The sequence below is a fragment of the Hymenobacter antarcticus genome, assembly GCF_039539545.1.
Classification (GTDB): Bacteria; Bacteroidota; Bacteroidia; order Cytophagales; family Hymenobacteraceae; genus Hymenobacter; species Hymenobacter antarcticus.
In genome coordinates this window covers 1-56,591 of the sequence record NZ_BAABDI010000017.1, presented here as the reverse complement: position 1 = coordinate 56,591, position 56,591 = coordinate 1, and the positions used below count along the sequence as shown (strand labels likewise).

General features: G+C 62.4%; 49 protein-coding genes, 1 pseudogene and 2 riboswitches. Of the genes and pseudogenes, 24 read left to right on the top strand and 26 right to left on the bottom strand.

The window, feature by feature from the left end:
• Positions 1-92: 92 nt before the first annotated feature.
• The 5 genes from ABD819_RS12945 to ABD819_RS12925 all read right to left on the bottom strand — a co-directional run bounded on the left by ABD819_RS12945 (position 93) and on the right by ABD819_RS12925 (position 7,711).
• Positions 93-677, bottom strand: a complete 585-nt coding sequence (locus ABD819_RS12945; RefSeq protein WP_345124992.1) for an energy transducer TonB — start codon at positions 675-677, stop codon at positions 93-95.
• A 99-nt stretch (positions 678-776) separates the two neighbouring features.
• Entirely contained in the window at positions 777-1,256 is a 480-nt protein-coding gene (locus tag ABD819_RS12940) for a tetratricopeptide repeat protein (RefSeq protein ID WP_345124990.1), read from the bottom strand.
• Between the two features lie 68 nt (positions 1,257-1,324).
• Positions 1,325-2,281, bottom strand: coding sequence for a methylenetetrahydrofolate reductase [NAD(P)H] (metF, locus tag ABD819_RS12935; protein WP_345124988.1), 957 nt, complete (start codon positions 2,279-2,281; stop codon positions 1,325-1,327).
• Positions 2,282-2,381: 100 nt separating this feature from the next.
• On the bottom strand, positions 2,382-6,185 hold the full coding sequence (gene metH / locus ABD819_RS12930; RefSeq protein WP_425553991.1) for a methionine synthase: 3,804 nt from the start codon (positions 6,183-6,185) through the stop codon (positions 2,382-2,384).
• 73 nt (positions 6,186-6,258) lie between these two features.
• Positions 6,259-6,369, bottom strand: a riboswitch (SAM riboswitch).
• Between the two features lie 118 nt (positions 6,370-6,487).
• Positions 6,488-7,711 (bottom strand): molybdopterin molybdotransferase MoeA, encoded by a 1,224-nt coding sequence (locus tag ABD819_RS12925; protein ID WP_345124987.1) that lies wholly within the window; start codon positions 7,709-7,711, stop codon positions 6,488-6,490.
• A gap of 180 nt (positions 7,712-7,891) precedes the next feature.
• On the opposite strand from ABD819_RS12925, the gene moaC reads away from it, so the two are divergent.
• The 3 genes from moaC to ABD819_RS12910 all read left to right on the top strand — a co-directional run bounded on the left by moaC (position 7,892) and on the right by ABD819_RS12910 (position 10,476).
• Positions 7,892-8,374 (top strand): cyclic pyranopterin monophosphate synthase MoaC, encoded by a 483-nt coding sequence (moaC, locus tag ABD819_RS12920; RefSeq protein WP_345124985.1) that lies wholly within the window; start codon positions 7,892-7,894, stop codon positions 8,372-8,374.
• Positions 8,375-8,382: 8 nt separating this feature from the next.
• Positions 8,383-9,582 carry an NTP transferase domain-containing protein gene (locus ABD819_RS12915; RefSeq protein WP_345124983.1) on the top strand — a complete coding sequence of 400 codons (1,200 nt, stop codon included), beginning with the start codon at positions 8,383-8,385 and terminating at the stop codon, positions 9,580-9,582.
• Positions 9,583-9,780: 198 nt separating this feature from the next.
• Entirely contained in the window at positions 9,781-10,476 is a 696-nt protein-coding gene (locus tag ABD819_RS12910) for a porin family protein (RefSeq protein ID WP_345124982.1), read from the top strand.
• A gap of 162 nt (positions 10,477-10,638) precedes the next feature.
• Here ABD819_RS12910 and ABD819_RS12905 read toward each other — a convergent pair whose 3' ends face one another.
• Positions 10,639-11,061: a molybdenum cofactor biosynthesis protein MoaE gene (locus ABD819_RS12905; RefSeq protein WP_345124980.1), complete on the bottom strand. Its 423-nt coding sequence runs from the start codon at positions 11,059-11,061 to the stop codon at positions 10,639-10,641.
• Between the two features lie 96 nt (positions 11,062-11,157).
• Positions 11,158-11,400, bottom strand: a complete 243-nt coding sequence (locus tag ABD819_RS12900; protein ID WP_345124979.1) for a MoaD/ThiS family protein — start codon at positions 11,398-11,400, stop codon at positions 11,158-11,160.
• Between the two features lie 158 nt (positions 11,401-11,558).
• Here ABD819_RS12900 and moaA point away from each other — a divergent pair, with 158 nt between their 5' ends.
• Positions 11,559-12,587 (top strand): GTP 3',8-cyclase MoaA, encoded by a 1,029-nt coding sequence (gene moaA / locus ABD819_RS12895; protein ID WP_345124977.1) that lies wholly within the window; start codon positions 11,559-11,561, stop codon positions 12,585-12,587.
• An 11-nt stretch (positions 12,588-12,598) separates the two neighbouring features.
• On the opposite strand, the gene ABD819_RS12890 is transcribed toward moaA, so the two are convergent.
• The gene (locus ABD819_RS12890; RefSeq protein ID WP_345124975.1) at positions 12,599-12,982 is read right to left on the bottom strand and encodes a nuclear transport factor 2 family protein; all 384 of its coding nucleotides are present in this window, start codon (positions 12,980-12,982) and stop codon (positions 12,599-12,601) included.
• A 154-nt stretch (positions 12,983-13,136) separates the two neighbouring features.
• Here ABD819_RS12890 and ABD819_RS12885 point away from each other — a divergent pair, with 154 nt between their 5' ends.
• From ABD819_RS12885 to ABD819_RS12865, 5 genes are all read left to right on the top strand, one after another.
• Positions 13,137-13,610, top strand: a complete 474-nt coding sequence (locus ABD819_RS12885) for an MFS transporter (protein WP_345124974.1) — start codon at positions 13,137-13,139, stop codon at positions 13,608-13,610.
• Positions 13,544-14,284 carry an MFS transporter gene (locus ABD819_RS12880; RefSeq protein WP_345124972.1) on the top strand — a complete coding sequence of 247 codons (741 nt, stop codon included), beginning with the start codon at positions 13,544-13,546 and terminating at the stop codon, positions 14,282-14,284. Before ABD819_RS12885 ends, ABD819_RS12880 begins: the two co-directional genes overlap by 67 nt.
• Positions 14,285-14,468: 184 nt before the next feature.
• Positions 14,469-14,846 carry a cupin domain-containing protein gene (locus ABD819_RS12875; RefSeq protein ID WP_345124971.1) on the top strand — a complete coding sequence of 126 codons (378 nt, stop codon included), beginning with the start codon at positions 14,469-14,471 and terminating at the stop codon, positions 14,844-14,846.
• A 4-nt stretch (positions 14,847-14,850) separates the two neighbouring features.
• Complete coding sequence (locus ABD819_RS12870; protein ID WP_345124969.1) at positions 14,851-15,642, top strand: SDR family oxidoreductase; 792 nt, start codon at positions 14,851-14,853, stop codon at positions 15,640-15,642.
• A 192-nt stretch (positions 15,643-15,834) separates the two neighbouring features.
• Positions 15,835-16,056: riboswitch (cobalamin riboswitch) on the top strand.
• Positions 16,057-16,203: 147 nt separating this feature from the next.
• Positions 16,204-16,590 (top strand): acyl-CoA thioesterase, encoded by a 387-nt coding sequence (locus ABD819_RS12865; protein ID WP_345124967.1) that lies wholly within the window; start codon positions 16,204-16,206, stop codon positions 16,588-16,590.
• A gap of 82 nt (positions 16,591-16,672) precedes the next feature.
• On the opposite strand, the gene ABD819_RS12860 is transcribed toward ABD819_RS12865, so the two are convergent.
• From ABD819_RS12860 to ABD819_RS12835, 6 genes are all read right to left on the bottom strand, one after another.
• On the bottom strand, positions 16,673-17,863 hold the full coding sequence (locus tag ABD819_RS12860) for a putative sulfate/molybdate transporter (RefSeq protein WP_345124966.1): 1,191 nt from the start codon (positions 17,861-17,863) through the stop codon (positions 16,673-16,675).
• Between the two features lie 120 nt (positions 17,864-17,983).
• Positions 17,984-19,300 carry a cation:dicarboxylate symporter family transporter gene (locus tag ABD819_RS12855; protein ID WP_345125070.1) on the bottom strand — a complete coding sequence of 439 codons (1,317 nt, stop codon included), beginning with the start codon at positions 19,298-19,300 and terminating at the stop codon, positions 17,984-17,986.
• A gap of 27 nt (positions 19,301-19,327) precedes the next feature.
• Positions 19,328-20,236: an AEC family transporter gene (locus ABD819_RS12850; RefSeq protein WP_345124964.1), complete on the bottom strand. Its 909-nt coding sequence runs from the start codon at positions 20,234-20,236 to the stop codon at positions 19,328-19,330.
• Positions 20,237-20,460: 224 nt separating this feature from the next.
• Positions 20,461-23,592: a TonB-dependent receptor domain-containing protein gene (locus ABD819_RS12845; protein ID WP_345124963.1), complete on the bottom strand. Its 3,132-nt coding sequence runs from the start codon at positions 23,590-23,592 to the stop codon at positions 20,461-20,463.
• Between the two features lie 59 nt (positions 23,593-23,651).
• Positions 23,652-24,677 carry a FecR family protein gene (locus ABD819_RS12840; protein ID WP_345124960.1) on the bottom strand — a complete coding sequence of 342 codons (1,026 nt, stop codon included), beginning with the start codon at positions 24,675-24,677 and terminating at the stop codon, positions 23,652-23,654.
• 134 nt (positions 24,678-24,811) lie between these two features.
• Positions 24,812-25,426 (bottom strand): RNA polymerase sigma factor, encoded by a 615-nt coding sequence (locus tag ABD819_RS12835; RefSeq protein ID WP_345124958.1) that lies wholly within the window; start codon positions 25,424-25,426, stop codon positions 24,812-24,814.
• Between the two features lie 255 nt (positions 25,427-25,681).
• Between ABD819_RS12835 and fdhD the strand changes: the two genes are divergently transcribed.
• The 3 genes from fdhD (at position 25,682) to ABD819_RS12820 (ending at position 29,757) form a co-directional block, all read left to right on the top strand.
• The gene (gene fdhD, locus ABD819_RS12830; protein WP_345124957.1) at positions 25,682-26,587 is read left to right on the top strand and encodes a formate dehydrogenase accessory sulfurtransferase FdhD; all 906 of its coding nucleotides are present in this window, start codon (positions 25,682-25,684) and stop codon (positions 26,585-26,587) included.
• Between the two features lie 75 nt (positions 26,588-26,662).
• Positions 26,663-27,010, top strand: coding sequence for a DUF7009 family protein (locus ABD819_RS12825; RefSeq protein ID WP_345124955.1), 348 nt, complete (start codon positions 26,663-26,665; stop codon positions 27,008-27,010).
• A 164-nt stretch (positions 27,011-27,174) separates the two neighbouring features.
• Entirely contained in the window at positions 27,175-29,757 is a 2,583-nt protein-coding gene (locus ABD819_RS12820) for an FdhF/YdeP family oxidoreductase (protein ID WP_345124953.1), read from the top strand.
• A 179-nt stretch (positions 29,758-29,936) separates the two neighbouring features.
• On the opposite strand, the gene hemA is transcribed toward ABD819_RS12820, so the two are convergent.
• Complete coding sequence (hemA, locus tag ABD819_RS12815; RefSeq protein ID WP_345124952.1) at positions 29,937-31,208, bottom strand: glutamyl-tRNA reductase; 1,272 nt, start codon at positions 31,206-31,208, stop codon at positions 29,937-29,939.
• Positions 31,209-31,346: 138 nt separating this feature from the next.
• Here hemA and ABD819_RS12810 point away from each other — a divergent pair, with 138 nt between their 5' ends.
• On the top strand, positions 31,347-32,363 hold the full coding sequence (locus ABD819_RS12810; RefSeq protein ID WP_345124950.1) for a DMT family transporter: 1,017 nt from the start codon (positions 31,347-31,349) through the stop codon (positions 32,361-32,363).
• Positions 32,364-32,536: 173 nt separating this feature from the next.
• Here the strand turns inward: ABD819_RS12810 and ABD819_RS12805 are convergent, their stop codons facing one another.
• Both ABD819_RS12805 and ABD819_RS12800 read right to left on the bottom strand, forming a co-directional pair.
• Positions 32,537-33,499 carry a lipid A deacylase LpxR family protein gene (locus ABD819_RS12805; protein WP_345124948.1) on the bottom strand — a complete coding sequence of 321 codons (963 nt, stop codon included), beginning with the start codon at positions 33,497-33,499 and terminating at the stop codon, positions 32,537-32,539.
• 229 nt (positions 33,500-33,728) lie between these two features.
• Entirely contained in the window at positions 33,729-34,283 is a 555-nt protein-coding gene (locus ABD819_RS12800; RefSeq protein WP_345124946.1) for a hypothetical protein, read from the bottom strand.
• A 95-nt stretch (positions 34,284-34,378) separates the two neighbouring features.
• Between ABD819_RS12800 and ABD819_RS12795 the strand changes: the two are divergent.
• Positions 34,379-34,764 (top strand): annotated as a pseudogene (locus tag ABD819_RS12795) (DUF1016 N-terminal domain-containing protein); the annotation flags it as partial.
• Positions 34,756-35,427, top strand: coding sequence for a PDDEXK nuclease domain-containing protein (locus ABD819_RS12790; RefSeq protein WP_425553992.1), 672 nt, complete (start codon positions 34,756-34,758; stop codon positions 35,425-35,427). The pseudogene ABD819_RS12795 and the gene ABD819_RS12790, both read left to right, overlap by 9 nt.
• A 241-nt stretch (positions 35,428-35,668) precedes the next feature.
• Here ABD819_RS12790 and ABD819_RS12785 read toward each other — a convergent pair whose 3' ends face one another.
• Positions 35,669-37,450, bottom strand: coding sequence for an amino acid permease (locus ABD819_RS12785; RefSeq protein ID WP_345124940.1), 1,782 nt, complete (start codon positions 37,448-37,450; stop codon positions 35,669-35,671).
• Positions 37,451-37,534: 84 nt separating this feature from the next.
• Positions 37,535-38,041, bottom strand: a complete 507-nt coding sequence (locus ABD819_RS12780; RefSeq protein WP_345124938.1) for a hypothetical protein — start codon at positions 38,039-38,041, stop codon at positions 37,535-37,537.
• 114 nt (positions 38,042-38,155) lie between these two features.
• On the opposite strand from ABD819_RS12780, the gene ABD819_RS12775 reads away from it, so the two are divergent.
• The 3 genes from ABD819_RS12775 to ABD819_RS12765 are packed head-to-tail and all read left to right on the top strand — an operon-like array spanning position 38,156 to position 40,923.
• The gene (locus tag ABD819_RS12775) at positions 38,156-39,067 is read left to right on the top strand and encodes a carboxypeptidase-like regulatory domain-containing protein (protein WP_345124937.1); all 912 of its coding nucleotides are present in this window, start codon (positions 38,156-38,158) and stop codon (positions 39,065-39,067) included.
• Between the two features lie 46 nt (positions 39,068-39,113).
• Entirely contained in the window at positions 39,114-39,812 is a 699-nt protein-coding gene (locus tag ABD819_RS12770) for a carboxypeptidase-like regulatory domain-containing protein (protein ID WP_345124935.1), read from the top strand.
• Between the two features lie 43 nt (positions 39,813-39,855).
• A complete protein-coding gene (locus ABD819_RS12765) occupies positions 39,856-40,923 on the top strand; it encodes a lipocalin family protein (protein WP_345124933.1) in 1,068 nt (355 codons plus the stop codon).
• 179 nt (positions 40,924-41,102) lie between these two features.
• Here the strand turns inward: ABD819_RS12765 and ABD819_RS12760 are convergent, their stop codons facing one another.
• Complete coding sequence (locus ABD819_RS12760) at positions 41,103-42,311, bottom strand: ATP-binding protein (RefSeq protein WP_345124931.1); 1,209 nt, start codon at positions 42,309-42,311, stop codon at positions 41,103-41,105.
• A gap of 149 nt (positions 42,312-42,460) precedes the next feature.
• Entirely contained in the window at positions 42,461-43,453 is a 993-nt protein-coding gene (dusB, locus tag ABD819_RS12755) for a tRNA dihydrouridine synthase DusB (RefSeq protein ID WP_345124929.1), read from the bottom strand.
• A gap of 238 nt (positions 43,454-43,691) precedes the next feature.
• Here dusB and ABD819_RS12750 point away from each other — a divergent pair, with 238 nt between their 5' ends.
• From ABD819_RS12750 to ABD819_RS12735, 4 genes are all read left to right on the top strand, one after another.
• Positions 43,692-44,672 (top strand): CPBP family intramembrane glutamic endopeptidase, encoded by a 981-nt coding sequence (locus ABD819_RS12750; RefSeq protein WP_345124928.1) that lies wholly within the window; start codon positions 43,692-43,694, stop codon positions 44,670-44,672.
• A gap of 131 nt (positions 44,673-44,803) precedes the next feature.
• On the top strand, positions 44,804-45,796 hold the full coding sequence (locus ABD819_RS12745; RefSeq protein ID WP_345124926.1) for a phosphatidate cytidylyltransferase: 993 nt from the start codon (positions 44,804-44,806) through the stop codon (positions 45,794-45,796).
• Between the two features lie 144 nt (positions 45,797-45,940).
• The gene (locus ABD819_RS12740; RefSeq protein WP_345124924.1) at positions 45,941-47,227 is read left to right on the top strand and encodes a Glu/Leu/Phe/Val family dehydrogenase; all 1,287 of its coding nucleotides are present in this window, start codon (positions 45,941-45,943) and stop codon (positions 47,225-47,227) included.
• A gap of 277 nt (positions 47,228-47,504) precedes the next feature.
• Complete coding sequence (locus ABD819_RS12735) at positions 47,505-48,167, top strand: phosphatidylserine decarboxylase family protein (protein WP_345124923.1); 663 nt, start codon at positions 47,505-47,507, stop codon at positions 48,165-48,167.
• Between the two features lie 188 nt (positions 48,168-48,355).
• Here the strand turns inward: ABD819_RS12735 and ABD819_RS12730 are convergent, their stop codons facing one another.
• The 4 genes from ABD819_RS12730 to ribD form a co-directional block, all read right to left on the bottom strand.
• On the bottom strand, positions 48,356-49,531 hold the full coding sequence (locus tag ABD819_RS12730) for a glutathionylspermidine synthase family protein (RefSeq protein WP_345124921.1): 1,176 nt from the start codon (positions 49,529-49,531) through the stop codon (positions 48,356-48,358).
• Positions 49,532-49,675: 144 nt separating this feature from the next.
• Complete coding sequence (locus ABD819_RS12725; protein WP_345124920.1) at positions 49,676-50,362, bottom strand: Cj0371 family chemotaxis-regulating polar lipoprotein; 687 nt, start codon at positions 50,360-50,362, stop codon at positions 49,676-49,678.
• A gap of 43 nt (positions 50,363-50,405) precedes the next feature.
• On the bottom strand, positions 50,406-50,888 hold the full coding sequence (locus ABD819_RS12720; RefSeq protein ID WP_345124918.1) for a GAF domain-containing protein: 483 nt from the start codon (positions 50,886-50,888) through the stop codon (positions 50,406-50,408).
• A 105-nt stretch (positions 50,889-50,993) separates the two neighbouring features.
• Positions 50,994-52,031, bottom strand: coding sequence for a bifunctional diaminohydroxyphosphoribosylaminopyrimidine deaminase/5-amino-6-(5-phosphoribosylamino)uracil reductase RibD (gene ribD / locus ABD819_RS12715; protein ID WP_345124917.1), 1,038 nt, complete (start codon positions 52,029-52,031; stop codon positions 50,994-50,996).
• Positions 52,032-52,088: 57 nt separating this feature from the next.
• Here ribD and prmC point away from each other — a divergent pair, with 57 nt between their 5' ends.
• Entirely contained in the window at positions 52,089-52,949 is an 861-nt protein-coding gene (gene prmC, locus ABD819_RS12710; protein WP_345124915.1) for a peptide chain release factor N(5)-glutamine methyltransferase, read from the top strand.
• 102 nt (positions 52,950-53,051) lie between these two features.
• Here the strand turns inward: prmC and ABD819_RS12705 are convergent, their stop codons facing one another.
• Positions 53,052-55,280, bottom strand: a complete 2,229-nt coding sequence (locus tag ABD819_RS12705; RefSeq protein WP_345124914.1) for a S9 family peptidase — start codon at positions 55,278-55,280, stop codon at positions 53,052-53,054.
• A 105-nt stretch (positions 55,281-55,385) separates the two neighbouring features.
• Between ABD819_RS12705 and ABD819_RS12700 the strand changes: the two genes are divergently transcribed.
• Complete coding sequence (locus tag ABD819_RS12700) at positions 55,386-56,405, top strand: hypothetical protein (protein WP_345124912.1); 1,020 nt, start codon at positions 55,386-55,388, stop codon at positions 56,403-56,405.
• The last annotated feature ends 186 nt before the right edge of the window (positions 56,406-56,591 follow it).

The window sequence follows — 56,591 nt, the reverse complement described above, 5'->3', positions numbered from 1 at the left end:
GTGATGAGTTGGGAATAGCCGCCAGAGTAGCTGCGTTGCCGGCCTGGCCGGCCTTCCGTCGCTCCGAACCAGGTCCGTCGCACATCCTGCTTCTACGGCTGAGCCAGCCGAAAGGTAAGCGTGAGCTCATACTCTACGGGCACGGGCTGGGTGCCCACCAGGGCCGGAACCCACTCGTTGGGAATTGTTTTGGCTACCCGCAATGCTTCCTGGTCGCAGCCGCCCCCAATGCTGCGCAGCACGCGGTAGCCACTGGCCTGCCCCTGCGTATCGATGGCAAACCCAATGGTGACCTTGCCCTGAATATTCCGTTCCTGAGCCTCCAATGGGTAGTTTAGCTGCGCAGTGTAGGCTGCCAGGGCCGCATCGCCGCCAATAAACAGGGGTGGCCGGTCCACGAGGCGGCGCTTCCACTGGCCCGCGCTCACTTCCGTGTTGTAGGCTACTTCCTCAATGGGCCGGTAGTACAGCAAGGTGCTGGTGGTGTGGTCGTAGCGCTGCACCACTACTTTTTCTTTCGAGGGCGTGATGCCGTAGTACTCCCACACACCCACTTTAACGCGACGTTCGAGCTGGCCGCTGGCCCATTTACTGGTATACGCCTTCTGAGCCCTGACATTGGTAGTTAAGCAGGCCAGTAAAATTGTCTGAAGAACAGCGAGTATATAAATTTTCATAGTCTGGCAGAGGATGAAAAAAAGAAAAAAGGCACCGACCGGTCGCCCCCAATCGATTGGGAAGGAAAGGTAGTGAATAGTTTCTTTTCCCCTGCCAGCTTAGGCCGGTGTTTCGCCCTCCTCCAGTCGTTCCTGCAAGCTCAGCTGCTGGGCGCGCAAGCCAGGCAGGCTCGGGCAAACGGTTGATAATGTGTTTAATGTGCTCAGGGCGTGGCGATAGTCGCCCAGTTCGCGCAAAATGGCGGCCCGGCCCCACAGCGCCCCAAAATGCCGGGGTTCGCGGCGCAGGGTTTCGGCGATATCAGCCAGGGAAGCACGGTGCTCGCCGCGCACGTAATGGGCCGTGGCCCGCTTGTTCCAGGCTTCGGTAAAATCGGGATTGAGTAGGATTATTTTAGTGAATTGTCGGATTGCCAAAGCAAGGTCATCGGCCTGCATGGCCCGCATCCCAACTTCCATTTCCTTGTCGAGCGCCCCGTCTCCGCTGTGCAGCCACAGCTGCCAGATACCATTCTGCAGGGCCTCAATCTCGGCCGGCGCGGTGGCCAGCCGCAGGCGGGCAAACAGGTCGTTGAGCATAGTTGAGTAGTTATAGCATTGATAAATACGAACAAAAACGTCGGGCTCATCTGACGTAAAAGCCAGCGCTAAAACAGCTCGCGGGCCACTTTGCGGATGCTTTCCGCCTTGCCCATGGAGTAGTAGTGCAGGCAGGGCACGCCGTGGGCCATGAGCTCGCGGCTCTGGTTGATGCACCACTCGATGCCGATGGCGCGAACCGCCTCGCTGTCGCGGCACTGGCTGATGGCTTCGGCCAGCGCCTCCGGAATGTTGAGGAAAAAAGTCCTTGGCAGCATGGTGAGCTGGCTTTTGGTGGTCATCGGTTTCAGGCCGGGGATAATGGGCACGGTGATGCCCGCCTCGCGGCAGCGCCGCTCAAATTTGAAAAATTCCTCGTTGTCGAAAAACATCTGGGTCACGATGTAGTCGGCACCGCGGTCCACCTTGTGCTTCAGGAAGCGCATGTCGGAAGTGTAGTTGGGGGCTTCGAAGTGCTTTTCGGGGTAGCCGGCCGTGCCGATGCAGAAGTTGGTAGCCCAGGTGTCGTCCTGCGCCTCGTCGAGATAAGCGCCCTTGTTGAGGTCGGCTACCTGCCCAATCAGGTCGCAGGCGTAGGCGTGGCCGTCGGGCTCGGGCTTGAAGTGGCCCTCGGTTTTGATGGGGTCGCCGCGCAGGGCCAGCACGTTATCGATGCCCAGAAAGTGCAGGTCAATCAGCGCATTCTCGGTTTCCTCTTTATTGAAGCCTCCGCAGATGAGGTGGGGCACGGTGTCCACGTCGAAGCGGTTTTTGATGGCCGCGCAGATGCCCACCGTGCCGGGGCGGCGGCGCACGGTTTTCTTTTCCAGCAGGCCGTTGGGGTGGTGGCGGTACACGTATTCCTCGCGGTGGTAGGTCACGTCGATGAACGGCGGCTTGAACTCCATCAGCGGCTCAATATTCGAGAAGAGCGTGAGGATGTTCTCGCCTTTTTTGGGCGGGAGAACTTCGAAAGAGAAGAGGGTTTTATCAACGGCCTGGGCCAGGTGTTCGGTAACTTTCATATAGTAGCGCGGACTTTGTAGTCCGCGTCCGGAATAATTGTGGCACGGCTGAAGCAGCCGCAGTTGAAGTAGTTGCAATACACGGACTGCAAAGTCCGCGCTACTTCGGTTCGTAGTTCAGGTTCGGCATCAGCCAGCGTTCCAACTCGGGCAATGCCATGTGCTTGCGCCGGGCGATGTCGGCCACTTGGTCGACGCCAATTCGGCCCAGGCCAAAATACCGCGAATCCGGGTGGGCGTAGTACATGCCGCTCACCGACGAGGCCGGGTACATGGCCAGGTTTTCGGTCAACGAAATGCCGGTTTTGCCTTCCGCGTCGAGCAGGTCAAACAAGGTGATTTTCTCGGTGTGGTCGGGGCAGCCGGGGTAGCCGGGGGCGGGACGCACGCCCCGGTACTTCTCCTGAATGAGGTCGTCGCCGGTCAGGTGCTCGTCGGGGGCGTAGGCCCAGAACTCGCGGCGCACCCGCTCGTGCAGGCGCTCGGCGAAGGCCTCGGCCAGGCGGTCGGCCAGGGCCTTCACCATGATGCTGGAGTAGTCGTCGTGGTCGGCCTCAAACTGCTCAATCAGCTTTTCGATGCCGATACCGGCCGTGACGGCGAACCCGCCCAGGTAGTCGGCCCGGCCCGATTCTTTCGGGGCCAGGAAGTCGGAGAAGGCAATATTGGGGATTTTCGGGCCTTTCTCGCCCTGCTGGCGCAGCGTGAAAAACTCGGCGGCTACCGCGTCGCGCGAGTCATCGGCGTAAATTTCGATGGTGTCATACCCAACGGTATTGGCCGGCCAGAAGCCCAGCACGGCGCGGGCCGTGAGCAGCTTCTCATCAATGATTTTGGTGAGCATGGCCTGCGCATCCTCAAACAGCCGGGTGGCGGCTTCGCCCAGCGTGGCATCTTCCAGAATGCGCGGGTAGCGGCCTTTCAGCTCCCAGGTGTGGAAGAAGGGCGTCCAGTCGATGTAGCGGGCCAGCTCGGCGAGGTCGTAGTCTTCCAGCATTTTCGTGCCGAGGAAGGTGGGTTTGGTAATCGAAACCGTGTCCCAGTCCGACTTGACGCCGTTGGCGCGGGCGGCCTCGATGCTCAGGTAGCTTTTGTCGCGCTGGCGGCTGGCGTAGTCGGCGCGCAGGGTGGTGTAGTCGTCGGCCACGGTCTGGGCGTAGGCCTGTTCGCCCGAGCCGAGCAGGGCGGCCGCCACGCCCACCGAGCGCGAGGCATCGTTGACGTGCACCACCGGGCCGCTGTAGGTGGGCGCGATTTTCACGGCCGTGTGCAGGCGCGAAGTGGTGGCCCCGCCAATGAGCAGGGGGATTTTCATGCCGCGCTTCTGCATGGCCTGGGCCACGTACACCATCTCATCCAGGCTGGGCGTGATGAGGCCGGAGAGGCCGATAACGTCCACGTTTTGCCGCTGGGCTTCGTCGAGAATGCGCTCCAGCGGCACCATCACGCCGAGGTCCACGATGTCGAAGTTGTTGCAGGCCAGCACCACGCCCACGATGTTCTTGCCGATGTCGTGGACATCGCCCTTCACGGTGGCCATCAGGATTTTGCCGGCCGTCTGGCGCTCCTGGCCGCGCTTGTCGGCCAGCAGGTACGGTTCGAGGTAGGCCACGGCCTTCTTCATCACGCGGGCCGATTTCACCACCTGCGGCAGGAACATTTTGCCGGCTCCAAACAGGTCGCCCACCACGTTCATGCCGGCCATCAGCGGCCCCTCAATCACCTCCAGCGGCCGGCCCACCTGCTGGCGCACTTCCTCGGTGTCTTCGTCGATGAATTCGGTGATGCCCTTCACCAGCGCGTGCTGGAGCCGGTCCCATACGGGCAGGCTGCGCCAGGCATCGGCCACCACTTCAACCTTGCCTTTTTGCTGCACGGTGTCGGCAAATTCCACGAGGCGCTCGGTGGCATCGGCGCGGCGGTTCAGGAGCACGTCCTCTGCCAATTCGAGCAGGTCCGGCGCGATTTCGTCGTACACACCGAGCTGGCCGGGGTTCACGATGCCCATGTCGAGCCCGGCGCGGATGGCGTGGTAGAGGAAGGCCGTGTGCATGGCCTCGCGCACCACGTCGTTGCCCCGGAAGGAGAAGCTGATGTTCGAAATACCGCCGCTGGTGAGCGCACCGGGCAGGTGGCCCTTAATCCAGCGCACGGCCTCAATGAAGTCGATAGCGTAGTTGCGGTGCTCGTCCATGCCCGTGCCCACGGTCAGGATGTTGGGGTCAAAAATGATGTCGGAAGGGTCGAAGCCCACCTCGTGCACCAGAATATCGTAGCTGCGCTGGCAGATTTCCTGGCGGCGTTCCAGCGAGTCGGCCTGGCCGTTTTCGTCGAAGGCCATCACCACCACGGCCGCGCCGTACTGGCGCACCGTGCGGGCGTGGGCCCGGAACACGTCCTCGCCCTCTTTCAGCGAAATCGAGTTGACAATGCTCTTGCCCTGCACGCACTTCAGACCGGCTTCGAGCACGCTCCACTTCGAGGAGTCAATCATCACGGGCACCCGCGCGATATCGGGCTCCGAGGCAATGAGGTGCAGGAAGGTCGTCATCACCTGCTCCGAGTCGAGCATGCCCTCGTCCATGTTGATGTCGATGACCTGCGCGCCTTCTTCCACCTGCAGGCGGGCCACGGCCAGGGCTTCCTCATACGCCCCCGTGCGGATGAGGCGGGCAAAAGCGCGCGAGCCGGTCACGTTGCAGCGCTCGCCCACGTTCACGAAGAGGCTGTCGGCGGCGATGTTGAAGGGTTCGAGACCGGACAGCCGCGTGGCGATTGAGTTAGAAGTTAAAAGTGAAGAGTTAAAACCTACAACTGGTTTTTCTCCGGATTTTAACTCTTCACTTTTAACTTTTAACTGTTTCAACTCCCTTGGCTTATACTTCTTCGCCAAACGGCTCAATTCCGCGATGTGCTGTGGGGTCGTCCCACAACACCCGCCCACTACCGTCACGATGCCTTCCTTCAGATAATCCTCCACCAGCGCGGCAAATTCTTCCGCCGATTCATCGTAGCCGCCGAAGGCGTTGGGCAGGCCGGCGTTGGGGTAGGCCGAAATATGCACGTCGGAAATGCGGCTCAGCTCCTGCACGTACTGGCGGAGCTGGTCGGCCCCGAGGGCGCAGTTCAGGCCCACGCTCAGCAGCGGCAGGTGGCGGATGGAGTTCCAGAACGCCTCCACCGTCTGGCCCGAGAGGGTACGGCCCGAGGCATCGGTGATGGTGCCCGAAATCATGAGCGGCACCACCCGGCCGCCTTCGTCGAAGAATTTCTGCACGGCATATAGCGCAGCCTTGGCGTTCAGCGTGTCGAAGATGGTTTCGATGAGCAGTGTGTCTACGCCGCCATCCACGAGGCCGCGCACCTGCTCCAGGTAGGCGGTGGCCAGCTCATCAAAGGTCACGGCGCGGAAACCGGGACGATTCACATCGGGCGAGAGCGAGGCGGTGCGGTTGGTGGGGCCCACCGCGCCGGCCACGAAGCGCGGCTGCTCGGGCGTGGCGTATTCGTCGGCCGCCTCGCGGGCCAGGCGGGCCGACTCGTAGTTCAATTCGTACACGACGTGTTCCAGGCCGTAGTCGGCCTGGGCGATGGTGGTGCCGCTAAAGGTGTTGGTTTCCACCATGTCGGCCCCGGCGGCGAAGTATTCGGCGTGGATGCCCTTGATGATATCCGGCCGGGTCAGCGAGAGCAGGTCGTTGTTGCCGCGCAGGGGCTTGGGGTGGTCGGCGAAGCGGGTGCCGCGAAAATCCTCCTCCGTCAGCGGGTACCGCTGAATCATGGTGCCCATCGCGCCGTCGAGAATCAGCAGGCGCTGGCGCAGGATTTCGGGGAGGCTGTGGCGCGAGGCTAACGCTTCGCGCTGGGGAACGGCTTTCGGAAGGGTAGGGGCGGAGACGGACATTTCTTTCTGGGTCGAATAACAGCGTACGGACGCGTATCCAGAAAGAAACCCATGCGCAGGCGCACGGTTCCGGCTGTCATCTTCTTCCACCAAAAAAAACGCGGTGAAACGGGAGTTGGCACCTACTCGTGGTAGGTTGCCAAGACGTCATCGGGCCCGGTCCCTCGGTCTTTCTGGATAGCAGCGTAGCACGAAGATACGACGCGAAAAAATTGTAGCGCGAAGCGGTGCTTCGCGTCCCCGCGCCGTTAAAACCGCCGAACCGTTGCGACCTGCGCGGCGACGCGAAGCACCGCTTCGCGCTACAGCCCCCAGGCCGGCCACACGCTGCCCGCCGGAAACACCGCCACCTCCGGCGGCAGCTCCAGAAACGCGGTGGCCCCCACCAGCCCGGCCAAATCACCGGAGCCGCCCACCCGCAGCGGCGTGGCCAGCCGGCGACCTTCATCGTCTACCGTCAGGCCCACGGGCACGAAATGGGTCAGCGGGGGCTTAAAATTAATTTCGACGGTGAGCACGGCGGGCATCGGCGCTTCAACAGCCGCGGCAGCCGCTTCCGCATCAGCGGGCTGCTGCACCGCCCGGAGCCAGGGGCGCACGTAACGGCAGGCCGTGAGGAAGGTGGACACCGGGTTGCCGGGCAGGCCGAACACCACCGGCCCGCCGGCCCGCGCCCCAAACCACATCGGCTTGCCGGGGCGCTGGTTCACTTCGTGGAAAATCTCGACCACCCCCAGCTCGCGCAGCAGGCCGGGTAGGTGGTCGGCGCGGCCCTTGCTCACGGCCCCACTCAGCACCACGGCATCGAAGCCGGCGGCGAGGATATTGGTGAGGCCGGTGCGCAATTCCTCCCGGTCGTCGGGCAGGTGAAACAGCGAAACATCGGCCCCGGCCTGGGCAAATAGCGCCTGCAAGGCATAGGCGTTGGACCGCCGAATCTGGTGCGCCAGGGGCATCTGGTTGATGCCCACCAGCTCATCGCCGGTGCTCACCACGGCCACGCGCGGGGCACGGGATACCATCATTTCGGCGGCCCCCACGGTGGCGGCAATGGCCAGCTCGGCGGGGCCCAGGCGGGTGCCGGGCCGGAGCAGGGCGTCGCCCCGGCGGCGGTCGGCGGCCTGGCGGTGGATGTTGACGCCGGGCGCTTCGGGCGAAGGAATCTGGATGGTGGCGCGGTTGTCGGCCAGCAGAATATCCTCGTAGCGAATAACCGCATCGGTGCCGGGTGGCAGCACCGCCCCGGTCATTACCTCAATGGCGTTGTGCGGGTTTTGCAGCGCCTGGGCGGGCGCGCCGGCGTACTGGGTATGCTCGATGGCAAACTCCGTCTGGCCCCCGGCCCAGGCGGCGTGCACCACCGCAATACCATCCATGGCCACCCGGTTGAAGGGCGGAAAGTCGCGGTCGGCCACGAGGGTTTCGGCCAGCACGCGGCCATTGGCGTGGGGCAGGGCCACGGTTTCGGGAGCGAGCGGGCGGGCGGTGGCCAGCACGCGGGCAACGGCTTCGGCGACAGTGAGCATACTTTCAGTGAGCAATTAGCAGTGAACAGTGAACAGTTTGTGGAGCGCGCGTCGGTAGTTTGCGCAGCGGAAGGTAGCAGACAGATGCTGAGTTATGCCCGTATTTTTGACAAACACAGCCCCACCACAGCTGTTCACTACTAACTGTTCACTACTAACTGTTCACTGTTCACTCAAAAAATGAATTTCACCCACGTCAACGCCGCCAACCAGCCCACGATGGTTGATGTGGGGGCCAAGCCGCCCACCCGCCGCGTGGCCGTGGCCCACTGCCGCGTGGTGCTGGGCGCGGAGCTGCTGGGCCGCGTGCAGGCCGGCGAAATGCCCTCGCACAAAGGCCCGGTTATCCACACGGCTATCCTGGCGGGCATTATGGGGGCCAAGCGCACCTCGGAGCTCATCCCGCTCTGTCACCCGCTGGGGCTGGATGACTGCAAAATCATCATCGAGCCTGACGGCCCCGATGCCCTGCGCGTGGAATGCACCGCCGTGGTCACGGGCCGCACCGGCGTGGAGATGGAGGCCCTGACCGGGGCCACCGTCGCCGCCCTCACCATCTACGACATGTGCAAGGCCTTTTCGCACGACATTACCATTGAAGGCGTGCAGCTCATCGCCAAAACCGGCGGCAAGCGTGACTTCCTTCGTTCCGAAAATTCGTAAATTCCAGCATGGATAGTCTTTCAAACTCGACTGTAAAACGAACGAAGCACGCCGCCCTGGCCCGGCCCGATATGGGCGAATTCGGCCGGCACGAGCTGGCGATACTGGGCGCGCCCTGCGGCGATATTCAGGCCCTGGTGGCGCATCTGCTGCCGCTTCTGGCCCCCGACCTGCGCGTGGCCTACGTCGACGCCGACCACGCCGCTGGCGATGCGTCCGCCGACGCTCAGGACTCGCTGGCTACGGAGCCCCGCCCCGCGCCTTACGTGGCCGAAAATGGCCTTTCGGCAGAGCTGGTCGATAAAATAACCTACCGCCAGCTCAACCTGACGCGGGCGCTGGATAAGTTTTCGCAGCCCGAGCTGCTGGCCCACGAAAGTGTGGTGCTGGTGAACGGCAACCACTTCCGCGCCCGCCAGCAGGTCGTCATCGTCGACCCGCGCAAGCCGCTGGACAAGAAGCTCGACCGCCTCACCGACGTGCGCCTGATTCTCCTCACCGAAGGCCAGACCGAGCTGCCCGCCGTGCTGGCTGAGCACCTGGCCGCTGCCCCGCTGCCTCCCGTACTGCGCCTGGCCGATACGGCCGGCATTGCCGCTTTCATCCGGCAGTGGTATTTGCTGGCGGTGCCGGTGCTGCGCGGCCTCGTGCTGGCCGGCGGCCGCAGCGAGCGCATGCAAACCGACAAGGGTGCCCTGCACTACCATGCCCTCGACCAGCGCCAGCACACGGCCGCGCTGCTCAGCGAGTTTTGCCCCGATGTGCGCGTATCCGTGCGCCCCGACCAGGCCGCCGGCCTGCCCGCCGGCCTCACTCCGCTACCCGATACCTTCCTGAACCTCGGGCCCCTGGGCGGCCTGCTGTCCGCCTTCCAGGCCGACCCCAACGCGGCGTGGCTGGTGCTGGCCTGCGACCTGCCCTTCCTCACCCGCGCCACGCTGGAGTTTTTGGTGACGCACCGGCAAGCCGCGCGGGCGGCCACGGCGCTGCGCAGCCCCTGGAATGACTTCCCCGAGCCGCTGGTCACCATCTGGGAGCCGCGCAGCTACGGACAGCTGCTGCGGTTTCTGGGCCTGGGCTATTCCTGCCCCCGCAAGGCCCTGATTAACTCCGATATTGAGCTGCTGGATGCCCCCGTGCCCGAGGAGCTGCGCAACGTGAACACGCCCGAGGAACGGGCCGCCGCCGAGCAGGAGCTGGTGCGCTGAGCGCGTCGTCGGCGGGCCGCACGGCCAAAAAATATTCGCGCAGTAATTGCCTGAAAGCCTGACTGCCGCCGCGGCCGTCAGGCTTTTTTGTGAGCTTCGGGTATATCTGCGGAAGTGAAAAACGCGTTTGGGGTGCGGGTTGGCACAATTTTCGAACGCCGTTGCCCCGAGGATATCTTTTTACTCACTATAAATTAGATGAAAAAAATCACCATTCTAGCCGCCGCGCTTCTGGCCACGGCCGCCGTTTCATCGGCTCAGGCCCAGAGTGTCCGCTTCGGTTTACGGGCCGGTGCCAACTACTCAAACCTGGCCGGCAATATCAAAAACGAAGACGCCTACAACAACAAAGCCGGCTTCCTGGGCGGCGTGATGGTAAACATCCCGGTGCTCGCCGACAACTTCCTGTCGGTCCAGCCCGAAATCCTGTATTCGCAAAAAGGCTTTGAAAACAAGCCCACGGAATTTACCGGCTTGCTGGGGGCCAAGCAGAAGCGCGAGGGCAACGTGAATTTCAATTACCTCGACGTGCCGATACTACTGAAAATCAACGCTGGCGGCTTCATTGCCGAGGCGGGCCCGCAGTATTCGTACCTGCTGAGCGCCAACGACGAAACCCGCACCACCACCACCACGCCCGCCCTGGGCGGCACGCCCAGCACCACTGAGTCGCAGAGCAAGCGCGACGTGAACGGCCTGAACCGCAACGAGCTGGGCTACGTGGCCGGCGTGGGCTACCAGGCCGACAACGGCCTCAGCCTGAACCTGCGCTACACCGGCGCCTTCAGCGACTTTGTGAAAAGCGACAACAACGCCTACTTCAACGGCGACCTGAAAAACGCCCGTCACTCCGCGTTTCAGCTCTCGCTGGGGTATTTGATTGCGGGCAAGTAGCGCCCGTTCTTAGGAACCTGTCATGCTGAGGCACGAAGCATCTTGTCCCCGCTAAACAAGTGATTGCCGCCAGATAGGATGCTTCGCAAGCTCAGCATGACAACTAGCCACAAAGCCCGATTTCTGCGCAGAAATCGGGCTTTTTCATTAAAATTCAAACGGCTAAGGATGCGCGGCCACCCACTCGGTGCCATCCTCGTATTCCTCACGCTTCCAGATGGTTACCATCTGCTTCAGCGTGTCGATGATGTATTGGCAGGCGGCGAAGCTTTCGGCGCGGTGTGGGGTGGCTACGGCTACTACCACGGCCACATCGCCGAGGGCCAGGGTGCCTTTGCGATGTACCACGGCCACTTCCTGCAGCATGGGCCACTTCTCGTAGGCCTGGGCCACCACGTGGCCGAGCTGGGTCAGGGCCATGCTGTCGTAGGACTCGTAGTGCAGCCGGCGTACCGGGCGGCCACCCGACTGGTTGCGCACCGTGCCGATGAAGGAATTTACAGCTCCGGCCGTTTCGGTTTGCACGGCGGCCAGGGCGGCGGCCACGTCAATCGGCTGGTCGGTAATGGCGAGGTGAGGGGTCATATGAGTAGTAGCGCGGACTTTGCAGTCCGCGAGTGCGCGCCGTCAAAGGCTGATTCAGTGTTGTTCAGGCCCGCGGACTACAAAGTCCGCGCTACATCAGCCGCCGGCTACGGGCGGGATGAGGGCAATTTCGTCGGTCGTGTGCAGGGCCAGGTCGTGGGCGGCGTACTCATTGTTCACGGCTACGGCGCAGCTGCGCAGCTCGCCCAGGGCGGGGTATTGTTTGCGCAGCTCATCGAGCAGAGCCCCCACGGTGGCGGGCGCAGGGGCGGGCAGCTCAATGACGGACGTACCCACAATCTCGCGGGTGATGCCGAATAAGGCGATTTTTAAAGACATATCTTCGGCGTAGATTTTAGACAAAAACCAGCGGGCGGGAGGCATTCAGGCCCAGGCACTGCCTGAGAGATGAACACCTTTTCTTAATCGAGGGTTTACCGCAAGCCGGCTGTCTTACGTACAGCCCGACAAAATTGGTGATAAACGTGCTTCCATCCTTGCTCTCCCCGGCTGTACCGCCGGCCGTCACGCCTCTCTTCGACCAGCACGGCCGGCCGCTGGAGTACCTGCGCCTGGCCGTGACGGACCGCTGCAACCTGCGCTGCTTCTACTGCATGCCCGAAGAAGGCATCAAGTACATGCCCAAGCAGGAGCTGCTGACCTACGAGGAAATGCTACGCCTGACCAGCCTGCTGGCTACTATGGGCGTGCGCAAAGTGCGCCTGACCGGTGGCGAGCCCTTCGTGCGGCGCGACCTGGTGCCCTTCATGGAGCGCCTGGCCCAGCTGCCGGGAATCGACGACATCAGCCTGACAACCAACGGGGTGCTCACCGCGCCGCACGTGCCCACCCTGGCCCGCCTGGGCGTGAAGGCCGTGAACCTGAGCCTCGACACGCTGGACCGGGCCCGCTTCGCCAGCATCACGCGGCGCGACGAGCTGCCGCGCGTTATGGAAACGTTTCATGCGCTGCTGGAGGCCGGAATTCAGGTGAAAATCAACGCTGTGGTGATGGACGGGCAGAACATCGACGACCTTGTTTCGCTGGCCGACCTCAGCCGCAATTTGCCGGTTGATGTGCGCTTCATCGAGGAAATGCCCTTCAATGGTGGCAGCCACGAAGCCGGCCCGGCCTCGCTGCCGTGGAACCACATCCGCATTCGCCAGCATCTGGAGCAGCATTTTGGTGCCCTGACGCCGGTTACGATGGCGGCCGGGGCCACCGCTTCGGAATACCGCATTGCCGGGCACCAGGGCACGGTGGGCATCATTGCGGCGTATTCGCGCACCTTTTGCGGCACCTGCAACCGTCTGCGCCTTACGGCCGAAGGCGGCATCAAAACCTGCCTCTACGACCAGGGCGTGCTCGATACCCGCGCCCTGCTGCGCGGCGGCGCTTCGGATGCGGAGATTGTGGCGGCGCTGAGTGATGCTTTCCGCTACCGAGCGGCCAATGGGTTTGAGGCCGAGCGGCAGCGGCCCCTGCACCAGCTCAGCTTCGAGAGCATGGCCACGATTGGGGGGTAGCAGACCCGTTTTTAGAACATGGTATTCTCGTTCTGCGCCATTTCCGGCACTACTTGCAGCACGTCCCAGTGCTCCACGATTTTGCCGATGGCATCGAAACGGAAGATGTCGATACCGGCGTAGTCGTGGCCGCCGGGCCAGGTTTGGTGGCAGTGCAGCACCACCAGGTCGGCCTCGGCCACGGCGCGCACTATGTGCACGTGCTTGCCGGGGTATTCGGCCTGCATTCGCAGGAAATACGTGAGGAAGCCCAGCTGGCCGTCGCGCACGTGCGGGTTGTGCTGAATGTACTCGTCGCCCACGTAGCGGGCCAGTGCCTCGGCCGGTTGGCAGTCGTTGAACATCGGCTCATGTAAGGCAATATTAGTCTGCTTGTTATGGTTGGTCGGGCTCATGGTGTCGGGCGAAAACGTTTGCTGAAAGATGGACGGAGATTTGAGGCATGAGGCAACTTCTGGCGGCGGCCGGGCGTTGCGGGTGCTTATTTTTGGCTTACTCAAAAACCCGATGGGTTGGGCAGTAGCGGGCCACCGGCAACCTATGATTTCATTGACTACTTCAACCGGGCATATTTCCCGCAAAACCCACCGGCTGGCCGTAGGCGCCTTATTCTTTCTGCTGGGCCTGTGCTTTGCCAGCTGGGCCTCGCGCATTCCGAGCGTGCAGCAAACGATGGGCATATCGGAGGCCGGGCTGGGCGGCGTGCTGCTGGCCATTCCGCTGGGGCAGCTGGTGTCGCTGCCGCTGGCCGGGTGGCTGGTGGCCAGGGAAGGCAGCCGCAAAGTGGTGCTGTGGGGCGTGCTGCTCTACGCCGCCGCGCTGGTGGGCCTGGGCTGGGCCGCCAACCTCTACCAGCTGCTGCCGTGCCTGGTTCTTTTCGGCATCGGGGGCAACCTGACCAATATTTCGGTACCCAGGCCGTGGGCGTGGAGCGGCTGTACAAGCACAAGCCCATTATGGCCTCTTTTCATGGGCTGTGGAGCCTGGCCGGGTTCGTGGCGGCGGCCGTGGGCTCGTTTATGATTGGGCACGCGGTGCCGCCGGGCGTGCATTTCGTCTTTATCGCGGTGTTTATTCTGGCCGGGCTGGCGGTGAGCGCCGGCTCCATGGTGCGCGAAGATTCGGGCGTGGACCCCGACCAGCCCATCTTCGTGAAGCCCGACAAGGAGCTGCTGGGGCTGGGGGCCATTGCCTTCTGCGCGCTCATCTGCGAGGGCGCGATGTTCGACTGGAGCGGGGTGTATTTCAAGAAGGTTATTCAAGCTGATAAAGACTGGGTGGGCGCGGGCTACACGGCGTTTATGAGTACCATGGCGCTGGGCCGCTTCGGGGCCGACTGGCTGGCGGGCCGGCTGGGAGCCCGGCGCGTTATCCAGCTCAGCGGGCTGCTCACGGCCACGGGCTTGCTGATTGCGGTGCTGCTGCCCACGCTGGGCACGGCGCTGCTGGGGTTTCTGCTGGTGGGCTTTGGAACGTCGGCGGTAGTGCCGCTGGTGTACTCGGCGGCGGGCAAGTCGACGCGGATGTCGGCCGGTATGGCACTGGCTTCGGTTTCGACTATCGGCTTCTTTGGGTTTTTGCTGGGGCCGCCGGTCATTGGTTTCGTGGCCGGGGCTACCAGCCTGCGGGTGTCGTTCGCGCTCATTGCCCTGATGGGCCTGTGCGTGTCGGCGGTGGCCAGCCGGGTGCGGGTGTAGCTGCTGAGGAAAGGGAAATTGAAGGAGGTTAACGGAAAAAAGAACGGTCATGCTGAACGCAGTGAAGCATCTCTACCGCGCCCTAATCCTAACATTTAAGTTAGTATTGGGGTAGAGATGCTTCGGCTGCGCTCAGCATGACCGTTCTGGTTCAATAAAACCCCATCCAACCCCAAAACTCCCAATGGAAACCGCCCGCCAAGTAACCAAATACGCCTGGGACGATATGCCCAAAGAGCAGCTGTCGGACCAGCTTTCGCGTCGCCTCATCACCGGCGATAAAATGATGCTGGCCCACGTCTACCTCAAAAAAGGCTGCGTCGTGCCGCTGCATCACCACGAAAACGAACAGATTACCTACATCCTCGAGGGAGCCCTGCGCTTTCACATCGGTGCGGAAGATGGCGAGGAAATCATCGTGCGGGCGGGCGAGGTGCTGCACATTCCGTCCAACGTGCCGCACATGGCCGAGGCGCTGGAAGACACGCTCGACGTGGACATTTTCAGCCCGCCCCGCCAGGACTGGCTCGACAAATCGGACGATTACCTGCGCCAGAAATAGCCCCATGAACCTCGGACTGAACGGAAAAATAGCCCTGGTAGCCGCTGCCAGCAAGGGCCTGGGCCGCGCCGTGGCCGAAGAGCTGGCCGCCGAGGGCGCGTCGCTGGTGCTGTGCGCCCGTGGCAACGACGAGCTGCAGGCCACCTGCGCTGCCATCGAAAAAGCCCACGGGGTGCCCGTGCTGGGCATTGCCGCCAATGTGGCCGAGCCCGCCGACGTGGCCCGCGTAGTGCAGGCCGCCTTTGCCCGGTTCGGCCGCGTCGATATTCTGGTAACCAACGCCGGCGGCCCGCCCGCCGGCACCTTCGACGCCTTGAGCCCCGAAGTCTGGCAGGCCGCCACCCAGCTGCTCCTCACCAGCGTGGTGGAGCTGACCCGCGCCGTGCTGCCCGGCATGAAAGAACGAGGCTGGGGCCGCATCCTCAACATCACGTCCATCTCGGTGAAGCAGCCGGTGGCCAACCTGATGCTGTCCAACAGCCTGCGGGCGGCCGTGACGGGCATGGCCCGCACGCTGGCTACCGAGGTGGCCCCGTTCGGCATCACCGTCAACAACATCCTGCCCGGCTACACCCGCACCGAGCGGGTGGTGAGCCTGGCCGAAGCCGCCGCCGCGCGGGAAGGTATTTCCGCTGCCGATGCCACGGCCCGCTGGGAAGCCGAAATCCCGATGCGCCGCTTGGGCGAGCCGCGAGAGTTTGCGGCGCTGGCGGCGTTTCTGTGCTCGGAGCGGGCCAGCTACATCACCGGCACGTCGGTGCCGGTCGATGGGGGCTGGATTCGCTCGCTGCTGTAATCTGGATAGAGCTTGGAACGATGAAAGTAGCCCGTCATGCTGAGCGAAGCCGAAGCATCTCTACCCCAGTAGTAATTATTTACGCTCGCGGTAGAGATGCTTCGGCAAGCTCAGCATGACGTTCCTGTTTTGTTCCCTAAGCCGCAACCCGCCCCGCACCCGTACCTTCGCCCCGTTGGTTCTCGGTTTGATTTCCTTCAATCAGCGGACGGTTTCCGGCCAGAGCTTCGGCTCCGACGGGAATTAAAAGGGAATCGGGTGCAACTCCCGAACAGACGCGCTACTGTGAGTTTCCCGGCCTGAACAGGTCGGAACAGGCCGCCCCATTTATGCCCATTGGCCCGCCCCAGCGGACTGAGAAGGGCGGGGCCGCCCGAAATAAGTCAGGAGACCTGCCGGCCGCCGAGTGATGCTGCCCTCGCGCTTTGGGGCTGGCATCGGCGGTGCCGTGCCGCCGCGCCCTGGGCGCGGCCGGGGTGTGGCGCGGCCGGTGGTTGGCTGCTGAAAACGGGGCTTGAAATCAGGCGAAGGCCCGTTATCGCCTTTTTTAACCCCCAGTTCATGCTTCTTGCCGACCGCATTGCCCGCGCCGAAACGCGCATCTTCAAAGCCGTATTTCCCAACACCACCAACCACTACGATACCCTGTTCGGCGGCACCACGCTCATGCTCATGGACGAGGTGGCTTTCATCGCCGCCACCCGGTTTTCGCGCCTGAAAATGGTAACCGTGTCTTCCGAGCGGGTCGATTTCACGCACCCCATTCCCGGCGGTTCTCTGGTCGAGCTGGTCGCCAGCATCGAGCACGTCGGGAAAACCAGCCTGAAGGTGCGCGTCGAGCTATTCGTGGAGCAGATGTACTCCGACGACCGCCACAAGGCCGTCACGGGCCTGTTCACGTTCGTCGCGGTCGACGAGCACAAGCGGCCTGTGCGGATATTGGAGTAATTGTCAGGTGCTCGTTGTTAGTTGTCAGGCTCAATTGGATATTCTGGAACATCACTGACAACTGACAACGAGCAACCGACAGCTAAAACTTCCCCAGCCCTACCCAGCCGCGCTGCATGGCGTAGTACACGGCCGTGCCCACCAGCAGGCCCACGAGGTAGCCATACGGCAGGCCGGCGCAGAGCAGGCCTACCAGCAGCGTCACCAGCAAATTGGGCCGCTGCCCGCTGATGTCGCGCAGCAGCGTGGCCAGCGACAGCGCCTCGAACAGCAGCAGCACGCCCAGCACCGGCAGCGGAAAAATCTGGACCACCTCGGCAAAGCCCTGGCTGAAAAACAGGCCCATCACCAGGAAAATGCCGCCGTAGATGACCGCCGAGCCACCCGTGCGCGCCCCAAACGCGTAGTGCCCCACCAAACCGCCCGAGCCGTGGCACACCGGAAAGCCACCCAGAAACGGGTTCACCAGGTTCATCAGCGCGTAGGTGAAGCTGATTTGGCGGACGCTGAGCGGACGGTCGGGGAAATGGTCGTGCACCACCTGCCGGGTGGCCAGAATGGAATTGCCGAGCGACAGCGGAATCTGGGGCAGCGCCAGCAGCACGGCCCCGGTGAGGATGTCGGCCGTTTGGGGCAGGTGCCACGTGGGCAGGTGCAGGCCCGCCGCCCGCTGGGCCGTGGCCAAATCGAGCTTGAATATCAGCGCGTAGGCCACGCCCAGGGCAATGACGATGAGCGCCGCCGGCCAGCGCCGGTTGCCAAACAGCAGCACCGTGACGGTGAAGGCCGCCGCCGCCAGCGCGTAGCCCGCCGCCCCGTCCGAGCCCACGTACTTGGTGAGGGCCAGCGTGGCCAGCTGCAGGGCCAGCCCGAACTGAATGCCGCGCACCACTGGCTTGGGCACCAGCCGCGCCAGCCCATCAATCAGCCCGGTTATCGACAGGAAAAACATGCTGATGCCAATGGCCAGCCCGCCCCCGAAAATCACGCGGCCGGGAATCTTCTGGGCAATAACCAGCGCCGCGAAGGCCTTGAGCGGCTGCACGGGCATGGGCATCCGGTACCACAGCCCCGAGAACACCTGCATCAGCCCGAACATAATGAGCACCCCGGCGCTGTCCACGCCCGAGGCGGCGATGACGCCGATGAGCAGCGGCAAGTCGGTACCCAGGTCGCCAAACGCACCGGCCACTTCGTTGCGGTCGAAGCGGATGGCGGGGCGGGCCGGCGGGCCGGGGCGGGGTTCGGTTTGGAGCAGCGTCTTTGGTTCCACGGGGCGAAGGTCGGGGAAGTTGCTGCTCTTCGTCGCGCAATCTGTTTTTGGCCTCGGCAATTATGGAAGACTAATTTTGATGACAACCTTTTCCTGCTCGGACATAATCGGCGGTTGTTCTTAAGGTGTTTGTCGTTTGTTCTCCAGCAGGCGGGCCGTTTCGCTGGCCTGTTCGGCTACCTGGCCCAGGTACTCGCCGCTGGTGTAGTCTTTGCGGAAACGCAGCGGCTTCATGCGCTTGCCCAGCGCCTCCACGGCCTGCTCGTGGTCGAGGGCACCCTCGTTGTGGGCCAGGAAGATGGTGGCCACGCCATTGCCGATGAAGTTGGTGATGGAGCGGGCTTCCGACATAAACCGGTCGACACCCAGCAGCAGGGCCAAACCTTCTACCGGAATCACCTTCATGGCCGTGAGGGTGCTGGCCAGCACCACAAAGCCGCTGCCCGCCACCCCGGCCGCCCCCTTGCTGGTCACCATAAGAATGCCCATCATCGTTAAAATCTGGGCTCCGGATAATTCGATGTGAAACACCTGGGCCAAAAACAGCGTCGAGAGCGAAAGGTAAATAGTCGTGCCGTCGAGGTTAAACGAATAGCCCGTGGGTACCACCAGCCCTACCACCGGCTGGGCGCAGCCCATGCGCTCCAGCTTTTCCATGAGGCCGGGCAGGCCGGCTTCGGAAGAGGAAGTGCCCAGCACAATCAGCAGCTCGGCCTTGATGTACTTGAGAAACGACCACATCCCGATGTTGCAGTAGCGCAGGATGCTGCCCAGAATCAAAAAGACGAATACGGCCATCGTCAGATACACCGTCACCATGAGCTTGCCCAGCGGCAGCAGCGTGGCGATGCCGTACTTGCCAATGGTGAAAGCCATGCCGCCAAACGCCCCGATGGGCGCCAGCAGCATCACCCAGTGCAAGCCCCGGAACACGTACTTCGAGGCTTCCTTCAGAAAGTGAATGATAGGCTTGCGGCCCGCGTACTTGCTGAGCACAATGCCCAGCACAATGGCCACGATGAGCACCTGCAGCGTGAGGTTGTCGGCCAGGAAATGGCCCCACGAAAACTCGCCTGCCCGCTTGGTGAACTCGCCCACTTTATCAGTGCTGAGCTTGCCCACGGCCACGCCATCGCCGGGCCGCACCACCGCCGCCACCGCCACCCCAATCAGCAGCGCCAGCGTGGTCACCACTTCAAAATACAGCAGCGCCTTGCCGCCAATGCGCCCCACCTTCTTCAAATCCCCCATCGTGCTGATGCCGAGCGTGATGGTGAGGAAAATAATGGGGTTGATAAACAGCTTCACCACATTGATAAACTGCTTGCCCAGCGGTTCCATCTGCACGGCGGTGGCGGGCCGGAAGTGGCCCAGCAGCGCCCCGGCCACAATGGCCAGCAGCACCCACAGGGTAAGGTTATGGGTGATTTTTTTCAAGTTCATGACGGCGGGGTGGAGGGATTATTAACTCGTGAGCCACCAGCCCAGCAGGGCCAGCAGCGGCAGCGAAAGCGGAATGCCCAGGCCGACCATCTGGGCGGCCAGGGGTGGGTCGAGGCCGTAGCGGTCGGCCACGACGGCAGCCGTGTTCATCGGACCAATGGCGGCCCCAAGTACGCACAGATTCACGGCCGGGCCGTGTTGCTGGGCCAGGCCGCGGTACACCGCCCACACCAGCAGCGGGGCCAATACCAGCTTGTAGGCCAGCCCCAGGCCGAGCAGCCGGGTTTGGGCCCGGGGCACGGTCAGCTGCATTTGCAGGCCTACCGAGAGCAGGGCGATGACCGGAAACGGGGCGCTGAGCTTTTCGAGTACGCCGCGCACCAGGGCCGGGTGGTGGTAGCCGGCCGCGTGGGCCAGCCCCGCCAGCACGAAGGCCAGAAAAGGCGGAAACCGGACCATGTTGGTGGCCATGGTTCGCCAGGAGGGCTCGCCCGCGCCGTACCACGAGCCCACCACCACGCCCAGCGTAACGCTTATCAGTATCGAGCCGGCCAGGCTCATCACAATGCCCATTTCCAGCCCGGCTTTGCCATACAGCAGCTCAAAAATGGGAAAGCCGACGAACGAAATGCTGCTGATGCCGCCCGTCAGAATCAGGGCTCCCACCGTGCCGCGGGGCAGCGCCAGCCGCCGCCCCACCACGGTGAAAAATACCCATCCGGCCCCAAAAATCAGCCACGGCATGAGCATAGGCAGCAAAAAGCGCTGGTCGAGCCGCGCCTCGGCCAGATGCAGAAACGTAAGGGCCGGCAGAAATACCGTCACCAGCAGCTGATTGAGCACGTTGTGCGCCCCCGCGGGCACCAGCCGCCACCGACGCAACGCTGCCCCCAGGCCCAGGCACGCAAGCAGCAGCAGCAGGTTGGTCATCAGGCGGTTTTCAGAGGGTAGTAGGGTGGGTGGGTAGGAGGGTAGGAGGGTATGGGGGTAGGAGGGTATGGGGGTATGGGGGTAGGAGGGTATGGGGGGGTAGGAGGGTAGGAGGGTATGGGGGGGTAGGAGGGTAGGAGGAAAAAGCAGAAAGACAAAGTCTGGCCCTTTTACCCTCCTACCCTCCCACCCTCTTACCCTCCCACCCTCTTACCCTCCTACCCTTAAAACGTCAGCGTCACGTTGGTGTAGTAATACGCGCCGTTGAAGCCAAACTGGGCCGCGTTGCGGGTGTAGGGAATCTCGCCGTTTGAGTAGCTGAGGAAGCGGGTGGCGTCCACCTTGTCGGGATACACGTTGGTGAAGTTGTTGGCTCCCAGCGTTATCGAAACAACCCGGGCCGGGGCGTACACCAAGGCCAGGTCAAAGATGGTTTTGCCGCCAAACTCCTGGCTGATGTGCTTCACGTAGCGGCCGGGGACGGCGGGTGTCGTGGGCGTGGCAGCCACTGCGGCGATGTTGGCCGGCTTCTCGTAGGCCGTTACCGAGCCGAAGTACGTGGCGCGGGGCGTGAGGCTGAACTTGCCGTAGGTGTAGGTGGCCGAGAGCAGGATTTTCTGGCGCGGCTGGGCCCGCTCAATCAGCCCGATGCTCACCGTGTCAATCAGCAGGATGCGGTTGGTGGTGCCGGCCTGCAGGGCGGCCGGCGTGTCGCCGAAGCGCGAGATTTTGGTTTCGTTGAAGGTCAGGGCCAGGCTCATGCTCAGGCGGCTGCGCTCGTTGAAGTCGGTCTTGTAGGTCGTCACCAAATCGATGCCGCGGGTGCGGGTGTCGATGGCGTTGGTGAAGAAGCGGATTTCGTTGACATTGGCGAAGGCCGGGGTTTGCAGCGCCCGAATGCCGCCGGGGGCGGTGCCTTTGATAATGCGCTCGCTGTTGATGATGCGGTCGGTGATGTCAATCTGGTAGGCATCAAGGGTGAGCAGCAGGTTGTCGCTGAGCTTGGCGGCCACGCCCAGGCTGTAGTTCCAGGAGGTTTCGGCTTTGGGGGCGGCCACGCCCAGGGGGGCCAGCCGAGCGTCGTTGTTGCGCAGCTGCTTGGTCTGGACAATTTCACTGGCCTGTACCGTCGAGGTCGTCACGCTGTTAAAGATTTGCTGCAGCGACGGCGCCCGGAAACCCCGGTTGACGGAGCCGCGCAGCGCCACCCCCTCCGTCACCTTGAAGCGGCCGGCAAATTTGCCCGACAGGTTAGAGCCGAAGTCCGAATAGTTTTCGTAGCGCAGGGCGGTGGTCAGCAGCAGGCGCTCAGTGATGTCGCTTTCCACGTCCACGTACACGCCCACGTTAGAGCGGGTTGCGTTCGTTTCGTCGTCGGGCGCGATGCCCGGCCGGCCGCTCGAACCAGTGGCCTTGGCCGTGCGGGCGGGCACGGCGGGCGAGGTGGGCGTGGCCGGGATGGCGGGTGCCGACCCAGCCAGTGGGCCCACAAAATACGATTCGGGGCTGCCTTTCTCCAGGATAAACTGGTCGGTGCGCACCTGCGTACCAAAAGCCAGGTTGAAGGATTTGGTGCCGAAAAGTCCCGTGAAATTACGCGACAAGTTCAATTCGTTGGTCGTTTGACCGAAAGTGCTGCGGCCCACGTAAAAATCGGTGGGCGAAGCGGCTCCCATCGACGGATTAGCCGTTTTATTGGCGAATAGGTCGAGGTAATTATAGCCGTAGCCGTAGCTGAAATCGAGGTTCCAGCCGCCGGCCAGCTTGCGGTTCACGCCCACCACTACCGAGTAGTCATCGCTGCGGCCGGGCAACTCGGGCAGGTAGCCGTCGGGCTGCCGGGGGCTGTAGTTCACGTTGGCGGGCTGGGCGTTGCGGAAGAAGCCGTAGGCCAGGATATCTTTGCGCGAGTAGCCTCCGAAGCTATACACCGACCAGCCGCTCGCGTCGAGGGGCACGCTCAGGTTATAGAAGCCCTGGTAGATGTCGGCCTTGTTGCTGCCGTATACGCCCACTTTGAAGGGCTGCCCCACCTGCGGGTAGAGGTTGCCCCGCTCGGTGCGCCTGGTGTTTTCGTTCGCAATCTGAGTGGCTGTGGGCACGCCCGGCAATGCCGGAAACGGCGTGTAAATCCCGCCCACGTAATTGTCGCTACGGTTGGACTGCTCCTGACGCTGGTATTGCAGCGTGACATTGAGGTAGCCGGGGGTGGTTTTGCCCAGCTTCACGCCGTAGTTGGCCCCGGCCAGGTACTGCGCGCCGTCGCCTTCCTGCGTGATGCCGTACTGGGTGCGCACGGTGGCTACGCCGGTGCTCTTGTTCAGCCCCAGGTTAATCACGCCCGCAATGGCATCGGAGCCGTACTGGGCCGCCGCGCCGTCGCGCAGCACCTCAATCCGCTCGATGGCCAGCGCCGGAATGGCGTTCAAATCCGTCACCACGGTGCCGGAGCCCACGGTCACGTTCAGGTTCAGGGCCGAAAACTGGTGGCGGCGCTTGCCGTCTACCAGCACCAGCACCTGGTCGGGCGAGAGGCCGCGCAGGCTGGCCGGGTCGGCGTAGTTGGCCACGCCGTTCACGCCGGTTTTGGCCGAGTTGAAGGACGGGGAATTGAACTGCACCTGCTGGCCCAAATCGGTCTGGCCGGTCAGCTGCAGCTCTTTGGCATTGAGCACGTCAACCGGCGAAGGCCGCTCCACGTCGGTGCGGGGCAGGCCGCGCGAGCCCACCACTGTCACGTCGCCCAGGTCGGTGGCGCTGGGCGCCATGCGCACGTCGAAACTCGTGCGCTCGCCCACAACGAGCAGCTGGGTCTTGTAGCCCACGGCCGATACCACCAGGGTGGCGCCCGGCTGCACCTTCAGGCTGAAGCGGCCGTCGTTGTCGGTGCCCGTGCCGTTGGTGGTGTTTTGCTCCAGCACCGTTACGCCGGCCATGCCCGCGCCCTGCTCGTCCACCACCCGCCCCGACACCGGAATGGGCACCGCCGCCGCTGAAGGCGCCAGCACAATGCCGCTGCTCACCACCTCGTAGCCAATGCGCAGCGGGCTCAGCAGGGTTTGCAGCACGTCGCTCAGGGGCTCATCCACGGCCGCCACGCTCACCCGGCGCTCGGCCCCAATGAGCTGCTGGCTGTAGAGAAAGCGGATGTGCACCTGGCTTTCAATGGAAGCCAGCACGGCTTTGACGGTCTGGGCCTGGGCCTGCAGCGTCACGTGGCAGGCGAGTACGTCTTCGGTGGCAGGCCCGGGTGCGGGCAGGGCCGCGGCCCCTACCAGCCCCGGCTGCCAGGCCGTGAGCAGAGCCACAAAAATCAACCGGGCGGCAGCGCGGCAAAACGGGTATGTGTGCATCATAACGAACGAGTAAATGGTGGGAATTTGGGAAATATGGCAAGCCGAAACGGCCAGCAGCGCTACTCGCTCTGGCAGCCGCGGCTGCGGAAAATGATGGCCTCGTCGGTGCGCTCGTAGGTGGCACCCAAGGTTTTACAGAGTAAGTCGAGCTTCTCGAATAAGTTTTCAGTGCCAAAGGCCAGGCTCACGGTGCAGCCCGCCAGCGCCGCCCCGGTGTAGCGAATGGGCACGCCGTAGCCGGCCTCCAGCGAGGCGAGCACCTCAGCCACCGGCCGCTCCTCGAAGCTCAGCGGCTGAGGCCGCAGCAGGGCCGGCTCGGCCACTAGCACCGGCCGCAGCACGGGCGCGGCCACCGAGTACACCACCTGCTGATTGGGTCGCACTACCACGGCCGCTCCCACCGCCGGCGAGGCCGTGCTGGGACATACGCGCACGGCGCCCGTGCGCACCTCCACCGTGGCTTCGGCCTGCCCCGGCACGGCCCGCACCGTGAAGCTGGTGCCCAGCACCGTCGTTTCGAGCTGGGGCGTGAGCACCCGGAAGCGCCGGCGGGCATCATGAAACACGGCGAAGAAGGCCTCACCGCTCAGTTCTACCACCCGCTCATGGCCCGGCGCGAACCGCGCCGGGTAGCGCAGCCAGCTTCCGGGCTGCAGGGTCACGGTGCTGCCGTCGGCCAGGGCCAGGAGCAGGGCATGACCCGTTTGGTTGGTGCTGCGCTGCCAGCCACCGGCTTCGGCCGTCACGGTTAATTGCTCGGCCGTGGTGGCCGTTGGGTGCCTGGCTAGTCCGGCAGCCGGCCGGTGCGGCACGCCCAGCCACGCCAGGCTCAGGCCCAGCACCAGCAGCGCGGCGGCCGCCCAGCGCACCGCCGGCCGCCGCCAGGCCACCGGCCGGGGCCGGGTGCGGGCCTGAATGCGCTGCCAGGCGCGGGCCTTGGCAGCGGCCTGCTCGGCGGGCGTGGGCGGCGTCGGGCGGGGCATGTCGCGTGCCTCGTACCACTGGTCTACCGTCCAGGTTTCCCCCTCAATGGTGCTATCCTGGAGGTAGCGCTTTAGTAAGTCGGCAAGGTGGGAGGGCTTCATGCGGAGCAGTCCGGGAAAGGCGGTCTGCTTACAAGTCGGCCAACACCCCCCGGCACCCTAGCGGGGCCGCGAAAACTTTTTTGCGCGGCTATACAAGTGGATTGGGGGTAATAGGTGCCCCTTCCTGGCTGCCATCAGGCATTCAGCATGGCCAGCAGCAGCACGCTGACCATGAACTCGCGCAGGCAGCCGCGCAGCAGCCGCAACGAGCGGGCCAGGTGGTACTCTACGGTTTTGGGCGATACGTGCAGGTGCGCCGCGATTTCGGGCACGGTGCGGTGCTCCAGGCGGCTGAGCTGAAAGACGGCGCGGGCATGGTTGGGCATGCGGCGCAGGCTGGCGGCCAGCGCCGCGGCCAGGTCGGCCACGGCCACGGTTTCCTCGGTGCCGCAGTCGGCGGCGTGGGTGGGCGGGGCCGCCGCGTGGGCCTGACGCACGGCCTGCGCCCGGAGGCAGTCAATCACCCGGTACTTGAGTGCCGTAAAAAGGTAGGCGTTGAGCTGCTGAATGAGGGGAGCCGAGTGGCGCTTGTTCCAGAGGGCCACAAAAAGGTCCTGCACAACTTCTTCGGCCTCGTGGGGGCAGTCGAGCTTGCGGCAGGCGTGCGCATGCAGCTCGTCCCAATAGCGCTGGTATATTTCCGCAAAAGCCTGCTCATCGTCGCGGGCCAGGGCACGCAGCAGTGCGGCTTCCTCGCTGGTCGCCACCGGAGCAACCGAATGCCGGGTCGATAAGGAGACCACTTTCATTGGAACCAAGGAGTTAGGGAAGCGTTGATAAAGGATGAAACACCGGAATCGATTGTGGAAAGAAACGGGAAGAAATCCGGTTGAAAAAGGTAAGCCCGGAAAGGAGGTGAGCAGGCCGCGTAAAGCCCCAGATAGCGCGGGTGAAACCACCTGCTGCAATATATAGTTTTAGCCGGATGCCCGCCGCCGTTTCGAAAATCCCGTGCTGGGCGGCGCATCCTGCATTGGCCTTCCCTCGTTTACTGTTTTGTTTTGATGAACCCCGCCATTCTTCTCCCCGCCGCCAGCTACGAATTCGCCACCATTCAAAAGGTGAGTGGCAGCGGCCCGCCCGTGCCGGCCTCCGACCAACTGGCCGCCGAGGAGCCGCTCGAAATTCGGGTGGGCTACGAAATCGATGGCCAACGCCTGCACCGCACGCTGTCTGTGACTATGCGTACGCCCGGTAATGACGAGGAGCTGGCCGCCGGCTTCCTGCTCACCGAAGGCATTATCCAAGGCAAAATCGACCTGCTGGGCATCATTCCCTGCCCCGACGTGAAGAAGGCCGAAGAAGCCGGCAACGTGGTGCGCGCCGAGCTGGCCCGGCACGTAACCGTCGATTTCGCGGCCATGGAGCGGCATTTCTACACCAGCTCCAGCTGCGGCGTGTGCGGCAAAACCAGTATCGATGCCGTGCGAACCGCCAGTTGCCCGGTGCTGCCGGCCGCTGGCCCGCGGTTGCGCTACGACGTGGTGCACCAGCTGCCCGAGCGCCTGCGCGCGGCCCAGGCCGGCTTCGAGCAAACCGGGGGGCAGCACGCGGCGGCGCTATTTTCACCCGAGGGAGAATTGCTGCTGCTGCGCGAAGACGTGGGCCGCCACAACGCGCTGGATAAGGTTATCGGGGCGGCGCTGCTGGCGGGCTGGCTGCCGCTGCATCAGCATGTTTTGTTGGTGAGTGGCCGGGCCAGCTTCGAGCTGGTGCAGAAGGCCGCCGCCGCGGGCATTGGGGTTTTGGCGGCCGTGGGGGCCCCCAGCAGCCTCGCCGTGCAGGCCGCCGAAAGCTTTGGCATGACGGTGCTGGGCTTCGTGCGGAACGAGCGGTTCAACATCTATAGCCACGGCTGGCGGCTGAGTGACGCAACGACGCAGGGCGTGGTAGAAGCCTCTTTAGCATAATGTTGCTCAACTGCTATAGCTGCGGCAACGGACCACCCCACCTTACGTTTAACTTTAGGTTCCAATTCCTACCCCATGAAGCTCCGAATCGAAGACGACACCCTGCGCCTGCGCCTTTCCAACGCTGAAATGCACGAATTTGCCAGCACGGGGCGAGTCGAGGCCGCCGTGCACTTCGGCCTCAACCCCGAGCAGCGCCTCACCTATGCCTTGGAGCGCGGCTCGGAGCTGGCCGAGACTTTACCCAATGAGGAGCCCGTGCAGGTGCACTACGAGCCCGGAGCCATCACCGTGCGGGTTCCCTTTGCCCTGGCAAAAACCTGGGTGGAAACCGACCAGAACGGCTTTTCGCATACCCTGCCATTGGCTGAAAATCAGCACCTTAGAATTCTGGTCGAGAAGGACTTCGACTGCCGCCATTAAGTTGTCAGTCATTAGCTGACAGTTGTTAGTATGCCGATAATCGCCTGACTGACAACTAACAACGGGCAACTGATAACCCGTTTACTTTTGAATGACTGCTTAGTGTGTAGTTCGCTTGTAATTATCTATTTATACACTCCCACCTCTCTGTTTCGATGATTTCTATGGAAGATTCCCCGATTTCCGACCCTAGCAAAGCTGGCCAGACCCATCAGCAGAAAGCCAGCCTGGCCCCCAAAAGCGGCGAGCGCCCCGACCAGGGCACGGCCCCGGTAGCGGATTACGAAATTCCGGCCGCCGACCACCCCACCAAGGCTGGCCACGAGGTCAGCGCCGGCGCGCCGCCCGCCCACGAGCACATTCCGGCCCCGCCCACTTCGGAGGCCAAGTACCTGCACCCCATCCTGGCCCAGCCGCCCGAAGCCCTCACCGGGCTTCGGCTCGAAGGCCGCCAGAAAGTGGCGGCCGGGGTTACGGCCGTGCTCAAGTCCATGCAGTTCAGTTGGACGGAGGGCGGCGTGGGGCGTGGTTCGAGAGCCCTGCTGGGGCTAAATCAGAAGAATGGCTTCGACTGCTCGAGCTGCGCCTGGCCCGACCCCGACGAGCACCGCTCAGTAGCCGAATTCTGCGAAAATGGGGCTAAAGCCACCGCTTCGGATGCCGACGACAAGGCCGCCGGCCCCGAGTTTTTTGCCCGGCACAGCCTGGCCGAGCTCTCGCGCATGACCGACCGCGACCAGAACAACGCCGGCCGCCTCACGCACCCGATGGTGAAGCGGCCCGGCGACAACCACTACTCGCCCATTGCCTGGCCCGATGCCTTCGACCTCATTGCCAAAGAGCTGAACGCCCTGGACTCGCCCGACGAGGCCGTGTTCTACACCTCGGGCAAGGTGCCCAATGAGCCGGCCTTCCTGTTCCAGTTGTTCGTGCGTGAGTTTGGCACCAACAACCTGCCCGACTGCTCCAATATGTGCCACGAGAGCAGCGGCTCGGCGTTGAGTCCAACGTTAGGACTGGGCAAAGGGTCGGTTACGCTCAACGATATTCACGAGGCCGAGGTCATCCTCATCATCGGTCAGAACCCGGGCACCAACCACCCGCGCATGCTCTCGGCCCTGCAAATGGCCAAGCGCAACGGGGCCAAAATCATCAGCATCAACCCGCTGATTGAGGCGGGCCTGAACCACTTCAAAAACCCCCAGGACTTCATGAATCCGCTGCGGGCGCTGGGCGCGCTCCTGGGCGACGGCACCCAGATTACCGACCTCTACCTGCAGGTGCGCGTGGATGGTGACATGGCCCTGCTGCGCGGCATCATGAAGCACTTGTTTGAAGCCGAAGATGCCAACCCCGGCCAGGTCGTGGACCGGCCCTTCATCGCCGAGTTCACCACCGGCTTCGAGTCGTTCGAGCAGAATATTCGCAACACCAGCTGGGAAGCAATCGAGGAAATCAGCGGCATCAGCCGTGCCCAGCTCCTCGAAGCGGCCAACATCATCGCCCGCAAGCAGAAAATCATCACCTGCTGGGCCATGGGCGTGACGCAGCAGCGCAAGGGCGTGGAAACGATTCAGGAAATCGTGAACCTGCACCTGATGAAAGGCGCCATCGGCAAGCCCGGCGCGGGCACCTGCCCGGTGCGCGGCCACTCCAACGTGCAGGGCGACCGCACGATGGGCATCTGGGAGCGGATGCACACGAACTTCCTGGACGCGCTGCAAAAGGAGTTCAAATTCTCGCCGCCCCGCAAAGACGGCTTCGACGTGGTGGAGAGCCTCAAGATGATGAACGCCGGCAAAACCAAGGTGTACTTCAGCCTCGGCGGCAACCTGCTCGCCGCCGGCCCCGATACCGAGTTCATCGCCGAAGGCATGCGCAAGCAGAACCTGACGGTATTCGTGGGCACCAAGCTCAACCGCGGCCACCTCGTGACCGGCAAAACCAGCCTGCTGCTGCCCTGCTTCACGCACGTCGATATCGACATGCAGAAGTCCGGCCACCAGATGACGTCCTGCGAAAACTCGATGGGCGTGGTGAGCCAGAACAAGGGTATTCTGGTGCCGCTTGCCGGCGAAATGCTGAGCGAAGTAGCCATCATCAGCGGCATCGCCATTGCCACGCTCGGCGATAAAACCACCACCGACTGGGTGGCCATGACGGAGAACTACGATGTCATCCGCGACCACATCTCGCGCGTGATTCCGGGTTTCGAGAAGTTCAACGAGAATCTGCGGCAGCCGGGCGGCTTCTACCTGCCCAACGGCCCCCGCGAGCGCAAGTTCACCACTGAAAACGGCAAGGCCAACTTCAGCACCACCACCCTCGACAAGTACACCATCGAGCCCGACCAGCTCATCATGATGACGGTACGCTCGCACGACCAGTTCAACACCACCATCTACGAGTACAACGACCGGTACCGGGGCATCCACAACGAGCGCCGCGTGCTGTTCATGAACCCCGCCGACATGGCCGCCCGCGGCCTCAAAGCCAAGGACCTCATCGATATCACCAGCCACTTCCAGGGTGAGGAGCGCACCGTGGAGAAGTTCGTGGCCGTGCCCTACGACATCCCCAAGGGCAACGTTTCGGCCTATTTTCCGGAGGCCAACCCACTGGTGCCCATCACCAGCGTGGCCAAAGTGAGCAATACGCCCACTTCCAAGTACGTGGTGGTGACGGTGGTGCCCACGGCCGTAAACAACGACAAGCGCATTAAGCAGCGCGAGAAAATGCTGGCGTAAACCGCGCCGTTTGTCATTGCGAGGCCGGAGGCCGCGGCAATCCGTCCTGTAAAAACCACTTACTTATTTAAGCGACAAGCCCCGGTACTGCGCAGTATCGGGGCTTGTCACATAATTAGGGTTGTCGCTTTTACAGGACGGATTGCTTCGTCGTGCCTCCTCGCAATGACAGACCGGCCTTAAACCGTTTCCCCCGTCTTCTCCAAATCGAACATCTCGCCCAGCATGGCTACTAATTTATCGGCCTCGTCGCGCTTGCAGGCCGATTTCAGGTGCAGCACGTGCTGCTTGAGAATCTTTTGCATCAGCGAGCGGGTGGCTTCGTCGAGGAGCTTGCTTTCGGCGGGGGTGGCGCGTTTCTGGTAGCGGTCGAGCTCTTCCTGACGCAGGGTTTCGAGGTTGGCCTTCATCTTCTGGATGAGGGGCGACACCATCATTTCTTTGGCCCAGTCGCTGAGGCTGGCGGTGCTTTCGGCGATGATGGCCCGCACCTGCGGTACGGCCGCGAGTCGGGTTTGTAGGGCGGCCGAGGCCTTGCTCTGGATGGCGTCGATGTTGTAGACCAGCACGCCCGGTACCTGCTCCACTTCGGTGGCAATGCTGCGGGGCACGCTTAGGTCGACGAAGAACTTGAAGCTGAGCACGTCGAGGTTCTGCACCAGCTCACGGGTGAAAAAGGGCTCGGCGCGGTTGATGGACGAGATAATGACATCAGCCTCCTTGAGCGCGGGCACCAGGTCTTCGAAATCGACGATGCGCATGCCGCACTCTTCGGCCAGGGCCTCGGCCTTGGCGCGGGTGCGGTTGCAGATGGTGATGTCGCTGAAGGCCTTGCTGGCGGCCAGGTGGCGGCACACGTCGGCTCCGATTTCGCCCAGGCCCACTACCAGCACGCGCGGGTTCGCCACGTCGGCGGTCAGCTCTTCGACCAGTTCCAGGGCGGCGTAGCTTATGGAGGCGGCCCCGTCGCGGAAGCTGGTTTCGGTCTGCACGCGCTTGTTGGTGAAAAACACCGTGTGCATGAGGCGGTGCAGGAAAGGGCCGGCGGCGTCGGCATCGGCGGCCCACTGGTAGGCCATCTTTACCTGATTGCTGATTTGCAGGTCGCCCACCACCTGGGCGTCGAGGCCCATCGCTACTTCGAAGAGGTGCTGCACGGCGGCGTCAGCCTCGGGCAGCAGGTCGAAATAGGGGAGGAACTGGCCCACGTCGGGGCGGCTTTTGAGGTCGCCGAGGGCGAGGATGATTTCGCGGCTGCGGTCGTCCTCGGCGGCGTAGTATACCTCGGTGCGGTTGCAGGTACTCAGCACGAGCAGGTCGGACAGACCCAAATCGTGGTGCAGCGTGTGCAGGAAGCGGCGGCAAGCGGCCTCATCCAGCGAAAGCAGCTCCCGGATATCGAGCGGAGCTTTCTTAAAGGAGAGGCTGACGGCCTTGAACGGATGCGACATAAATAGAATCGGCACGAAACCGGACTACAAAATTACGGCAGGAATCGGCAAGAATGAAACAGCCCAGCCGGTACTCCGGTTCGGGTGGCCCCACATTTATCCTATTAGTCGCCGTGCGGGGTCTCGTACCTTTGCACCATGCTGCCTACAAACCCATCCGTTGCCCATTCTTCACTCGATTCCAGGTCGGCCGCGGTTGCTTCGGGGGAGGCCGGAAATACGAGCGAAACGGCGGCTCCGGCCCCGGCGGGCGCGGCCGGCCCCGGCGTTACCTCGCCCGTGGCCTGGATGCTGCTGCTGGCGCTGGCGGCCATCTGGGGCACGTCGTTTATTCTGATGAAAAAGGGACTGCTGGTGTTTTCGGCCCTGGAGCTGGGCGCTACCCGCGTGAGCGTGGCGGCGCTGCTGCTGCTGCCGTTTGCCCTGCGCCACGTGGGCAGCGTGGAGCGCAGCCGCTTCAAGTGGCTGGGCCTGAGCGGAGTGGTGGGCACGCTGATTCCGGCTTTCCTGTTTGCCTACGCCGAAACCAAGCTGGCCTCGGGGCTGGCGGGCGTGCTCAATGCCCTCACGGCGGTTTTTACGCTGTTGGTGGGCGCGCTGCTGTTTGGGCAGCGGCTCACGGGCCTGCGGGTGTTGGGCATTGCGCTGGGCCTGGTGGGCACGGTGGTGATGCTGCTGCTCGGCGGCAGCGGCGGCACCGATACGCCGACCGGCGAGGGCAATGCCTGGTACGGGATTTATATCCTGATTGCCACCATCGGCTACGGCGTGAGCGTGAACGTCATCAAGCACAAACTGGGGGGCATGACGCCCATGGCCGTGACGGCCGTGCTATTGCTGCTCATCGGTGGGCCGGCGCTGGCCTATCTGCTGCTGGGCACGGGGTTTCTGCACAAGCTGGCCACGGTGCCGGGCGCGTGGACGGCGTTTGGCTACATCGCACTGCTGGCTACCATGAGCACGGCGGTGGCCATGGTGCTGTTCAACAAGCTGATTCAGCAATCCACGGCCCTATTCGCCTCATCTAGTACCTACCTCATTCCCGTTGTGGCCCTGGCCTGGGGCGCGCTCGATGGCGAGGCCTTCAACCTCTGGCATTTGCTCGGTATGGGGGTTATTCTGGCCGGCGTGCTGATTATTCACCGGGCTAAATGACCGAGGCAGAGATGCAGAATAGTGCTGCATGATGATAATTACCTAACTGCCGTTACGCTGGGGTGTAGCGCGGACTTTGTAGTCCGCGAGTTCAACGGTTCCACTCGCGGACTACAAAGTCCGCGCTACACCCCAGCGTCGCTTGAACGAAGGCACTGCGTAACGGCAGTTGCCTAAAACCCCATCGTCACGCCCAACAGCCCCCAACGGTGCGAACGGCCGCCTGTGAACTCCGGCGATGTCCAGGTTGCGGTGGCCTCGAAACTCAGCTGCTCGTGCGTCAGCACCACGCTGCCAGAGCTGCGCAGTACCGTCCGGCGCAGGGTGCCGGCGGTCAGCGTGTAAGGGTCGTTATTGGTGAAAACGCCGCCTTGCAGCGTGGCATCGTAGCCAATGAGGCGGCCTTCTAAAGAGGCCTGGCCGTACACCTGCCAGCCACTGGGACCCGTCGAGCTCAGGCTGTTGAAATAAGGATTAAACTGCCCCGCTCGCAGGCGCAGGCTGGTGCTGGCATAGGTATAAAGCGTGCTCAGCGACGCTTCGGTGGTTCCCAACAACTCAATGTGACCCGGAGCGGCGGCCAGCTGTTTGTCGAAAGCCACGCGGTAACCTACGATGGGGGCGTTGCGAATCTGGAAGTCCCAGCCCCGGGGCTCGGCGTTGCCCGTGACGCGGTGGATGGCGGTTTGCAGCTCCTTGCCGCCCGCGGCCGGGCCGATAAAGCCCAGCTCCAGCGCCGTAGTCAGCCGCTGGTGCCGGGCCGGCTGGCTGCTGATGCGGAAGAAAGACGCGTAGCCGTACGCCGCATACGGCCGGTCGCCGACCCGGACGAACGGGTCCTGAATGCGCAGGGGCGTAAACCCGTCGTAACGCAGCCGAATACCATAATACTGCGTGCTGCCGCGCGGGCCGCCAAGCAGCAGGTGGCGCACCGGCAGGCGGGCCAGCGCCGGATGCACCAGCGTGAGGGTCATGCCCTGGGTGAAGTAGTAATCGGTGCGAAAAAACAGGTCGTTCGCGTACGTGTAGCTCAGCAGCCGGTCGGGCCCGATGGGGTGCAGCGTATCGGCCGGCACGGGGGCCGCATGGCTGCCAAAGCCCGACAGCGTTAGAAACAGAAGAAATAATGGGCGCATAGGTAGCCGGAGCTGCGGCCCCGGCCGGGATATACGTGGTGGTGGCGGCTTCTTGGTTTGAGGGTGGCAATTATGCCGTTACTAACTGACGTTACGCAGTGTCTTCGTTCAAGCAACGCCGGGGGTGTAGCGCGGACTTTGTAGTCCGCGAGTCTGCTCCATTCAGGGTTGTAACGGCGCAGACTCGCGGACTACAAAGTCCGCGCTACACTCTGCTGCTTAACGGCCGTTACTCGTTTACGTAAGGCCACGCCTGAAACCGCCCGGCCAGGCCGGCCTGGCGGGCATTGCCGCGCACGTAGGCCAGCACCCGCGTCAGTTCGGCCTCGTCCCGCACTTCGTAATTAAACCAGCCCACCTGCCAGAACTCGGCTTCGGGCGGGAGCTTGGGGCGCACCAGACGGCGGCAATTGGCACCCGTGCGCAGGTGCAGCAGGTCGAGGGCTTTGGCGAAGGACAGGTTGCTGCTGGCCGGCAAATGCAGCACGACGTGGGCGTGATTGGGCAGAATGGCGAAGCCGTGGATGGTGAAGCCGGTTTCCTCCAGCATCATGATTTCGCCGGCCAGCACCTCGGCTATTTTCTCGTTCTCGAAGTAGTTCGGGCCGATGGGGGCGCGGTCGAGCACGGCATCGAACCGGGCGAAAAACTGCTTTTGGGCGCGGTGGTGGTCGGTGCCGGCCTCTTGAGCCTGGTGCAGCGCGGCTTTCAGCTCGCGGCTGGTGGCGGCGGGGATGGTGCCGTGCAGGCGTAGGGTGAGGAAGGAGGTGGTGCCGGGATTCATGCGCGGGAGATGGGGAGAATGTACTTGCCGCAAGTACTGATATTGTCTGCAAAGGCCAAGCGCCTGCGCGAAACCTTTGCCCCTATCTTGGGGCCATGAACCTAGCCCCGACCGACTACCACCATCTGCTCACCGACATCAAGCAGCGCGTGCGCGAAGCCCAATACCGGGCCTTGCAGCAGGTAAACCAGCAGCAAATGCAGCTCTACTGGGACCTGGGCCGCCTCATCGCCGAGCGCCAGCAGCAACACGGCTGGGGTAAAAGTATTGTGGAAACCCTGGCCCGCGACCTGCAAACGGAGTTTGTGGGGATGAGCGGGTTTTCATCGCGGAACCTCTGGTATATGCGTGATTTTTATTGGAGTACAGCACCAATGAAATTCTGCAACCACTGGTTGCAGAAATCAGCTGGGCCAAGCACCTGCTCATCATGAGCAAGTGTAAAGACGCGCATGAGCGGCTGTTCTATACGGTGCAAACCCGTCGCCACAACTGGACCAAGTCCGTGCTGGCCCAGCAGCTCAAGGCCCGTGCTTACGAAAGCACGGTGTTGGCCCAAAGCAATTTCACCGATACCCTGCCGGCACCGCAGCTGCCCGCCGCCGTGCTGGCCCTCCGAGACGAGTACACGTTCGGCTTCCTGGGCCTGGCGGCCGAGCATTCCGAATACGAGCTGGAGCAGGCCCTGCTGGGCAATGTGCGCCGCTTTCTGATTGAGATGGGCGGCGACTTCACCTTCATCGGCAACCAGTATCGGCTGGAGCTGGAAGACCAGGAGTACTTCGTGGACTTGCTCCTCTTTCACCGCGAACTGCAATGCCTCGTGGCCGTCGAATTGAAAATAACCGAGTTCCGACCCGAATACGCGGGCAAGATGAACTTCTACCTCTCCCTGCTAAACGACAAGGTGAAAAAGTCGCACGAGCAGCCCAGCATCGGCATCATCATCTGCCAAAGCAAGCAGCGTACGGTGGTCGAGTTCGCGCTGCGCGACGTGAACAAGCCCATCGGCGTAGCCACCTACACCCTCACCGATACGCTGCCCGCCGAGCTGCGCCCCTTCTTCCCCAGCAACGAAGAGCTGGTGCGGCGGCTCGATGCCGTGACCGCCGCCTTGCAGGGGCCGGCGGTGGGGCCGCGCTAAAAGCTGTCCTGAAGCAAGCTTACCGCACCGGAAAATTCACTAAGCAGTCGTTCAAAAGTAAACGGGTTGTCAGTTGTTAGTTGTCAGTCAGGCAATTGTCATCCTACCAACAACTGATAACTAATGAATAACAACTTAATGACTAACAACTTAAATGATAAGTAACCGTTCTGCCAAAATTGAAAAAGCCTGAGTCGCTCACGCAGCCCAGGCTTTTTCAATTACTCGAAACCAACTCAGCTCACGCTACCAGCACCTTATCCTGGCCCAGCTTCGAGTTCTTGTAGCCATACCCGAAATACACGGCCAGGCCAATGAGCAGCCACACGAAGAACAGCGTCCAGTTGCTGATGCCGAGCTGCGTCATCAGGTACAGGTTGATGAGCAGGCCGAGCACCGGCAGCAGCGAGAATTTCTTGCGGAAGGACAGCACCGACAGGCCGATGCAGAACAGGAAGAACACCAGCGTCGGAATCTGGTGGGCGAAGCCGCCGGTGATGTGGCCGCCCACGGCCTCGGTTTGCAGCCAGCCGCGTTGGCCGCTCACGTCGAGCAGGAATTCCTGGTTACCGGCCGGGTTGTAGCGCACGACGAGGAACGCGCCCACCGCCAGAATCAGCGGCACCAGCCACTGTCCGTTGATGTAAGGCACCTTGAAGCGGGCCTCGGAACGGCCATAAGGGTCGATGATGAGGATGCCGCCACACACCAGCGCAAACGCGAACAGCGTGCCGATGCTGGTCAAATCAACCACCAAATCCATGTTGAGAATGAGCGCCGGCACCGCCACGAAAAAGCCCGTGACGATGGTAGCGAACGACGGCGTGTGAAAGCGCGGGTGAATACGCGAAAAAATCTTGGGCAGCAGGCCGTCACGGCTCATGGTGAGCCAGATGCGCGGCTGGCCCAGCTGAAACACCAACAGCACCGAGGCCATGGCAAACACGGCGCTCACCGCCACCAGGCCCGAAAGCTTGGGCAGGCCCACCTCGGCAAACACGAACGAGAGCGGGTCGCCCACCCCGAGCTTGGTGTAGGGCACCATGCCCGTAAGCACCAGCGTGATAATCACATACAGCACCGTGCAGATGATGAGGGCGTACATCATGGCCTTGGGCAGGTCGCGCTGCGGGTTCTTGCACTCCTCGGCGGTGGTCGAGATGGCATCGAAGCCGATGTAGGCGAAGAATACCGCCGACACGCCCTTGAGCACGCCGCCCACGCCGTTGGGGGCGAAGGGCGTCCAGTTGGCCGGCTGCACGTAGAACGCGCCCACCGCGATGACGATGAAAACGATAATCAACTTCAATAAAACCAGCAGGTTAGAAGCGTTTTTGCTTTCCTTGATGCCGATGTAGACCAGCGCCGTGATGGCTACGGTGATGGCGAAAGCCGGCAGGTCGATAACCAGGTGGAAGCCGTTGAACAGCTCCGGGGCCGTGGTCCAGGCCTTGTAGCCTTCGAGCTGGGCGGGCGTGGCCTCAGCCAGCGGCCGGCCGGCCTGCATCAGGGTCATCACGGCCTCGTAACCCGCATGGCCAGTCTGCGTGCCCATCGTGAGCCAGAGTGGGATGTGGACGCCAATGCCATCCATAAGCCCGGTGAAGTAATCGGACCAGGAAATGGCCACCACGATGTTGCCCACCGCGTATTCCATTATCAACGCCCAGCCGATAATCCAGGCCGTGAGCTCGCCAAACGAGGCGTAAGCGTAAGTGTAAGCCGAGCCGCTAACCGGGATTGTAGCCGCAAACTGCGCGTAGCACAGCGCCGAAAACGCGCAGGCAATGGCCGTGAAAACGAACAGCAGCGACACGGCCGGCCCGCCATCTAAACTGGCCTTGCCGATGGTGCTGAAGATACCGGCCCCGATGATGGCCGCGATGCCCAGCGCCGTGAGGTCGCGTACGGTGAGGTGGCGCTCGAGGCCGCCGGGGGAGGAGTGGCCTTCGTGGTCGGCCGGGGGATTTTGCAGGATGGCCGCGATGGTTTTGCGGCGAAACAGGGACTTTTCGGAACTCATGCAGGAGTGGGAAGCGGGTTTGGGGGCGAAAAGATAATGCCCCGGCGCGGGTTGCGGCCCAAATCGCCTTCGCCGCCGCCCCCGCTAGCGCAGGGGGCCGCCGAGCAGCCCGCTCACTAAACTGCCGCCCACGTGCACCATCATCGAGCCGCCGCCCACCCGCACCGGCACCCCTACCGACAGGCTGCCCAAGCCGCTGCTGTAGGTATTGTAGCCGTAGCCCGCCGGCCCACGTAACGGCAGCGGGGCAAACAATGGGTTGGCAAACCGGCCCTCGGCTCCCGGCCCGGCCAGCGGGGCCGCGCTGCCATAGGCCTGCACCAAGTAGGGCGAGAGGTTGTATTGCACGAAGGCCCGGGCCCGCTCGCCGGTGCCCAGCACGTAGCGCAGGTAGGGCTGCACGGAGTAGCCCACCGCGCCCGTCGCCAGCACCGGCGCGTAGCTGCCCGACACGTAGGCTCCCGCCAGGAAATGCCCCTGCCGGGGCGCGGCCGGAGCCGGAAATTCCAGCCCCACGCCGCCCGTGCTGAGTACCTGGGCCTGGGTCAGCAAGGGCAACATCAGCAGCGCCAGTTGAATAATAATTTTCATGTGGGAAGGGCTTAAGCGGTGGAAATGCTATTCAAGTTACGAGGTTTTGCCGCGTGAAGTGTGCATTCCTGGATGGGCTGGCATCAACAGCATGAATTCATTGCCCGCCAGCTCATGCGCCAACCTGTTTCGCTCACTATTCCGCAGCCCTGCCACCAAAGCTGGGCCGCGATGACTCCTACTGTTGCCGGCCGCCACTGCGCCGCCTGCGAGAAAACCGTGGTGGATTTCACCCTGAAAACCGACGCCGAAATTCTGGCCTTCCTGGCCGGAGCCGTGAGTGGCCGCACCTGCGGGCGCTTCGCGGCGGGGCAGCTGGAGCGGCCGTTGCAGCGCGCCGCCCTGGCTGCCCCCACGCGGTGGCGGGCCTGGCTGGCGGCCGCCGTGGCGGTGTGGGGACTGCGGGAAAGCAATGGTGTGGCAACCCACGCGCAGGCTCCCGCCGAATGGCGCACTCGCTACTGGGGCGGCCCCGTACCCGCTGTGCCCGCCAAGGCAGTCGAAACTCCGGCCACGCCCGACCTCCTGCCCTTGCAGATACAAAAGCCACCGGTCACCATTGGGCGGCCAGAAACAGCGCACAGGTTAATTACGATGGGAATGGTTAGCAGTCAGATAATGAAACCGACGGTAGCCTTGCCGCTGGTGCTGCGCGGCGTTATTACCGATTTCTCCAACAACGAGGCACTTCCGGGCGTCACGGTCCTGCTCAAAGGCACCACCATCGGAACCAGCACCCGCGCCGACGGCACGTTCGAGTTGGCTATTCCCCCGCAGCTGGCAGAAGCGGCGGGCGTTAGCATCACGGTATCGTCGGTGGGCTATGTGACGCAGGAGCGACAGCTCGTAACCAAAGCCGCGGGGGAGGAGCACAGGTTTCAGCTTCAAGCTGATGTGAAGGGCATGTTGGGCGAAGTTGTGGTTTGCCGGTTGCCACCCAGCAAATTGCCGCCCGCTCCCTGGTACCCGCGCCGCTTCTACTACTGGGGGAAATACTGGCTTACGCGCCCCTTCCAACGCGGCTGAAACCCGGGCAACCCCTCGCTTTCTCCAAAACCGATACCTTAGGTGCATGGCTACTCCCTCGATTTCCATTCCGACTCCCTGCGCCCAACCCTGGGCCGCCATGCGCCCCACCGCCGACGGCCGCCACTGCGGGGTCTGCCAAACCGAAGTCGTGGACTTCACCCGTCTCAGCGAGGCCGAGGTACTGGCGTTTCTGGCGCGGCGCGGGGGGCGGCCGGTGTGCGTGCTGGCCAATGCCAGCCAGGTAGTGCCGGCTGGCGCCACTCGCTGGCGGCAGTGGTTGCTGGCCGGGCTGGCGCTGCTGGGTTGGCACCCCGTTACCTCTTGCACCACCAACCCGCCCCAGCAGCTGCCCGCGCAGGCCACGGCGGCCGCATCTGGCCCGGCTGCTGCCGAGTCGCAGCAGATAATCATCCGGGGCCAGGTGCTGGACGGGGCCAGCAAAACGGCCGTGCCGCAGGTCAGCGTTTTTATCAACGACACCCAGTTTGGCACCGTCACGGATGCCGAGGGGCGGTTTGAATTGGTGATGGCTCCCGGCTGGGGGCCCATCGTGGGCGGCAAGGTGGCGCTGAAGTTTGTGGGCAGCCCCTTCGACTTTCAGGAGCAGACGGTGAAACTTGACGTCCGCGCCACGCCCCGGCCCACGCCGTTGGTAGTGCGCCTGGAGTCGGTGCCCAACCGGGGCCAGATTATGGGCAAGATGCGGATGCCCGAGCCACCCGTGACCCCACCAGTGAAGTAGCCGCCGCTAAACTTTTCTGCCCCGGAAAGCCTTTTCCCAGAGTATGAAAGTTTTGCGTATTGCCCTCGTTTGCCTGCTGGCTACTGCCTGCATTCCCCTCAAGCCCACTACCAAGCACGACCTGTTTCCCGGCGTGGCCCAGCTGCCGCTCGAAGAAGCCCCGCATCCCAAAAACTCGCTGGAGTGGTGGTATTTCACCGGCCACCTCAAGGACGTGACCACCGGCCAGACTTTCGGCGTGGAATACGTTTTCTTCCACTTCAACCCCAACGGCAAGCAGGATTACCAGATGGTGAACTTCGCCCTGAGCGACCCGCAGACCCAGCAGTTTCGCTACGACTACCAGCTGGGCAAAACCGCCGCGCCGCTCACCGCCACGCTCCCCATCAACCTGAGCCAGGCGAAAGCCGACCAAACCTGGACCCTCACCGGCCAGGAAGGCCGCTACCAGCTGCAGGCCCGCATGGTGGCCACCGGGCCGAATAAGGCCGGCCAGGCCATCAGCCTCAGCACCACGCCGGCCAAGCCCGTGCTGCTGCACGGCGGCACCGGCTACGAGCAATATGGCCCCGTAGCCCAGGCGGGCTACTATTCCTACCCGCGCCTGGCCGCCACGGGAACCATCGAAGTAGCCGGCGAAACCCACCAGGTAACCGGCGAGCTGTGGTATGACCGGCAGTGGAACTGCGGCGGCGTAAATAAGAAAAACGTGGCCTGGGACTGGCTCAGCCTGCAAATCGACCAGACCCGCGAGGAGCTGATGGTCTACACCGTACACAATACTAAAACCAGCCAGCACATCGGCGGCGGCTCGCACTTTGGAGCCAAGGGCGAAAACCTGCACCTCGCCGAAACCGACTTTAAGCTGGAGCCCCTCACGTACTGGACCAGCCCCACCTCGAAAAAGAAATACCCTGCCACCTGGCACCTCACCGTACCCGGCAAAGGCTACGACCTCACCGTGACCCCGCTAATCCCCAATCAGGAGCTGAACCTGCGCCTGTTCAAAGTGCTGAAGCTGAACTACTGGGAAGGCATGTGCCGCGTAACCGGCACCCACCACGGCCAGCCCGTTACCGGTAACGCCTACGTGGAAATTACGAACCGGTAAAGGGCAACGCTGTCATTGCGAGGAGGCACGACGAAGCAATCCGTCCTCTCAACACGACCAGCCCTGAAACGTGACAAGCCCCGGAACTGCGCAGTTCCGAGGCTTCTCGCTTTAAGTAAAGTGTCTGGCTTTGATAGGACGGATTGCCACGGCCTGCGGCCTCGCAATGACAGAACCGGCTACTGATTCAGCACTACGCGGAACGTGGTGCCGCGGCCCATTTCGCTCCATTTCACGAAGAGCTTGCCTTCGTGGTAGTTCTCGATGATGCGCTTGGCCAGGGCCAGGCCCAGGCCCCAGCCGCGCCTCTTGGTGGTGAAACCGGGCATGAATACCCTATCGAGCTTGTTTTTGGGAATGCCCTTGCCCGTGTCGGTAATGTCGACGGCTACCTGCCGGGGCGGGGCCCCGCGCCGGTACCAGGTGCGGCGCGTGCGCACCCGCCGCAGGTGCAGCGTGATGGAGCCGCGGCCTTCCATGGCATCCACGGCGTTTTTGCAGATGTTTTCGATGACCCAGTCGAACAGCGGCACGTTGATGCGGGCGGGCGTGTCGAACGGCAGGTCGGTTTCAATGGTGAAAATTACCTTTTTCGATACCCGGCTTTGCAGGTACTCGATAGCGTTGCGGGTGGTGTGGTACAGGTTTTCGTCCTTCAGCACGGGCACCGAGCCGATGTTGCTGAACCGCTCGGTAATGATTTCGAGGCGTCGAATATCCTTGCCCAGCTCCTCCACGATGGGCTCATCCTTGAACCGGTCGGAGTCGCGCAGGTAGTTTTGCCAGCCCACCAGGCTGCTGAGCGGCGTGCCCAGCTGGTGGGCGGTTTCCTTGGCCAGGCCCACCCACACGCGGTTTTGTTCGGCCCGGCGCGAGGCGCTGAACGCGAAATAGGCAATAATGCCAAGGCAGCCAATCACCACCACCTGCACCAGCGGGTAGGTGCGCAGCTGCTGCAGCAGCTGCGAGTCGCGGTAGAAAATATAGTTCACCTGCCCGGCTCCCAGCTTCACCACAATGGGCGGGTGCTGCTGCCGCATGAGCAGCAATTCGCTGCCCAGCAGCGTCACCGAATCGGCGGGGGAGAGGTGGGCCGGCATGGTGATGTTTTTAGCGCCGATAACATCCTTGCCATCGCTGCTGAGAATAACCGGAATCGTGGCATTCGCATCAATTATCTCATTGAAAACGAACAACGTATTCGAATCCGATTCCGAGTTGATGATGAACTCCTGGGCCTTGGCGTAGAGCTGAATCTGCTGCTGCTCGCGGGCCGATACGCGCTGCACCAGCCAGTTGGTATAGATGACAGTGGCCGCGCCAATGAGCAGGGCCAGCGCCGCTACCAGAAATTTTATGCGGGATTTTTGGTCGTAAATCGGAGACATTAACGCGTTGTTGTAGAAAAAATGAGAACGTCATGCTGAGCTTGCCGAAGCATCTCTACTGCAGTAGTAAATAATTACTTCCCCGGTAGAGATGCTTCGGCAAGCTCAGCATGACGTTCTGTTGTACCCTGCCGTCCCGGATAAAAATCTTAGCCCACCAGCACCGCCTCGCTAGCCGCAATTTCCTGCAAAATTTCCAGCACGTCGGCCGGGGTTTCGGCATTCACCAGGCTGGTACGCCAGGCTTTAGCGCCTTCCAGACCCCGGAAATAGTGGGCGTAGTGGCGGCGCATCTCGAAGATGCCCACTTTCGGGCCTTTCCACTCGATGCTGCGGTCGAAGTGCATCTGGCAGGCGGCCACCCGCTCTTCCAGCGTGGGCGGGGCCAGCAACTGGCCGGTGGCCACGTAGTGCTTCACCTCCCGGAAAATCCAGGGGTAGCCGATGCTGGCCCGGCCAATCATCACGCCGTCCACGCCGTAGCGGGTTTTGTATTCGAGGGCTTTTTCGGGCGAGGTGATGTCGCCGTTGCCGAAAATCGGGATTTTGATGCGCGGGTTGTCCTTGATTTTGGCGATGAGCCGCCAGTCGGCATCGCCCTTGTAGAGCTGGGCGCGGGTGCGGCCGTGCACGGTGAGGGCCGCAATGCCCACGTCCTGCAGGCGCTCGGCCACTTCTTCCACGTTTTTGGTGCCCTCGTCCCAGCCCAGGCGAGTTTTCACGGTCACGGGCAGGTGGGTGTGGCGTATCACGGCGGCGGTCATGAGCACCATTTTGGGGATGTCCTGGAGCAGGGCCGCGCCCGCGCCCCGGCAGGCCACCTGCTTCACCGGGCAGCCATAGTTGATGTCAATCAAATCGGGCCCGGCCTCGGTGCTGATGGCCGCGCACTCGCCCATCGTGTCCACGTCGGAGCCGAAGAGCTGAATGCCGATGGGCCGCTCGTAATCGAAGATATCCAGCTTCTTCCGGCTTTTGGCGGCGGCCCGAATCAGGCCTTCCGAGGAGATAAACTCGGTGTACATCAGGTCGGCCCCGTGGGCCTTGCACACGGCGCGGAAGGGCGGGTCGCTCACGTCTTCCATGGGCGCGAGCAGGAGCGGGAAGTCGGGAAGCTGGATGTTGGGACCGATGTTGACCACAGATTTAACGGATTTTAACGAATGGAACAGGTTTATTGTGGCTCTGCCCCGATGTGCAGACTTGGGTAATAACCGGGAATAAATGCGGATTCTTACAGATTTAACGTCATTTGCAGAACCGAAGCCGAACGACGGGCGGGTGCGGAGAAACAGCGGAACCACCAATAATCCGTTTCCACCCGTTAAAATCCGTTAAATCCGCGGTCAAATTTACGCCCTTCCCAACTTGCACCCCGCTATGAAAGGTTTCCTGCCCCGCACGCTGCACCCTGGCCTTCAGATACTGGTGCTGCTGGCCCTGATTAGCGCGGGGTTCTGCGTGGGCTACGCCGTCATCTTTGCCTGGGCGAAGCTGGGCTTTGGATTATCGGCCCCGGAGGCCATTGCGGTACTGGCCAACCCCACCGCCTACCCGCAGGCCTGGGGCCTGCTGATGATGGCGCAGGGCGTGGTGCTGTTTTGCGCGGGCACGGGCGGCGGCCTGCTGCTGGCCTCGGCGCTGGGCTACGGCTGGGCCGAGTATTTCAGTCCGCGCCGGCTGGGGGCGGGCTGGTGGCTGCTGGCGGCCGCCGTGCTCATCGTAGTCATTCTGCCCTTTATGTCCACGCTCATTGCCTGGAATGCGGGGGTGCATTTCCCGGCTGCGCTGCACGATTTTGAGGTGTGGGCGCGGGCCAGCGAAGACAAGGCGGCCGTGCTCACCAAGTTTCTCACGCGGTTCAGCTCGGCCGGGCGGTTTTGGGTGGGTGTGCTCGTGATTGCCGTGGTGCCGGCCGTGGCCGAGGAGCTGGTGTTTCGGGGCGTGATTCAAAAAAACCTGGTGCGCTGGTTCTCGCCGCACCTGGGCGTGTGGCTGGGGGCGGCCATTTTTTCGGCCATTCACTTTCAGTTTTTTGGGTTTGTGCCACGCTTCGTGCTGGGGCTGGTGCTGGGCTACCTCTACCTCTGGAGCGGCAATATTCTGGTGAGCATGGCCGCCCACTTCACCCAGAATGCCTTCCAGCTCCTCATTCTTTACCTCGCTCAGCGCGGCCAGTTCGGCTGGGGCTTCGACCCCGATTCCAACGACGCGCTGCCCTGGACGCTGGTGCTGCCTTCGCTGCTGCTCTCGGCCGGCCTGCTCTATTTCCTGTATCAGCGGATGACGGCCCCGGCCGCGCCCACCGCCATGCTCACGCTCAGCCGCGAGGGTGTAGTCGAGCGCGGTATCGACACCTGATTGCGTCTCGTCGTTGAACAGCTTGCATTGAACGACCACAACCGCGCATTCGTAACGACCACAACCGCACCAACTAAACAACATCAGCAACGACGAAACGCAAGATATTGCGTCTCTACATCCCGCCCAACTTGGCCGACTCTACGCCTCCGACTACCTCCGTTTCTTCCGAAGCCGCCGCCACGCCCGCCGGCCCCAGCAACCTGCGCCTGCGCATCATCTACGGCCTCATCGGGGCGGCCATGCTGCTGGGCAGCGTCTGGTTCAGCCCCTGGACGTTTGGGCTGTTTTTCGCCGCCGTGCAGGCTGTGATGCTGTGGGAGTTTTACCGCATGATGCGGGCGGGCGGCTACGCGCCGGCTACGTGGATAGGGATTGGAGTTGGAATTATAGTTTTTGGAGCCATCCATCTGACTGTTGGCTACTCTTTTTACGCTCCAATTCTTGGATGGCAAAATGGGTGGACACTTTACCCTCCATTGCTAGCATTGCCGCAAGGAATGCCTCTGCCAGCTTCTTATTGGTTTCTAAGTGCGGGTGGGGTTGTGTACTTGTGGATGGTGATTGGAGCACTTCTGATGGTGGTATTGATAATCCGGGAAATTATCCAATGGCCGGATAATGGGAAGCCTTTTGCCAATATTGGAGCTATTCTATCCGGGCTATTTTATGTGAGCTTACCTATGAGTGGGCTGAATGCGCTGGCGTTCGTTCAAAACACCTACGACTACCGCCGCATCTTCGCCCTGCTCTTCCTCATATGGGCTTCCGACATCGGGGCCTACGCCGCCGGCAAAACCTTCGGCAAGCACAAGCTGGCTCCCAAAATCTCGCCTGGCAAAACCTGGGAAGGCTGGGCCGGCGGCTTCGTCCTGACGCTGATAGTGGGCTGGGCACTGGGCTATTTATTGCCCGATATGTCCCTCACGCACCGCCTCGTAGCCGCTAGTGTGGTGGCCGTGTTCGCGCCCCTCGGCGACTTGGCCGAGTCCATGCTCAAGCGCAGCGTGGGGGTGAAGGACTCGGGCAGCATCATGCCCGGCCACGGCGGCCTGCTCGACAGGTTCGATGCGTTTCTGCTGGTGCTGCCGGTGCTGGCGCTGCTGCTGCTGCTGGCCGGGTAGTGGCGCGGACTTTGTAGTCTGCGTCCGGAGGGCTCAACGGATATGGGGACTACAAAGTCCGCGCTACTACCCCAAAAGCAATATCTTTGCGGCCCTAAACCGAACGCATACTCCCACCCAACACTTTCCTAACCCACATCCCGAATGGCAGCTCATACCGTGTATAAAGAGCCGGCTCCAATAATGGACCGCGAGAACCCGCTCGAATCAATGATGTCGCGCTTCAACATCGCCGCCGAAATCCTCGGCCTCGACGAAGCGACCTACGACGTTCTTAAAGCCCCTGACAAGCAGGTTATCGTCAACATTCCGGTGACGATGGACAATGGCAAGATTCATGTGTTTGAAGGCTACCGCGTTATCCACAACACCATTCTGGGCCCGAGCAAGGGCGGTATTCGCTACGATATCAATGTGCACCTCGACGAGGTGAAGGCCCTCGCGGCCTGGATGACCTGGAAGTGCGCCGTGGTCGACATTCCCTACGGCGGGGCCAAAGGCGGCATCATCTGTGACCCCACCAAGATGAGCGCCGGCGAAATCGAGCGCATGACCCGCGGTTACACCCTGGCCCTGAAAGACGTATTCGGCCCCGACCGCGACATTCCGGCTCCCGACATGGGCACCGGCCCCCGCGAAATGGCGTGGCTGATGGACGAATTCTCGAAAACCAACGGCATGACCTCGCCCGCCGTGGTCACCGGCAAGCCCCTGGTAATGGGCGGCTCGCTGGGCCGCACCGAGGCCACCGGCCGCGGCGTAATGGTATCGACCCTGGCCGCGCTGAAAAAGCTGGGCCTGAAGCCGACCGAAGTATCGGCCGCCGTGCAGGGCTTCGGCAACGTGGGCTCGTGGGCTGCCACTTTGCTGCACGCCGAGGGTGTGAAAATCAAGGGTGTTTCCGATATCTCGGGGGCTTACTGGAACGAGAACGGCATCAACATCGACGACGCCATTGCGTTTAAAAATGCCCATAACGGCCGTCTGGAAGGCTTCGAAGGCGCTACGCCGATGGACCCAAACGACCTGCTGACTTCGGACGTAGACGTAATCGTGCCCGCCGCCGTCGAAGACGTTATCACCGAGCACAACGCCCACAACATCAAGGCCAAGCTCATCGTGGAAGGGGCCAACGGCCCCACTTCGGCCTCGGCCGACCCGATTATCAACGAAAAGGGCATCATGGTGGTGCCCGATATCCTGGCCAACTCGGGCGGCGTCACGGTGTCGTACTTCGAGTGGGTGCAGAACAAGCAGGGCTTCAAGTGGAGCCTGGACATGGTGACCGAGCGCGCCGACCGCATCATGAACGACGCGTTCGAGAAAGTGTACGAAACCAGCCAGAAGTATAACGTCCCGATGCGTATTGCCGCCTACGTGGTTGCCATCGATAAAGTGGCCCAGACCTACAAGTTCCGCGGCGGCTTCTAAACCACTGATTTTCGCTGATTAACCGCGATTCCGCTGATTACAGACGGAGAATTTAGTCGGTAAGCAGGCGACTAAAAGTAACTTATCAGATGGTAAATTGCTTTAGTAGTTGTTATTTTGTTTAAATAAATAGGAAGGGCACGGGCCGCTTGGTTCGTGCCCTTTCTGTTTCTGGCCGTAATTTGCCCTGGCTATTCGGCTTTGCCGGCACATTGTTGCGCCGATTGACTACGCTGAAAGCAGCGAAATCACGGTTAATCAGCGAAAATCAGCGATTATGAAGATTCACAAAGAAGGAAGACGCATCCTGTTCGTTACGCTGCTGATTTTATTGGCGCTCAACCTATTGGTATTTCAATTAAACAAGGGGGCTGACCTCGTGAACCGGCTGTTTGCCGGGGCCACGGTCATTATCTTCTTGCTGATTCTGCAGTTCTTCCGCAGTCCGTTCCGGCACCTGTTCACGCACGAAGACCTGCTACTAGCCCCGGCCGATGGCAAGGTGGTGGTGATTGAAAACGTGTTCGAACCCGAGTATTTTGAAGATGAGCGCAAGCAAATCAGCATCTTCATGTCGCCCATCAACGTGCACGTCACGCGCAACCCGATTTCGGGCCTCGTGAAGTATTTCAAGTACCATCCCGGCAACTACCTGGTGGCCTGGCACCCCAAAAGCAGCACCCAAAACGAGCGTACTACGGTAGTGGTAGAGTCCGATGCGGGCCCGCTGGTTCTTTTTCGGCAGATTGCCGGAGCCATGGCCCGCCGCATTGTGTGGTATGTGAACGAGGGCGATGAAGTAACCCAGGGCGAAGAGTTCGGCTTCATCAAATTTGGCTCCCGCGTCGATGTGTTCGTGCCCATGGACACCGAGGTGAAAGTGGAGCTGGGCCAGAAAGTGAAAGGCGGCACTACGGTTATCTGCCAGCTGAAAGTCTGAACCGCGGATTTATCGGATTCTTCGGATTAATCGGATTTTGTAGACGATTCCTTAACTGAATATTTAAAACACAACAGAAAAGGCCGCTCATTGAGCGGCCTTTTCTGTTGCTACAGTAAAGCGTGATGCCGCACCCTTACACCGTCCACAAAATCCGATAAAGCCGAAGAATCCGATAAATCCGCGGTTCAGACAAGGATGTGGGGCACGAACTCCGACAGATTAGTGATGAGCCCGGCTTCTCGCCGGAAGCCGATGGCACAGCCTTCGCCGGCCCAGAACACGCCGGCCTGGTAGCGCCGGCCCTGGGCATCGGTGGGTAGCTCGGCCCATTGCTGATAAAGCTGGGGCTGCTGGGCAAACTCACCCGGAACTTCGCTGCCGGTGCTGCCATCGGGCTGGATTTCGGCCACGTTCTGGCCTTCCCGGCCGAAAATAGGCTTGCGGACGTGGTGGCCGGCCAGCGGCTCCAGGCTGGCTTCGAGCAGCAGCGGGTGGTGGGGGAATGTTTTCCAAAGGTGCGCGAGCAGGGCTTTGCTCTGGAAAAGCAGCGCGTAGGCCGGGTTGGCGATAATAACATCGCGGGTGACCAGCAATTGGGTGAGGTCGGCGGTGAGGTCGGGCTCTTCTTCGGCCAGAATCTCCCAGGGAGCCAGCTTGAACAGAAAGTCGAACTTCTGCCATTGGTCGGGCACCGTTTCGGCCCACACGCCCCGGTCTTCGCCATCAACCGACACACGCATGGCATCAATGGGGCAGGTGTAGATGTCGGCAAAGCCGGCCGTGCGGGCAGCTTCGGCCAGCACGGTGCAGTTGGCTTCGTCCTCGGCGCTGTCGGGCAGGTACACCAGCAGTAGCGTGGCCTGGCGGTCGTTGTTCAGGGTGCGCCAGTGGCGGAACTGGTCTTCGAGGCATTCGAAGAGGCCGTTGGCCTGGCGGCCTTCCTCCGACTGACCGGCCGCTACCAGGCTCGCCCACTGCACCACAGTGGTCTCGGGCAGGCTGGTGGCGGTGTCGGCATTGAATTCGAGCAGCTTGGGACCGTCGGTGGTCAGGGCCAGGTCGAAGCGGCCGTAGAGGTGCCAGTGGCGCTCGTCGTTCCAGGAGTGGCGCACGGCCTCCCACAGGTTGGCCGGAATAGCCAGCTGCCGCAGAAATTCATCGGGAATAGGGTCGGGAATAGCCTGTGCCAGCATGTCGTAAAGCGTGTCGGCGGCCTGGAGCAGCGTTTCCGCCTCGCTTTCGGGAAGCTGCACGGCCTCGCGGGCCACGTAGTTCTGGCAGGCGTCCTCAATGGCCCATTCCCAACCCAGCGTGCGTACGGCGGGCGAGACATCGCCGGGAAGGGGGAGAAGGTTTATCATTTTCTATGAGAGATTAGACGTGGAGGAACGTCATGCTGAGCGGAGTCGAAGCATCTCTACTGCTGTACTAAATCTGATTAGTTACGCGGTAGAGATGCTTCGACTCCGCTCAGCATGACAGCCTGTTATCTTTCGTCACTGAAATTACCCGCCGAAGCCCCGGAAACCGCCGCGGGTGCCGAAACCGCTGCTGCGCCCGGCCGGCGCACTGCTGCGGAAGCTGGGCCGGGGCGACGAGCGCAGCGTGGAGCGGCTTTCCTGGATGCCAGCGGTAGCCGATGCCCCCCGGCCGCCAAAGCCCCGCCCGAAGAAACCCCGGCCGCTCTGGCGCTCGCTGGCCACATTGTTGCGCCAGCCCTGGTTGTTTTGCATCACGCCGGGGTTGGCGTAGTAGCCGGCGTTGGGGGTCATGAACCGGCCGGCCATGAAGCCGATGCCGCTCCACATCAGCACGTTCATCATGCCGTTGCCCTGGGCGCGGTTTTCGGGGTTTTGGCGGCTGTAGTCCTGCATCTGGCGTTGCAGGGCCTGGCCCTGGAGGGTATCGGTCTTGCCGTCGAGGCGGTGCAGCACGGCGGCCACTTCCTCCTTGCCGGCGGGGCGCTCGGCGGTGATTTTCCACTCGCCGGGCTTGGTTTCGGTCATTTCGGTGATGACGCCCTGGCTGTAGGTTTCGCCGCCCCAGCCGCCTTCGGCCCCGTTTTCCTGGGCGCGGCTTTCCACGGTATCGTTGGAGGAACAGGCCGGCAGGCCGAGGCCCAGGCTACTGGCGGCGGCCACCAGCAGCACGTTGCGGCGCCAGTCGCCGAGGGAATGAAAGTGCTTTTTCATGGGAATTGGGCGAAGGGAATTTGGGGAAATACGGATGCTGAATCTAAAACCATTGCGCCGCCAGCTGCATTAGCTGCTCCAGGGCGGCCTGGTCGTGGTGGTCGAAATCGTTGAGCTGGTCGCTGTCGACATCAAGGACCGCCACCACCTGGCCGTTTTTGATAATCGGGACTACAATTTCAGATTTGGAATCGGAGCTGCAGGCGATGTGGCCGGGAAAAGCCTCCACATCGGGCACCAGAATGGTTTGGGCCTGGGCCCAGCTGGCCCCGCACACACCCTTGCCGTGGCGAATGCGGGTGCAGGCAATAGGTCCTTGGAAAGGCCCGAGCACCAGCTCATCGCCCTTCACCACATAAAAGCCCACCCAGAAAAAGCCGAAGGCCTGGCGCAAGGCGGCGGCCGTGTTGGCGAGGTTGGCAGTGAGGTCGGGCTCACCGGTGGTGAGGGCTTCGATTTGGGGCAGGAGCTGCTGGTATTGGGCGGCTTTGGTGAGGGTGGTATCGAGGGCGAGGGTTTCGGACATGAGAAGTAGTGCGCTTGTAGCGTGGACTTTGCGAGTCCGCGCGTGGGGGAAATAAGGGAATTGCAGCCGGCGCAGGCGCGGACTCGCAAAGTCCACGCTACAATGCTACTGCTCGTTCACGTACCAGAACAATTCATCGGGGCCAACGTTCGTTTGGCTGCGCAAGCCGCTTAAACCCAGGCGAGGGGCCGCGATGCCTTTGCCCAGCCTGGACGTGGCGCGGAACACGCGGATTTCATCCCACAGGCCCGCGTTCAGCAGCGCGTTCAGCACCGTGGGGCCGCCTTCAACCAGCACGGATTGTATCTGGCGCTGGTAGAGGTCGGCCAGCACCTGGGGGATGAGGTCGTCGGCTTCGGAGAGGGTGACGTGGTCGAGGTTGGCGGTGTGGTAGGGCTGGCGGTAGGTGTAGATGAGCGTGGGCTGCGAGCCGTCGAGCAGGTGGTGGGTGGGCGGCAGGCCCAGGTTTTTGTCGATAACGAGGCGCGTGGGCTGGGGGCCGGGCCAGTCGCGCACGCTCAGGTGGGGGTTATCGTGCAGGGCGGTGCGGGTGCCCACCAGAATGCCCGCTTCCTCGGCCCGCCACTGGTGGGTGAGCAGGCCCGCCTGCGGGCTGCTGATTTGGACGGGCTGGAAGTAGGGGCCGGCCAGAAAGCCATCGGCGGTTTCGGCCCATTTCAGCACCAGGTAGGGCCGCTTTTTCTCGTGGAAGGTGAAGAAGCGGCGGTTTAGCCAGCGGCCTTCCTCCGCCAGCAGGCCGGTTTCGACGCGGATGCCGGCGGCGCGCATTTTTTCGATGCCGCGCCCGGCCACCAGCGGAAACGGGTCGTCGTTGCAAATCACCACTTCGGGCACGCCTTTTTCGATGAGCAGGTCGGCGCAGGGCGGCGTTTTGCCGTGGTGGGCGCAGGGCTCCAGGGTCACATAGACGCGGCTGGATTTTAGTAATTCCTGGTCGGCCACCGCTGCCAGGGCATTGACCTCAGCGTGCGGACCACCGTGTTGGCGATGCCAGCCTTCGCCGATAATGCGGTTCTGGTGCGTTACCACGCAGCCGACCAGGGGATTAGGGCGGGCGTAGCCCGTGCCGAGGTGCGCCAGGCCCAGGGCGCGGCGCATGAAAGTTGCATCGTCGGGTTTCATTGGGGGCGAAGGTAGGAACCGCGCCGCTGCTAGGCCGTGGGCCTACATTTGCGCCCGATGACAACCCGCGAATTCACGGCTTCCCTGGCCTCAGACTTACAACCCGTTTACCCGGAGCGCGAAGCGCAGGCCATCGCCGTGCTGGTGGTGGAGCATTTGCTGGCGCTCGACTCGCTCCAGCGGATGATGGCCGCCCGGCAGCTCGTGCCGCCCGCCGCGCTGGCCGCGTTGCCGGCGTTGCAGGCCCGCCTGCTGGCCCACGAGCCGGTGCAGTACGTGCTGGGCACCGCCCATTTCGCCGATATGGCGCTGGAAGTGACACCTGCCACGCTTATCCCGCGTCCCGAAACCGAGGAGTTGGTGCAGGTCATCACGCAGGCCTACCCGGCGCAGGCTGCGCTACGGGTGCTCGATGTAGGCACGGGCTCGGGCTGTCTGGCGCTGGCGCTGGCCCGGGCTTTGCCCAACGCCGAGGTACTGGCCGTGGATATTTCGGCCGAAGCCCTGGCCGTGGCTCGGCGCAATGGGGCCCGCTGGGCTCCCCAGGTCACTTTTCAGCAGGTTGATATTCTCCAAAGCCTGCCAGCTGACCTGGCCCCCGGCACGCTGGATGTGCTGGTGAGCAACCCGCCCTACGTGCGCGAAAGCGAGCGCCCCGCCATGCGCGACAACGTGCTGGCCTGGGAGCCCGCCACCGCCCTTTTCGTGCCTGATGCGGACCCGCTGTTGTTTTATCGCCGGTTGGCCGAAATCGGCCCGGTGCTGCTGCGGCCCGGGGGCGGTATTTATTTTGAAATCAATGAAGCATTAGGTGCCGAAACGGCGGCTTTGCTTGTGGCGCAGGGGTTTGTGGAGGTGGAGGTGCTGCCTGATATGTTTGGGAAGGCGCGGATGGTGAGCGGCCGGCGCGGGCAATAAAAACGTGTACCCCGAATTTCCAATTCGGCCGCGTGAACATCAATCGTCCACGCGGCCGAATTGGAAATTCGGGGTACACGTTCTGTGTCCCATGCAGGCAGTCTACAGATTCTGCGTCACGAAATTCGTCATCTGGCGGTAGAGGTGCAGGCGCGTGTTGCCGCCCGCGATGCCGTGGTTGCGATTGGGGTAGTACAGGGTCTGGTAGTCCTTGTTGGCCTTAATCATGGCATCGACGAAGGCGATGGAGTTCTGGAAATGCACGTTGTCGTCGCCGGTGCCGTGCACGAGCAGGAACTTGCCCTTCATATTCTGGGCAAACTGCACGGGCGAGTTGTCGTCGTAGCCGCCGGGGTTTTCCTGGGGCGTTTTCAGGTAGCGCTCGGTGTACACGGTGTCGTAGTAGCGCCAGTTCGTGACCGGGGCCACGGCGATGCCCATCTTGAAGAGGTCGGCGTTTTTGGTCATGGCCAGCGAGGTCATGTAGCCGCCGTAGCTCCAGCCCCAGATGCCGATGCGGGATTTATCCACGTAGGGGAGGGCGCCCAGGTACTTGGCCCCCTCGGCCTGGTCGATGGTTTCGAGCTTGCCCAGGTTGGCATACGTGGCCTTGCGGAAGGCCGAGCCGCGGCCCGAAGTGCCCCGGTTTTCTACTGAAACTACGATGTAGCCTTTTTCGGCCAGCATCTGGTGCCAGAGGTAGTTGGCGCCGCCGTAGTTGTCGAGGACGGTTTGGCTGCTGCTGGTGCCGAAGCTCGGGCCGCCGTACACGTGCATCAGCACGGGGTATTTCTTGGCGGGGTCGAAGTTGCTGGGCTTAATCATGTAGGCGTTCAGGTCCACGCCCTCGGAGGTTTTGAAGCTGAAGAACTCCAGCTTGCCCAGGTCGTACTGCGCCAGGGTTTGCTTCAGCTTAGCGTTGTCTTCCAGGGTTTTTACCAGCTTGCCGCTGCTGCCTTCGCGCAGGCTCACCACGGCCGGCACGCCTGCCGAGGAGTGCGTGTTGAGGAAATATTTGGTGTCGGGGCTCATGTTCACCACGTCGATGCCGTTGCCGGCCTCGATGATGCGCTGCTTGCCTTTGCCATTCAGGCCGATGCGGTAGAGGTGGCGCTGTAGGGCCGAGCCTTCGGTGCTGGTGAAGTACACGAAGCCGGACTTGGGGTCGAAGCCATTGATAGCCGAAATTTCCCAGTTGCCCTTCGTGAGCTGGCGCACCTGCTTGCCGTCCATATCGTGCAGGTAGAGGTGCTGGTAGCCGTCCTTCTCGCTGGTGAAGAGGAACTGCTTGCCACCGGCCAGGTAGTTCAAATCATCGTTGATTTCGACGTAGGCCGGGTTAGTGTCGGTCAGCACCACTTTGGTTTTGCCGGTGGCGGCATCGCCGTGCAGAATTTCGAGCTTGTTCTGCAAACGGTTCAGGCGCTGAATACTGAGCGTGTTCGGCACCTGCGTCCACTGCACGCGGGGGATGTACTGGTCGGCCACCGGGCCCACGTCCATCTTGGTGGTGCGGGCGCTGGCCACGTCGTAGCTGCTCACGCTTACCACCGAGTTTTTCTCGCCGGCCTTGGGGTATTTGAAGCGGTTTTCCTTGGGGTAGAGGCCGCCCCATTCCTGCATGTCGTACTCCGGTACCTGGCTTTCATCGAAGGTGTAGTAGGCAATTTGCTTGCTATCCGGCGACCAGAAAAAGCCCTGCGCGAAGCCGAATTCCTCCTCGTACACCCAGTCGGCCGAGCCGTTGATGAGGTTGTTTTTCACGCCGTTATTGGTCACGGCAGTTTCCTGCATCGTGGCCAGGTCGGTCACGTACACGTTATTATCGCGGGTGAAGGCCACGCGCAGGCCGTCGGGCGAGTACGTGGCGTAGCCCTGCTTGCCGCCGGTGCTCAGCGGCGTCAGCTTCTTGGTGCCCCGGTCGAACACGTAGTAGCTGGCGCGGGCGCTGCGCCGGTAAATAGGCTCGGTAGCCGTCGTGAACAGGATTTTCTGCTCGTTGGCGTTGAAGGAGTAGCCATCCACGGCCAGCGGCTTGTCGGCGCCGGGCAGCTGCAGCTCGGCGGCCGTCACCAGGGTTTGCACGGGCTTGCCAGTGGTCACTTCGTACTGCACCAGGCTGCCGGCATCGAGGGCCGAGTAGTAGCGGCCGTCGTTCATCCAGTTGAAGCCCGGCACCGCAGCGGCCCGGAAGGTGGGCTTGGCCCAGATATCTTCCAGGGTCAGCGGCAGCTTTTGCTGGGCGTGCGCGAGGGTGGGAGTGAGGCTCGGCACCAGGGCCGGGCCGTTGGCGGCCAGGAGCGCGGCCAGCGCAAGAAAGCGAAAACGCATAGTGTAAATCGGGAGCGTAAGCGAAATAAGGGAGGGAACAGAACGTTAAAGGTAACATTCGCCCGCAGCTCGGTTGCAGCCGGTGGGCTCCGCTACCTTTGCATTATGCGTTTTCGCCCCCTGTTGCTCTTATTGCCCGTGTTGCTGGGCGCTTGTGCCAAAACTGAAACGCCCGTGCGGCTCGATTTTATCGGCACCACCGGCCTCACCTCGGGCAATCGCACCGTGCAGCCCAACGACACGCTCACTACCCGCGCCTACGCCGAAAGCCGCGCCAATGACCTTCGGCGACTGCGCATCACGGTGAAGTACGAGCCCACCCGCAACCCCATCATTTACCCCTCGCCGATAAGCAGCTACGACCCCAGCAAAACGCCCAACGACGACGCCCTGGCCTACCTCGATTCGGTGCTGACGGTGGCCTCGCCGCCCACGGCCACTTTCACCGGCCGCGAGCTGCTGCTGCCCAACCAGTTTGTGGCCCGCGCCACCTCCGGCACCGAGCTCTGGCAGTACACCGCCACCGATACCGACGGCCAAAGTGCCAGCCGCGCCCTGCGCGTCACCGTTCGCAAAACCGACTCGGCCCGGGTGTACCACAGCTACACGGCGCTGCTGCGGCCCGTGGTGCCCACCACGCCGGCCGCCGCCGCCCCGGTGCGCGACCGCGCCCGCGTCTTCCTCAACCTGCGCACCGGCCTGCTGCTGCCCAAATACGCCCTCATCAACAACGAAAACAGCCTGCAAGCCAACCAGCTGCTCATTGACCTGATTTGCCTCACCCGCAGCAACACCGTGAACCTGAGCGCCCCCGCCGCTTCGCGGGTCCTGCAGCTGAATGCCACTACTTGGCCGGCCGCCAATCGGCGGGCCACCCGCCTGCGCCGCACCAGCCTCAGCACCACGGAATTTAGTGCCATCAATACCAATGCGCTTCTGGCTACGGCATTCAGCAACGGCACCCGGTTCACCGACAGCCTGAGCACTGGTACGCTCACCAAGGGCCAGGTCATCGCCTTCCGCACCATCGAAGACAACACGGAACGGACGGGCCTGCTGCTCGTTTCCGACCTTGTGCTGGGCACCGCGCCCACGCTCACCTGCACGGTTAGGGTACAGAAGTAATGCCACTTTACCTCATCAAAAAGGGCTGCTCCAATACGGAGCAGCCCTTTTTCGTACTGTTGTCGGGTCCGGAAATAGGTTGACAGCTTTCCCAAAAGATGTCATGAAAACTGAGTTTGAGCCGCGTGTGCGGCGTAGTCAGCGCGACTACAGTTTGCCCTTTAAATTGGCCGTGGTGGGTGAAGT

Coding starts and splice junctions, on each gene's coding strand:
- ABD819_RS12900 (WP_345124979.1), bottom strand. CDS start 11,400: ATGTCTTTAAAAATCGCCTTATTCGGCATCACCCGCGAGATTGTGGGT.
- ABD819_RS12705 (WP_345124914.1), bottom strand. CDS start 55,280: ATGCGTTTTCGCTTTCTTGCGCTGGCCGCGCTCCTGGCCGCCAACGGC.
- ABD819_RS12720 (WP_345124918.1), bottom strand. CDS start 50,888: ATGTCCGAAACCCTCGCCCTCGATACCACCCTCACCAAAGCCGCCCAA.
- ABD819_RS12775 (WP_345124937.1), top strand. CDS start 38,156: ATGCGCCAACCTGTTTCGCTCACTATTCCGCAGCCCTGCCACCAAAGC.
- ABD819_RS12945 (WP_345124992.1), bottom strand. CDS start 677: ATGAAAATTTATATACTCGCTGTTCTTCAGACAATTTTACTGGCCTGC.
- ABD819_RS12875 (WP_345124971.1), top strand. CDS start 14,469: ATGGAAACCGCCCGCCAAGTAACCAAATACGCCTGGGACGATATGCCC.
- ABD819_RS12740 (WP_345124924.1), top strand. CDS start 45,941: ATGGCAGCTCATACCGTGTATAAAGAGCCGGCTCCAATAATGGACCGC.
- ABD819_RS12880 (WP_345124972.1), top strand. CDS start 13,544: ATGGCCTCTTTTCATGGGCTGTGGAGCCTGGCCGGGTTCGTGGCGGCG.
- ABD819_RS12735 (WP_345124923.1), top strand. CDS start 47,505: ATGAAGATTCACAAAGAAGGAAGACGCATCCTGTTCGTTACGCTGCTG.
- fdhD (WP_345124957.1), top strand. CDS start 25,682: ATGAACCCCGCCATTCTTCTCCCCGCCGCCAGCTACGAATTCGCCACC.
- moaC (WP_345124985.1), top strand. CDS start 7,892: ATGAATTTCACCCACGTCAACGCCGCCAACCAGCCCACGATGGTTGAT.
- ABD819_RS12845 (WP_345124963.1), bottom strand. CDS start 23,592: ATGATGCACACATACCCGTTTTGCCGCGCTGCCGCCCGGTTGATTTTT.
- ABD819_RS12890 (WP_345124975.1), bottom strand. CDS start 12,982: ATGAGCCCGACCAACCATAACAAGCAGACTAATATTGCCTTACATGAG.
- ABD819_RS12925 (WP_345124987.1), bottom strand. CDS start 7,711: ATGCTCACTGTCGCCGAAGCCGTTGCCCGCGTGCTGGCCACCGCCCGC.
- ABD819_RS12780 (WP_345124938.1), bottom strand. CDS start 38,041: ATGAAAATTATTATTCAACTGGCGCTGCTGATGTTGCCCTTGCTGACC.
- ABD819_RS12760 (WP_345124931.1), bottom strand. CDS start 42,311: ATGTCTCCGATTTACGACCAAAAATCCCGCATAAAATTTCTGGTAGCG.
- prmC (WP_345124915.1), top strand. CDS start 52,089: ATGACAACCCGCGAATTCACGGCTTCCCTGGCCTCAGACTTACAACCC.
- ABD819_RS12870 (WP_345124969.1), top strand. CDS start 14,851: ATGAACCTCGGACTGAACGGAAAAATAGCCCTGGTAGCCGCTGCCAGC.
- hemA (WP_345124952.1), bottom strand. CDS start 31,208: ATGTCGCATCCGTTCAAGGCCGTCAGCCTCTCCTTTAAGAAAGCTCCG.
- ABD819_RS12750 (WP_345124928.1), top strand. CDS start 43,692: ATGAAAGGTTTCCTGCCCCGCACGCTGCACCCTGGCCTTCAGATACTG.
- ABD819_RS12730 (WP_345124921.1), bottom strand. CDS start 49,531: ATGATAAACCTTCTCCCCCTTCCCGGCGATGTCTCGCCCGCCGTACGC.
- ABD819_RS12835 (WP_345124958.1), bottom strand. CDS start 25,426: ATGAAAGTGGTCTCCTTATCGACCCGGCATTCGGTTGCTCCGGTGGCG.
- ABD819_RS12800 (WP_345124946.1), bottom strand. CDS start 34,283: ATGAATCCCGGCACCACCTCCTTCCTCACCCTACGCCTGCACGGCACC.
- ABD819_RS12700 (WP_345124912.1), top strand. CDS start 55,386: ATGCGTTTTCGCCCCCTGTTGCTCTTATTGCCCGTGTTGCTGGGCGCT.
- ribD (WP_345124917.1), bottom strand. CDS start 52,031: ATGAAACCCGACGATGCAACTTTCATGCGCCGCGCCCTGGGCCTGGCG.
- ABD819_RS12810 (WP_345124950.1), top strand. CDS start 31,347: ATGCTGCCTACAAACCCATCCGTTGCCCATTCTTCACTCGATTCCAGG.
- ABD819_RS12785 (WP_345124940.1), bottom strand. CDS start 37,450: ATGAGTTCCGAAAAGTCCCTGTTTCGCCGCAAAACCATCGCGGCCATC.
- ABD819_RS12915 (WP_345124983.1), top strand. CDS start 8,383: ATGGATAGTCTTTCAAACTCGACTGTAAAACGAACGAAGCACGCCGCC.
- ABD819_RS12825 (WP_345124955.1), top strand. CDS start 26,663: ATGAAGCTCCGAATCGAAGACGACACCCTGCGCCTGCGCCTTTCCAAC.
- ABD819_RS12820 (WP_345124953.1), top strand. CDS start 27,175: ATGGAAGATTCCCCGATTTCCGACCCTAGCAAAGCTGGCCAGACCCAT.
- ABD819_RS12725 (WP_345124920.1), bottom strand. CDS start 50,362: ATGAAAAAGCACTTTCATTCCCTCGGCGACTGGCGCCGCAACGTGCTG.
- metF (WP_345124988.1), bottom strand. CDS start 2,281: ATGAAAGTTACCGAACACCTGGCCCAGGCCGTTGATAAAACCCTCTTC.
- ABD819_RS12850 (WP_345124964.1), bottom strand. CDS start 20,236: ATGACCAACCTGCTGCTGCTGCTTGCGTGCCTGGGCCTGGGGGCAGCG.
- metH (WP_425553991.1), bottom strand. CDS start 6,185: ATGTCCGTCTCCGCCCCTACCCTTCCGAAAGCCGTTCCCCAGCGCGAA.
- ABD819_RS12840 (WP_345124960.1), bottom strand. CDS start 24,677: ATGAAGCCCTCCCACCTTGCCGACTTACTAAAGCGCTACCTCCAGGAT.
- ABD819_RS12905 (WP_345124980.1), bottom strand. CDS start 11,061: ATGACCCCTCACCTCGCCATTACCGACCAGCCGATTGACGTGGCCGCC.
- ABD819_RS12805 (WP_345124948.1), bottom strand. CDS start 33,499: ATGCGCCCATTATTTCTTCTGTTTCTAACGCTGTCGGGCTTTGGCAGC.
- ABD819_RS12910 (WP_345124982.1), top strand. CDS start 9,781: ATGAAAAAAATCACCATTCTAGCCGCCGCGCTTCTGGCCACGGCCGCC.
- ABD819_RS12865 (WP_345124967.1), top strand. CDS start 16,204: ATGCTTCTTGCCGACCGCATTGCCCGCGCCGAAACGCGCATCTTCAAA.
- ABD819_RS12770 (WP_345124935.1), top strand. CDS start 39,114: ATGGCTACTCCCTCGATTTCCATTCCGACTCCCTGCGCCCAACCCTGG.
- ABD819_RS12765 (WP_345124933.1), top strand. CDS start 39,856: ATGAAAGTTTTGCGTATTGCCCTCGTTTGCCTGCTGGCTACTGCCTGC.
- ABD819_RS12940 (WP_345124990.1), bottom strand. CDS start 1,256: ATGCTCAACGACCTGTTTGCCCGCCTGCGGCTGGCCACCGCGCCGGCC.